Origin of the sequence: Streptomyces sp. NPDC086787 (genome assembly GCF_044745865.1) — a bacterium.
Taxonomy (GTDB): Bacteria; Actinomycetota; Actinomycetes; order Streptomycetales; family Streptomycetaceae; genus Streptomyces.
Genome location: NZ_JBIVBC010000009.1, coordinates 1 through 57,150 on the forward strand (window position 1 = coordinate 1; position 57,150 = coordinate 57,150).

43 protein-coding genes and 13 pseudogenes (1 of these 56 only partly in view) are annotated in these 57,150 nt (G+C 68.4%); 16 read left to right on the top strand and 40 right to left on the bottom strand.

Features of this window, described 5'->3' with window-relative positions; all coding sequences use genetic code 11:
• Nucleotides 1-91: 91 nt before the first annotated feature.
• Nucleotides 92-976: a hypothetical protein gene (locus ACIPK3_RS21445; protein ID WP_402571889.1), complete on the bottom strand. Its 885-nt coding sequence runs from the start codon at nt 974-976 to the stop codon at nt 92-94.
• Nucleotides 973-1,827, bottom strand: a complete 855-nt coding sequence (locus tag ACIPK3_RS21450; RefSeq protein WP_402572302.1) for a tyrosine-type recombinase/integrase — start codon at nt 1,825-1,827, stop codon at nt 973-975. Before ACIPK3_RS21450 ends, ACIPK3_RS21445 begins: the two co-directional genes overlap by 4 nt.
• Before the next feature lie 506 nt (nt 1,828-2,333).
• Here ACIPK3_RS21450 and ACIPK3_RS21455 point away from each other — a divergent pair.
• The gene (locus tag ACIPK3_RS21455; RefSeq protein WP_402572304.1) at nt 2,334-3,302 is read left to right on the top strand and encodes a hypothetical protein; all 969 of its coding nucleotides are present in this window, start codon (nt 2,334-2,336) and stop codon (nt 3,300-3,302) included.
• A gap of 54 nt (nt 3,303-3,356) precedes the next feature.
• On the opposite strand, the gene ACIPK3_RS21460 is transcribed toward ACIPK3_RS21455, so the two are convergent.
• From ACIPK3_RS21460 to ACIPK3_RS21475, 4 genes and pseudogenes are all read right to left on the bottom strand, one after another.
• Nucleotides 3,357-3,836 carry a hypothetical protein gene (locus ACIPK3_RS21460; RefSeq protein ID WP_402571891.1) on the bottom strand — a complete coding sequence of 160 codons (480 nt, stop codon included), beginning with the start codon at nt 3,834-3,836 and terminating at the stop codon, nt 3,357-3,359.
• A 4-nt stretch (nt 3,837-3,840) separates the two neighbouring features.
• Nucleotides 3,841-6,111, bottom strand: coding sequence for a tyrosine-type recombinase/integrase (locus ACIPK3_RS21465; protein WP_402571893.1), 2,271 nt, complete (start codon nt 6,109-6,111; stop codon nt 3,841-3,843).
• A gap of 427 nt (nt 6,112-6,538) precedes the next feature.
• Nucleotides 6,539-7,261, bottom strand: a pseudogene (locus ACIPK3_RS21470) (Tn3 family transposase); the annotation flags it as partial.
• Between the two features lie 255 nt (nt 7,262-7,516).
• Nucleotides 7,517-8,029 carry a restriction endonuclease gene (locus ACIPK3_RS21475; RefSeq protein WP_402572305.1) on the bottom strand — a complete coding sequence of 171 codons (513 nt, stop codon included), beginning with the start codon at nt 8,027-8,029 and terminating at the stop codon, nt 7,517-7,519.
• Between ACIPK3_RS21475 and ACIPK3_RS21480 the strand changes: the two genes are divergently transcribed.
• Nucleotides 7,938-8,153, top strand: a complete 216-nt coding sequence (locus ACIPK3_RS21480) for a hypothetical protein (protein WP_402572336.1) — start codon at nt 7,938-7,940, stop codon at nt 8,151-8,153. The genes ACIPK3_RS21475 and ACIPK3_RS21480 overlap by 92 nt on opposite strands.
• Nucleotides 8,154-8,894: 741 nt before the next feature.
• Here the strand turns inward: ACIPK3_RS21480 and ACIPK3_RS21485 are convergent.
• Nucleotides 8,895-9,026 (bottom strand): annotated as a pseudogene (locus ACIPK3_RS21485) (IS5/IS1182 family transposase); the annotation flags it as partial.
• 141 nt (nt 9,027-9,167) lie between these two features.
• Nucleotides 9,168-9,508: pseudogene (locus tag ACIPK3_RS21490) on the bottom strand (transposase); the annotation flags it as partial.
• 62 nt (nt 9,509-9,570) lie between these two features.
• On the opposite strand from ACIPK3_RS21490, the pseudogene ACIPK3_RS21495 reads away from it, so the two are divergent.
• A pseudogene (locus tag ACIPK3_RS21495) lies at nt 9,571-9,675 on the top strand (IS5/IS1182 family transposase); the annotation flags it as partial.
• A gap of 107 nt (nt 9,676-9,782) precedes the next feature.
• Complete coding sequence (locus ACIPK3_RS21500; protein ID WP_402571895.1) at nt 9,783-10,664, top strand: barstar family protein; 882 nt, start codon at nt 9,783-9,785, stop codon at nt 10,662-10,664.
• 42 nt (nt 10,665-10,706) lie between these two features.
• Here ACIPK3_RS21500 and ACIPK3_RS21505 read toward each other — a convergent pair whose 3' ends face one another.
• Entirely contained in the window at nt 10,707-11,195 is a 489-nt protein-coding gene (locus ACIPK3_RS21505) for a DUF4265 domain-containing protein (RefSeq protein ID WP_402571897.1), read from the bottom strand.
• A gap of 111 nt (nt 11,196-11,306) precedes the next feature.
• On the opposite strand from ACIPK3_RS21505, the gene ACIPK3_RS21510 reads away from it, so the two are divergent.
• Nucleotides 11,307-11,801, top strand: coding sequence for a hypothetical protein (locus ACIPK3_RS21510; RefSeq protein ID WP_402571898.1), 495 nt, complete (start codon nt 11,307-11,309; stop codon nt 11,799-11,801).
• 199 nt (nt 11,802-12,000) lie between these two features.
• Here the strand turns inward: ACIPK3_RS21510 and ACIPK3_RS21515 are convergent, their stop codons facing one another.
• The 4 genes and pseudogenes from ACIPK3_RS21515 to ACIPK3_RS21530 all read right to left on the bottom strand — a co-directional run bounded on the left by ACIPK3_RS21515 (nt 12,001) and on the right by ACIPK3_RS21530 (nt 15,564).
• Nucleotides 12,001-12,504 carry a hypothetical protein gene (locus ACIPK3_RS21515; RefSeq protein ID WP_402571900.1) on the bottom strand — a complete coding sequence of 168 codons (504 nt, stop codon included), beginning with the start codon at nt 12,502-12,504 and terminating at the stop codon, nt 12,001-12,003.
• 337 nt (nt 12,505-12,841) lie between these two features.
• Nucleotides 12,842-13,006 (bottom strand): carbamoyltransferase C-terminal domain-containing protein, encoded by a 165-nt coding sequence (locus ACIPK3_RS21520; RefSeq protein WP_402572307.1) that lies wholly within the window; start codon nt 13,004-13,006, stop codon nt 12,842-12,844.
• Nucleotides 13,007-13,269: 263 nt separating this feature from the next.
• A pseudogene (locus ACIPK3_RS21525) lies at nt 13,270-13,979 on the bottom strand (prepilin peptidase).
• Nucleotides 13,980-14,202: 223 nt separating this feature from the next.
• Nucleotides 14,203-15,564, bottom strand: coding sequence for a beta strand repeat-containing protein (locus ACIPK3_RS21530; RefSeq protein WP_402571902.1), 1,362 nt, complete (start codon nt 15,562-15,564; stop codon nt 14,203-14,205).
• Between the two features lie 429 nt (nt 15,565-15,993).
• Between ACIPK3_RS21530 and ACIPK3_RS21535 the strand changes: the two genes are divergently transcribed.
• A protein-coding gene (locus ACIPK3_RS21535) for an IS5 family transposase (RefSeq protein WP_402571904.1) occupies nt 15,994-16,814 on the top strand; the annotation gives its coding sequence in 2 pieces (ribosomal slippage) (nt 15,994-16,336 and nt 16,336-16,814; 822 coding nt in all).
• On the opposite strand, the gene ACIPK3_RS21540 is transcribed toward ACIPK3_RS21535, so the two are convergent.
• The 3 genes from ACIPK3_RS21540 to ACIPK3_RS21550 all read right to left on the bottom strand — a co-directional run bounded on the left by ACIPK3_RS21540 (nt 16,811) and on the right by ACIPK3_RS21550 (nt 19,292).
• A complete protein-coding gene (locus tag ACIPK3_RS21540) occupies nt 16,811-18,322 on the bottom strand; it encodes an oxidoreductase (RefSeq protein ID WP_402571906.1) in 1,512 nt (503 codons plus the stop codon). The genes ACIPK3_RS21535 and ACIPK3_RS21540 overlap by 4 nt on opposite strands.
• A gap of 154 nt (nt 18,323-18,476) precedes the next feature.
• Complete coding sequence (locus ACIPK3_RS21545) at nt 18,477-18,632, bottom strand: hypothetical protein (RefSeq protein WP_402571908.1); 156 nt, start codon at nt 18,630-18,632, stop codon at nt 18,477-18,479.
• 321 nt (nt 18,633-18,953) lie between these two features.
• On the bottom strand, nt 18,954-19,292 hold the full coding sequence (locus ACIPK3_RS21550) for a MerR family transcriptional regulator (RefSeq protein WP_402571910.1): 339 nt from the start codon (nt 19,290-19,292) through the stop codon (nt 18,954-18,956).
• 773 nt (nt 19,293-20,065) lie between these two features.
• Here ACIPK3_RS21550 and ACIPK3_RS21555 point away from each other — a divergent pair.
• Nucleotides 20,066-21,614: pseudogene (locus ACIPK3_RS21555) on the top strand (ISL3 family transposase); the annotation flags it as partial.
• Nucleotides 21,615-22,018: 404 nt separating this feature from the next.
• On the opposite strand, the gene ACIPK3_RS21560 reads toward ACIPK3_RS21555, so the two are convergent.
• Both ACIPK3_RS21560 and ACIPK3_RS21565 read right to left on the bottom strand, forming a co-directional pair.
• Nucleotides 22,019-22,444 carry a hypothetical protein gene (locus tag ACIPK3_RS21560; RefSeq protein ID WP_402571911.1) on the bottom strand — a complete coding sequence of 142 codons (426 nt, stop codon included), beginning with the start codon at nt 22,442-22,444 and terminating at the stop codon, nt 22,019-22,021.
• A 269-nt stretch (nt 22,445-22,713) separates the two neighbouring features.
• Nucleotides 22,714-22,977 (bottom strand): hypothetical protein, encoded by a 264-nt coding sequence (locus ACIPK3_RS21565; protein WP_402571913.1) that lies wholly within the window; start codon nt 22,975-22,977, stop codon nt 22,714-22,716.
• A 268-nt stretch (nt 22,978-23,245) separates the two neighbouring features.
• On the opposite strand from ACIPK3_RS21565, the gene ACIPK3_RS21570 reads away from it, so the two are divergent.
• Complete coding sequence (locus ACIPK3_RS21570; RefSeq protein ID WP_402571915.1) at nt 23,246-23,950, top strand: VC0807 family protein; 705 nt, start codon at nt 23,246-23,248, stop codon at nt 23,948-23,950.
• 527 nt (nt 23,951-24,477) lie between these two features.
• On the opposite strand, the pseudogene ACIPK3_RS21575 reads toward ACIPK3_RS21570, so the two are convergent.
• Together ACIPK3_RS21575 and ACIPK3_RS21580 are read right to left on the bottom strand one after the other, a co-directional pair.
• Nucleotides 24,478-25,155 (bottom strand): annotated as a pseudogene (locus ACIPK3_RS21575) (transposase family protein).
• A gap of 192 nt (nt 25,156-25,347) precedes the next feature.
• On the bottom strand, nt 25,348-25,977 hold the full coding sequence (locus tag ACIPK3_RS21580; protein ID WP_402571917.1) for a winged helix-turn-helix transcriptional regulator: 630 nt from the start codon (nt 25,975-25,977) through the stop codon (nt 25,348-25,350).
• 81 nt (nt 25,978-26,058) lie between these two features.
• Between ACIPK3_RS21580 and ACIPK3_RS21585 the strand changes: the two genes are divergently transcribed.
• Genes ACIPK3_RS21585 through ACIPK3_RS21595 form a run of 3 tightly spaced genes read left to right on the top strand, consistent with a single transcriptional unit; the run spans nt 26,059 to nt 28,766 of the window.
• Complete coding sequence (locus ACIPK3_RS21585; RefSeq protein ID WP_402571919.1) at nt 26,059-26,811, top strand: MBL fold metallo-hydrolase; 753 nt, start codon at nt 26,059-26,061, stop codon at nt 26,809-26,811.
• 23 nt (nt 26,812-26,834) lie between these two features.
• Nucleotides 26,835-27,479 carry an NAD(P)-dependent oxidoreductase gene (locus ACIPK3_RS21590; protein WP_201883201.1) on the top strand — a complete coding sequence of 215 codons (645 nt, stop codon included), beginning with the start codon at nt 26,835-26,837 and terminating at the stop codon, nt 27,477-27,479.
• Between the two features lie 3 nt (nt 27,480-27,482).
• The gene (locus ACIPK3_RS21595) at nt 27,483-28,766 is read left to right on the top strand and encodes a multidrug effflux MFS transporter (protein WP_402571921.1); all 1,284 of its coding nucleotides are present in this window, start codon (nt 27,483-27,485) and stop codon (nt 28,764-28,766) included.
• Here ACIPK3_RS21595 and ACIPK3_RS21600 read toward each other — a convergent pair.
• Nucleotides 28,754-29,533: pseudogene (locus ACIPK3_RS21600) on the bottom strand (transposase family protein). The gene ACIPK3_RS21595 and the pseudogene ACIPK3_RS21600 sit on opposite strands and share 13 nt — an antisense overlap.
• 604 nt (nt 29,534-30,137) lie before the next feature.
• Here ACIPK3_RS21600 and ACIPK3_RS21605 point away from each other — a divergent pair.
• Complete coding sequence (locus tag ACIPK3_RS21605) at nt 30,138-30,512, top strand: transposase (RefSeq protein ID WP_402571923.1); 375 nt, start codon at nt 30,138-30,140, stop codon at nt 30,510-30,512.
• On the opposite strand, the gene ACIPK3_RS21610 is transcribed toward ACIPK3_RS21605, so the two are convergent.
• The 4 genes and pseudogenes from ACIPK3_RS21610 to ACIPK3_RS21625 all read right to left on the bottom strand — a co-directional run bounded on the left by ACIPK3_RS21610 (nt 30,496) and on the right by ACIPK3_RS21625 (nt 35,299).
• Nucleotides 30,496-31,062, bottom strand: coding sequence for a DUF4262 domain-containing protein (locus ACIPK3_RS21610; protein ID WP_402571925.1), 567 nt, complete (start codon nt 31,060-31,062; stop codon nt 30,496-30,498). The two genes, ACIPK3_RS21605 and ACIPK3_RS21610, sit on opposite strands and share 17 nt — an antisense overlap.
• Nucleotides 31,063-31,271: 209 nt before the next feature.
• On the bottom strand, nt 31,272-32,474 hold the full coding sequence (locus tag ACIPK3_RS21615) for a DUF4241 domain-containing protein (RefSeq protein ID WP_402571927.1): 1,203 nt from the start codon (nt 32,472-32,474) through the stop codon (nt 31,272-31,274).
• A gap of 284 nt (nt 32,475-32,758) precedes the next feature.
• Nucleotides 32,759-33,796, bottom strand: a pseudogene (locus ACIPK3_RS21620) (IS256 family transposase); the annotation flags it as partial.
• A gap of 339 nt (nt 33,797-34,135) precedes the next feature.
• Nucleotides 34,136-35,299, bottom strand: a complete 1,164-nt coding sequence (locus tag ACIPK3_RS21625) for a hypothetical protein (protein ID WP_402571929.1) — start codon at nt 35,297-35,299, stop codon at nt 34,136-34,138.
• Nucleotides 35,300-35,523: 224 nt separating this feature from the next.
• Here ACIPK3_RS21625 and ACIPK3_RS21630 point away from each other — a divergent pair.
• Nucleotides 35,524-36,132, top strand: a pseudogene (locus tag ACIPK3_RS21630) (transposase family protein); the annotation flags it as partial.
• Here the strand turns inward: ACIPK3_RS21630 and ACIPK3_RS21635 are convergent.
• From ACIPK3_RS21635 to ACIPK3_RS21670, 8 genes and pseudogenes are all read right to left on the bottom strand, one after another.
• Nucleotides 36,125-37,396 (bottom strand): hypothetical protein, encoded by a 1,272-nt coding sequence (locus ACIPK3_RS21635; protein ID WP_402571931.1) that lies wholly within the window; start codon nt 37,394-37,396, stop codon nt 36,125-36,127. The pseudogene ACIPK3_RS21630 and the gene ACIPK3_RS21635 sit on opposite strands and share 8 nt — an antisense overlap.
• A 483-nt stretch (nt 37,397-37,879) precedes the next feature.
• The gene (locus tag ACIPK3_RS21640) at nt 37,880-38,686 is read right to left on the bottom strand and encodes a hypothetical protein (protein ID WP_402571933.1); all 807 of its coding nucleotides are present in this window, start codon (nt 38,684-38,686) and stop codon (nt 37,880-37,882) included.
• A gap of 99 nt (nt 38,687-38,785) precedes the next feature.
• On the bottom strand, nt 38,786-39,193 hold the full coding sequence (locus ACIPK3_RS21645) for a hypothetical protein (protein ID WP_402571935.1): 408 nt from the start codon (nt 39,191-39,193) through the stop codon (nt 38,786-38,788).
• A 1,050-nt stretch (nt 39,194-40,243) separates the two neighbouring features.
• Nucleotides 40,244-42,001: a GAF domain-containing protein gene (locus ACIPK3_RS21650; protein WP_402571936.1), complete on the bottom strand. Its 1,758-nt coding sequence runs from the start codon at nt 41,999-42,001 to the stop codon at nt 40,244-40,246.
• A 284-nt stretch (nt 42,002-42,285) separates the two neighbouring features.
• A pseudogene (locus tag ACIPK3_RS21655) lies at nt 42,286-42,438 on the bottom strand (IS5/IS1182 family transposase); the annotation flags it as partial.
• A 75-nt stretch (nt 42,439-42,513) separates the two neighbouring features.
• Nucleotides 42,514-43,266: a pyruvate formate-lyase-activating protein gene (pflA, locus tag ACIPK3_RS21660; protein ID WP_402571938.1), complete on the bottom strand. Its 753-nt coding sequence runs from the start codon at nt 43,264-43,266 to the stop codon at nt 42,514-42,516.
• Between the two features lie 5 nt (nt 43,267-43,271).
• Nucleotides 43,272-45,530 carry a formate C-acetyltransferase gene (pflB, locus tag ACIPK3_RS21665; protein ID WP_402571940.1) on the bottom strand — a complete coding sequence of 753 codons (2,259 nt, stop codon included), beginning with the start codon at nt 45,528-45,530 and terminating at the stop codon, nt 43,272-43,274.
• A 142-nt stretch (nt 45,531-45,672) separates the two neighbouring features.
• Nucleotides 45,673-45,903 carry a universal stress protein gene (locus tag ACIPK3_RS21670; RefSeq protein WP_402571941.1) on the bottom strand — a complete coding sequence of 77 codons (231 nt, stop codon included), beginning with the start codon at nt 45,901-45,903 and terminating at the stop codon, nt 45,673-45,675.
• Between the two features lie 373 nt (nt 45,904-46,276).
• Between ACIPK3_RS21670 and ppdK the strand changes: the two genes are divergently transcribed.
• From ppdK to ACIPK3_RS21685, 3 genes are all read left to right on the top strand, one after another.
• A complete protein-coding gene (gene ppdK / locus ACIPK3_RS21675; protein WP_402571942.1) occupies nt 46,277-48,973 on the top strand; it encodes a pyruvate, phosphate dikinase in 2,697 nt (898 codons plus the stop codon).
• Nucleotides 48,974-49,128: 155 nt separating this feature from the next.
• Nucleotides 49,129-49,488, top strand: a complete 360-nt coding sequence (locus tag ACIPK3_RS21680) for a hypothetical protein (protein ID WP_402571943.1) — start codon at nt 49,129-49,131, stop codon at nt 49,486-49,488.
• A gap of 74 nt (nt 49,489-49,562) precedes the next feature.
• Entirely contained in the window at nt 49,563-50,186 is a 624-nt protein-coding gene (locus tag ACIPK3_RS21685) for a CBS domain-containing protein (RefSeq protein WP_402572309.1), read from the top strand.
• Nucleotides 50,187-50,336: 150 nt separating this feature from the next.
• Here the strand turns inward: ACIPK3_RS21685 and ACIPK3_RS21690 are convergent.
• The 7 genes and pseudogenes from ACIPK3_RS21690 to ACIPK3_RS21720 all read right to left on the bottom strand — a co-directional run.
• Nucleotides 50,337-50,959: pseudogene (locus ACIPK3_RS21690) on the bottom strand (globin domain-containing protein); the annotation flags it as partial.
• Nucleotides 50,960-51,262: 303 nt separating this feature from the next.
• Nucleotides 51,263-52,852, bottom strand: a complete 1,590-nt coding sequence (locus ACIPK3_RS21695) for an oleate hydratase (RefSeq protein WP_402571944.1) — start codon at nt 52,850-52,852, stop codon at nt 51,263-51,265.
• 507 nt (nt 52,853-53,359) lie between these two features.
• Nucleotides 53,360-53,556 (bottom strand): annotated as a pseudogene (locus ACIPK3_RS21700) (PEP/pyruvate-binding domain-containing protein); the annotation flags it as partial.
• Nucleotides 53,557-53,572: 16 nt separating this feature from the next.
• Nucleotides 53,573-54,475 carry a universal stress protein gene (locus ACIPK3_RS21705; RefSeq protein ID WP_402571946.1) on the bottom strand — a complete coding sequence of 301 codons (903 nt, stop codon included), beginning with the start codon at nt 54,473-54,475 and terminating at the stop codon, nt 53,573-53,575.
• A 908-nt stretch (nt 54,476-55,383) separates the two neighbouring features.
• Nucleotides 55,384-55,881 (bottom strand): flavodoxin domain-containing protein, encoded by a 498-nt coding sequence (locus tag ACIPK3_RS21710; RefSeq protein WP_402571948.1) that lies wholly within the window; start codon nt 55,879-55,881, stop codon nt 55,384-55,386.
• A gap of 16 nt (nt 55,882-55,897) precedes the next feature.
• A complete protein-coding gene (locus tag ACIPK3_RS21715) occupies nt 55,898-56,629 on the bottom strand; it encodes a CBS domain-containing protein (protein WP_402571950.1) in 732 nt (243 codons plus the stop codon).
• 13 nt (nt 56,630-56,642) lie between these two features.
• On the bottom strand, nt 56,643-57,150 hold the end of the coding sequence (locus ACIPK3_RS21720; RefSeq protein ID WP_402571952.1) for a GNAT family N-acetyltransferase. 2,186 nt of this gene lie beyond the right edge of the window; the window shows 508 of its 2,694 coding nt (coding positions 2,187-2,694); the start codon falls outside the window, past its right edge; the stop codon is at nt 56,643-56,645.

A 57,150-nucleotide genomic window follows, 5' to 3' on the forward strand; every position in this document is an offset into this window, starting at 1 on the left:
CAATGGTTCCAGCTTCGGGCCTCGACGAGGAACTGACGCATCAGCAGCAGAAGTCACACAACTACTAACGATCAACTACTGGCGCAGGACACTAGCGCTCGACGGCTTTGACCAGGGCCGGGAGTGCGGGCAGCAGGGTGCGGGTGCGCTGATCCATGGCCGCCTTGCGGCGGGCGCGGTTCTTGCTGTGGTCGGTGTCGCTGTCGCGGACCGGGCAGGGTGCCACCCACGGGCCCCAGCGCGTCGGTTCGTCGGCGGCCCAGCGGGCGAGATCCTGGTAGAACGTGCGGACCCAGCTGAACACGGTGTGTGCGTTGACCCGCGGCCGGATGGGGGTGCCGCGCCGGTCACGGACCATGCGGACGCGCTCCCGCCAGGCGGTGACGGTGTCGGTGTCCAGCCGCAGCGAGTCGATGCCGGGGTGGTGTTTCTCCAGGTCTCGCCAGAACAGTCCGGCCAGGGTGCGGGCCATGTCCTCCAGCGTGGTGTAGTCGACGTCCACCGCGCGCTCGGTGAGGTAGTCGACCAGGAGGTCGCGTATCGCGGTGCAGGTGATGCCCTGCCGGTCGACCAGGGCTTCCGGTGTCAACTGCCCTGACAGCATCACGGTCTTCAGCCGTGTTGGGGCATTGGGGCCGAAGACGCCGAGGCTCGCGAGGAGCGCGTAGAAGAGGTGCTTGCCGTGGTAGCCGTTGGTCTGGTGCTCGCCGATGGCGTGCTGCAGCTCGACGCAGTCGCCGATAGTAACTTCGTGGATGGTGCCGCCCTTGTGGGTCACGATCCAGGTGACGCGGTTGAGTGCGTTGTTGCAGTCGTTGGATCCCGCGTGGCCGGTGGCCGTGTACTGGTCCTTGAGCGCCGCGAAACCGTCGGGATCGGTGACGCTGCGGATGTGCGCCAGCAGCTGTGAAGGGCGCTGGCGCAGTAGCCACCGGTAGGCGGGGCGTACGACTTGTCCGCCCAGCAGCGGGATCATGCCACCCATTGAACGTCGGTGAGCGAGAGCTGGGGGTCGCGCACCATGCGTTTGGCCGCGCTGTGCCGCAGGCCATGCAGGGTCCAGTTCGCTCCCAAGGTCTCGTTGGCCCGGGTGAACACCATGCGGGCCGCGTCGTACCTCAGCGGCCTGATCGGGCGCCGGAGGGTCCACCACAGAGGCTCCTCCGGCCCGTCGAGGGCCTGCGGGCGGATCTGCTGCTGGTAGAGCCCCAGCCATACGAACGCGTCGCTGGAGGCGGGGATCCATTGCAGGGCCCGGGAGCCCTTTCGGATGACACCGATCGTCTGGTCACCGGGGCTGACCCGGTCCCGGCTGACGGCGAGGAGCTCCGAGGCACGCGGGCCGGCCGAGATGTAGAAGGCGACCAGTGCGCGGTCGCGGTGCGAGGGCAGGGCCGCGAACAGTTCGTTGAATGCCTGGTCGGGGATGCCGCGCGGGGTTCGCCGTGGTTCCTTCGGTTGGTAGCGGGCCCGGCGGACAGGGTGCTTGAAGGCGTGCATCGGGTTGTGATGGGCGTTGAGGTGCTCGTCCTCGGCGCGCTTGGTCTTCGGGAACGGGTTGAGCAGCGGACGCCCGTGCATGTCGCGGTGGTACTCGTAGAAGCTGCGGACGACTGCCCGCGCGTGCCTCCGGGTGCGTGCGGCGTAGTTCTCGCCCGCGTACCGCTTGCCGGTCACCGGGTTGACCGACCCGGGCGCCGGGGCGTCCGGCCGCCGGAGTCGCGGCGGCTTCTTGACCATCTTCAGCCACAGTGCGAAGTCTCGGGCCTCCGTCCGTCCGGCCCGGTCCCACTGGACGTCGACGGCCCACAGGAACCTTCTCTGCACCAAGTCAAGCGAGGCGATCGCGGAGGGTCTTCCTCGGACGGCTGCGCTGCGTGAACTCCGTGAGGGAGAATGTTCGGCATGACGACTTGAAGAGCACCGGCCGGGCGAGAGCGTTGGCGGCAGGTAACAGACTGGAGCACGGTTCCAGACGGTGATCGACGGGTCTGCGCCTCTTGCAGAATACCCGTCTGCTCGTATCAGTATCGCTTCCATCCGCCCGAGTCCTCCATGTTCGAGCGCTGCATCGGGCTCCCTTGGTGTTCCAGCTGCAGGGTCTACTCCGGCAACATGGTCTACGTTCCGCGGCAGCAATTCCTTGTCGACCTCCTTGCCTCTCTGCCTCCTGACCAGCGCGAGCGGCTCCTACGTTCGGAAACGCGAGTGATCGAGCTCCTGGACCGCCGGGCCCGAGGCGGCAAGGGTTGGGGACGGCGGCAATCCGCTCGCCCGTCGTTTGCCCGACCGCGTACGGTCTGCGCATGACGAGGACCACGCCGGCCAGACCGGTGTCTGTAGAGGCCGTGTCCCCGGAGCTGGCCCACTACCGGGCTCGGACAACCCGGTTGCACCCCAGACCGGGGCGGCCCGGCATGCACGACAGTCACGTCGGCGGGCCGATGCTGTGGCCGGACAGCGAACCCTGGCCGCTCTGCCACGAGCCGCACCGGCGCGAGAGCGAGGGCTACGCACCGGAGGAGATCCGCAGCGCCCGGGCCGCAGGGGTCTGGCCGCCGAGCCGGCCATGGCCCCCCGCAGCAACTCCCGGACTGGACGGCCCGGTGCCCTTCGTGGGGCTGGCCCAGTTCTTCCACCGTGACATCCCGGGCCTTGCCTGCGGACCCGACAACGCGGACCTGGTGCAGCTCTTCCGCTGCCCCTTCACCCACGGCCCCCACCTGGAGCGCCGCTACCACCTGCGGTGGCGACAGGCCGGGCAAACCGAGCAAGCGGAACGCTTCCTTGTTGATCCGCCCCACGTCCCCCTGCTCCGAGGGGAACACGAACTCCCCGAGCCCTGCGTCCTGCACCCGGAAGAGGTGGACACCTACCCCTGGGCGGAGGACGACACGCTGCCCGCCTCGCTGATCGCGCGCATCGACGCGTGGGACGACGCCCAGGTAGCGGAACACGGCCCCAACGCCCCCAGCTACCAGTACGACCTGTCGATCCCGCCCGGCTGGCGCGTCGGTGGCTTCCCCAGCTGGGCGTCGACGGGCCCGAGGACCATCGACTGCGCGTCCTGCGCAACCCGCATGCGGCTGCTGCTGACAGCGGAGGGCTACGAGATGGACGCCGGCTCGCACAGCTGGATGCCACTGGAAGACCGTGACCCGACACTGAGCGGGAAGACGTCGATCCGGGGTGGCCAATCCGTTGCCCAGCCCACTCGGCTCCGCTTCGGCCGGGACCGGGACCTGCACGTTTTCACCTGCCTGGCCGACCCCGGACACCCGCCCCAGTGGGTGCTCGCCTAGCCAGGGCGTTTGACGGCTTCTCTGCACCAAGTCAAGTGGTCGGCCCGACGGGCTTCACCGGGTTCTGGGTGAGAGCCAGTCGCCTGTGTCGCGACGAGGGCCGAGGCCGACTGCGGCGAACTCGTCGGCGTGATCGCCCTTGGCGGCGCCGAGCCACCGCAGCGCCTGAGAGATAGGAGTGCCGGTCGTCGGCGACGTCCCCCCTTCGACCAGGCGCAATGGGCCAAGGACTACCTGGCCTGCATCCCAGACCTGGGCGGCCTGGGTTCCTGCCCCGCCGAAGTAATCGGCCTCGATGTAGGCCACCGGCCCTGTCTCCGAGCACGTGGCCAGCAGGCGATCAAGGCCCGCCGGTGCCTTCCAGAACCCGTCGAGTTCGGCTGCTCCGGCGACCGTGACCGCATCGAACAGCGCGTCGGTCATCGGCAGGAGCCAGAGTTGCTGGCCGAGAGGAACGATGCACGCCCCAGCCGTGGAACCGGCCAACTCTCGGAGCACGGATTCGGTGGCGATGACCGCCTGCAGGCAATACATCCCCTCATTCTCGCCTGGCCGCTGATCGCGGCGCGATGCCGGGTATGCCGAGGTCGACTGGCGCGACCCTGGCGAGCCGACGGGTCTGGTCTCGCTTCTGCCGCAGGAAGGACAAGGGGAGGTCGATCCCTTCGATCTCACCGAGCCATCCCTCTGCTTCGGCCCGGGCCCGGCGGGCCAGAAGGTCGACCTCGATCTCGTCGAGGCGGGGCAGCATCTTCGGATTAATGTTGATCATGGGACATCTCAGGCAGGCGTGCTCGTGCTGGCAAGGTGTCGAGTAGGGGCGTGCGCATCCTCCCAGCTCGACTTTGCGCTGGTCGAAGTGCTCCTCGAAGCCGAGCCATTCGGGTGCGGTGACCGGCCGGTACTCGTCGGTTGGCCTGGCCTGGCGGCGCCGGTCGAGAAATCCCTGGTAGCGCCGGACAACGTCCTCGTTGAACACAGCGACGTAGCCACGAGTTGTTTGAGGATTCAAATGTCCGAGTAGGGCTGCTCCGACGTGGATCGGGAGCCCGCTGTTGACCAGTTCCGTGGCCAGGAGTCGGCCAAAGTCGTGCGGGGTAAAGCTGGTCGCAAGGAAGCCGGGGTGCTGTTCGGCGAGCTCGACGCAGTGGCGCTTCAGCATGTTCACCACGGTGGTGTCCGACATGACCTCGTGCTTGGTGCCGATCTTGCGTTGGAACAAGAACGGCATGGGCGCGCTGCTCTGACGTTCCTTCGGGTCGTAGCGAGGCAGCAGCGGGATGGCCCGGCTGCCGGTGGTGTGGCGGCGGACGATGGCCGCGATGACGGCGAACAGCTCAGCGGACATCGGGATGACGCGTTCCCGGTCGCTCTTCGAAGGAGCGACCACCAGCAAGGCGATGACCTCGCCGTAGGGCCGTTGATGCTGCCGGATGCTGAGATGGGTGAGTTCCAGGGCCTCCTCGATGCGCACGCCTGAGTGCCGCAGGACCTCAACGATCGCCCACTCCCAGAAGGCAGCGTCCTCGGCATGCGTGACGTTGATGTTCTTGCCGCTCTCCAGATCGAGGACGCGGACGTTCGCCAGCCCTCCGAGCCGGACGCGGCGTTCATCCACCCGGCTCCACAGGCGCCGGTAGGTGCGACCCTCCAGCGTGACGGTCTGCCCGCCGGGCATGTCCGCGGCCTGCGATAGTAGGTCACGGAGGTGGCCGTACCGGTTCTCCAGGTGTTCCAGGAGAGTGTTCAACAGCGGTTGCCGTTGCCTGGTGCGATCATCCATGCGTTCCTTGACGCGTCGTTTACGGACCCCGTAACCGCGGACCTCGGCGTCCGAGACCGGACAGGGTGCCACCCACATCGCCCACTGCTCGGGCTCCGCCGCTGCCCACACCTGCAGATCGGCGTAGAAGGCGCGGACTGCCCGCAGGATGGGATCGAAGTCGCGCCGCCCTTTGCCGTCCACGCGAATCGCGACCCGGTCCCGCCACCGCTGGTAGAGCTCGCCGTCGATGCGCAGGTCGGTCTGGTTGGGGGCGAGTTGTTCGACGGTCGCCCAGAAGTTGCTGGCCAGGTGGCGGGACAAGTTGTCCAGCGTCGAATAGTCCAGTTCGGGCTTGCGTCGTTCCAGGTAGGCGACGAGCAGGTGCCGGACCCCCGTATTGCGGATCTTGTAGCGGTCGACCAGTTCTTCGACCGTCGACCGCCCGTTGAGCAGGGCCGCCTTCAGCGTCGCCGACCCATGGGAGGGGAAGTGGCCCATCGTGTGGAGCACTTGCCAGGCCAGGTGTCCGGGGAACCTGCTGCCGGCTCCGCGTGCCCCCAGGACCAGCCCCTGGCGGCGGCACTCCCACGCGTAGTGCAGGAATGCCTCAGGAGTCAGGTCGGCCAGGGCGATGCCCTGCGTGGTGAGGGTGACCGCGATGTCGAAGAGTGCGGTCCCGTGCTGGATCGGGTTCACCGGCGTGGCCTGGGTCTCGGCCCAGAACTGCTCCAGCAGCGGGTCGTTCTGGGCGGCGAGGAAGCGCTGCCCGTAGTAGAGGAAGGTGTTCGACCGGAATGCGTCCAGTGAGGGCTGGATGATCCGTAGACACATCAGGCAGGCAGCGCCGGTGCCGATCTGACTTCTCTCTCTGGGAGCCGATCGCAGGACGGACACGGGGTTGCCGCCCTGGTTGAACCCGCTGGCCTCCCACCTCTCCTGCCAGGTATCGCCCGGGAACTGGCTCAGGTGCTGCAGGAGGCCCCGGGCGCCGCGGCTTCGGTTCCACCGATTGTCGGCCGACTTCGTCGGCCAGGTCGTGCGCACCGCCTGCGCGATCTCCTCGACGGAGGCACGGGTCAGATCGCCCTGGGGACGCGGCGGAACAGCGGGGGCAGGGGCATGGGCGGCGTTCACGCTGACGAAGCGGCTGACGCCCTTCCTGCTGGTCGGCTGGTTCAGGGTGCCGGGTTCAGCCACCGAACACCGCCTTGATGTCGTCCGGGTCGTACCCAGCGGTGAAGGAACGCGGGGGGCGGGGCTTGGTGTAGTGCTCCTGGAGCTTGTCGTGCAGGTCCTCCACGCGGGCCGTCAGGTAGCGCCCGGTGGTGTCGAGGTGGGCGTGCCGCAAGATCGTCTGCACCTCGGCGAGGGTGAGCCGCTCGTCTCCCGCCATCCTGACCGCCGCCGTGTGGCGAGCGTCGTGCAAGGTCCAGTTCGTGCCGAGCTTGTCGTTGGCCCGCTGGAGGATGCGCGCCTGCCCCAGCGGCGTGGGGTGGCCCTCGCGGCCGAACATCCGCAGCAGGTCGTACGCCCGGACCTGGTTGATGACCAGGGAGCCCGCGACCCGGAGCATGTTCGGCCACCACGTCTCGATCTTCTTCAGGTTGACGCGGTTACGGGCGAGCGGCTCCAGCACCCCGTACGTGCCCGTCTCCACCCCGGGCATCGTCGCCCGCCAGAACCGCTGGTCGTCCAGGTCCTTGAACCGGGGGCTGAAGTTGTAGCCCAGGATCTTGAAGATCCCGAACACGATGTCGGAGTACGAGGCGTTGTCGGTGGCCACCATCTCCGGTTTCACGCCACCGTCCAGGTTCAGCAGCGCGTCCAGGATGTGCAAGGAGTCGCGCGGAGTGCCGGGGACGACCATCTGCCCGATGCCCGCGACCTGGTCGTTGACGGCGTTGAGCCAGGTGATGCCGCGCTTGAACCCGAAGTACTTCGGGGAGGGCGCCGCGCTGATCGTGCGGACGGGGACGACGAACCGCAGTCCGTCGACCGAGGCCAGCAGCCCGTCGCCCCAGAACTGCACGATCGGCACGTCGGACTGGGCCTCGATCAGGGCCGCGTTCGCCGCGGCGATGGTGTCGGCGCGCAGGTAGAACTGGTCGACGTGGACCAGGCGGGAGCGGGTCAGGGCCTCGAGGCCAGGGTTGGTGACCGGGGTCATGCCGATGCTGCACGCCTCCGAGACCATGAACTCGTTCCCACGTGCGCGTGGGCGCTCGTGTCCGCGGACGCGAGCGCGCGCGTACAAGAGAGGCGCAGGTCCACGGTCCGGACACGCACCGCAGAACGCAGGAGGCCCCGTTACAGCGGGGCACCTCCGCAAGGTGGCACGGCCAACAGGTCAGCCACTGGACTTCCTCCCGACGATGACGACTCTCGCGGCCCGGAGGGCGTACGACAAGAGGCAGGGCCCGGCGGATCTCCCGCCGGGCCCTGCCGTCCGTCATCTGGGGCGCCGCCCGGTGCCGCTGCCGTTGAGCAGGATCAGGCTCTCCAGGTGAGCGCCTTTGACCCAGGAGCCCAGCAGGTCGCGGTGCAGGGCCACGATGTCCTGGCGCAGCGCCAGGCCGAGTGCGTCTCTGGTGAACGCGCTGCAGGTGGTGACGAACAGGGCGACGTCGGCGCCGTGCTCGAGGCGGGCGGTGCCGACGAACTTCTGCATGTCCTGCGAGGGCACGCTCCGGTGCGCGGCGTACTTCTTGCACTGGATGACCAGCTTGCGGCCGTCGGCCAGGTAGCCGACGACGTCCGCGCCCAGGTCGCCGCTCTTGCCGCTGACGACGACCTCTCTGCAGCCGTCCCGCCGGCACAGCTCCGCGATGTACGTCTCGAACTCCTGCCACGTCAGGGCATCGACCTGGGCCATGGACATCACCAAGGCGCCGCTACACAAGAAGGCTGGCGGCGACATCCAGGCTTTGTGCCATTCGTCGGCAACCCACCTCCAACAAAGCATCGTCACCAGGACGGGCCACACCGTCGACCAGTTCCCGGCCACCCACACCACGGCGAGGCCGGCCGCCACCGCGCCCCAGACCTGCAACTGCCTGCGGGTCTGCTTCTTCAACCGCCGCCGCTGACGTGCCGCCATCACTCCCCCGCTCCCCAGATCCGGGGTCCGCAGAAGGGAGCATCCCCGCGGGCGCGGGGCCGACAACGCCGCGCGGTTGGTGCGGACGCGTTGGATCGGAGCATCCCTGCGAGCGCGGGGCCGACCGCGGTCCGTACCGCCGCGGGCCCGAGCCCGCTGGAGCATCCCTGCGGGCGCGGGGCCGACACTTGCTGAGCTGCGACTTTACCGGACGGTATGGCCGTTTTCATTCAGTTGGTTTTGGGGCGGCCCGGGAGGATCAGGCCGTCGAAGTCGACGAGCTACGGGCAGGCGGTCGCGACCCGTAGCGCGGACGGCTCTCTGCCCGCCCCGCCATTTCCCTCAAAGCGCCTTCGGCACAGACGCCCCGTGACACTCAGCCTGATCACGAAGACCCATCATGCCTCACACTCGCGCAGACCGATTGCCGGAGCATAAACACCACCAGCGCACGTGCTGGCCCTGGCCGTGAAGGGTGACCGGCTCACCTTTCTGTTCGGCGCGGTGTACGGCGTCGGCCTCATCCTCGCGCGCCGCGCCGGGCCCAAGACGACGATCCCGTTCGGCCCGTTCCTTCTGGCCGAGCCCGTGCCGCGGTCGCCTCGTCCACCGGCGGCACTTCGTTGCGCAGCCACGCGTCCGCGGACCGCTCGATCCCCGTTGCCTCGGCCCACAGCGCCAGCCTGCCGACCACGTGCAGCAGCCGCTCCACGTTGGAGTTCGTGGACGTTCACGCGGCCAGCTCCACGTCGTCCCACCAGGAGGGAGCAGGGGTGGTGAGCCGACGGAGCATGCCGGCGGTCGAAGCCCAGTAGACGCGGGAGGCCGCGTTGTCGGGGCGGTGGTCGTAGCGCTCGAAACGCGCGGAGCCACCTGGTAGATGGCGCTCACGCACCGGCACCGCCGAGTCGATTGGTAGTCCCTCGGCGGTGCCACCTCCCCTGCCGCAACCTTGCGGCCCTGGTTCACTCCCGGGCATTCCCCTGTCGTTGCTCACCGGCAGCCGCTGCAGCGATTGCGAACCAGGCAGTCCGCTCCTCCACCACGCGGCCTTCCTGGTAGGCGTGATCAGACTCCAGTGCCCGGCTGGCGGGCCCTCGCCCGCGGTGTCGTGTCCCCGCTTCAACCAGGTCCACCGCGTCCCGGACCCTGGTCGACCAGGACTTTCTCCAGGCCCATCCCGCATCGTTCGGCCGCCTGGTCCAGCAGGGCGATGCCGGCCTCGTTGTCGTGCGCGCTCGCTGCGAGGATCACCACGCCGATGATCAGGCCCAGCACGTCGACGGCGAGTCCCCGTTTCCTGCCGGGCGTCCTCTTATTCACGTCCAGTCCCGTCGTCTCCCGTGTTGTCTCTCGGTGGCGAGGAGTACGCGGTCCGGGGCGACGCCATGCAACAGCCGCCAGAGGGCCACACGGTCTACTTCTACTACACCGCCTGGCGCGACGAGGGAATCCTCGCCCAACTCAACTACGACCTGACCGGCCTGGCCCGCGTAAAGGAAGGCCGCAGAGATCGCAGAAGGTGACCGCAGGTGCCGCCAACTGACTGCATGCGATCACAAGGCACCCACACCCCTCCGAGCGACGACAACACCCTTCCGCCCCGTAGGGTCGGGCCATGCCGACCGAAGACAGCCCACACGTCACTGCCAAGCACTGGCAGGACTGCACGGACGTGTACGACTTCCTGAATCAGATCCGGCTCCGGCCCGGAATGTGGGTCCCCGGCGGATCGCTCCTGCAGCTGCAGTCCTTGCTCACCGGCTACCGGGCAGCGCTCGGTGTGCACGGCATCGAGAAACCCTTCGCTTTCTGGCCCGAGGACGACTTCAACCGCTGGCTCCAAGAGCAACGCGGCATCGCCGGCTCCCTCACCTGGGCAGCCGAGATCGAACGCAACACCCCCGTGGGCTCGACTCCGGTCGAGGAGTTCTTCCGCCTCCTGGACGCATACCGGAGTGAATCCGCCCAGAACTCAACACCTGGCGCTGCCTCGACCCGCTTTCCCGGCATCGAGTACACGAACAACACTTTCGTCACACTCTTCTGGCGCCGACAGCTCCTCACAGAAGCCGAACTGCGGCTCGAAGAGCGCGGCTTCCGCGTCGTCCACCTCGCCGCGGGTAAGTGGGCCTCAGAGCAGGACATGCACAGGGACGTTGCCACCGCGCTGCAGTTCCCCGACTACTACGGCCACAACCTCGACGCACTCAACGACTGTCTCGGCGATGTGACCTGCTACGGCCCCTACGACGACTCACCAGAAGGTACTGGGCTCGTCCTGTCCATCACCGACTACGACCACTTCACCGCCGCTTGCCCGCGAGCGGCCCAGATCGTTCTGGACATCGTCGCTGACCAAGCCCGGCACGCGGCCGTACTTCAGCGCCGCTTCTTCGCCCTGGTCCACAGCAACGACCCCGACATCCGGTTCGAACCCGTCGGAGCCATGCCCGTCATGTGGAACAACGACGAATGGGCGGACAGCAACCGCGGCTGAGCGCACGGCATCCAAGGCAGCCGATCGCCGCCGACACGAGAGTCAGGCAGTGGCTGTTGCCTGCCAAGCGGCAGTGACGCATCCTTCTTCCCAGTGCCACCATCCTTCGGCATCCCCGTGCTCCAATAGCTTCCGAATCCGTGGCAAGTCCGCGTCTGGCGGAACGTCGAACGCCACCATCCGGAACCGCTCGATCCCCTCGCCGGTCGTGCCAAGTCGGTGAAATGTCTCCAGCACGGTCTGCCGGGCGGCGCCCGAGCCACCGTCCTTCATGACGATCAACCGGATTGTGCAGTTCTCCGAAGCCCGCACCGTCTCACCAGCCCAGCGGACGCCTTCATCGTCGGTCTCCACCCGGATGACGTCGCCGCTGGAGACTCCCCGTACGAACCAGGGCGTGTTGTCCAACCGCACCATGTCGTCGCCGAGATCCACCGCCCACAGGCTCTCGACGCTCGCCGGAGGCCAGCCGTCCTCATCCATCTCCAACCGGAAATGGACCTTCATGCGGTCATCCGTGAGGCTCGTCATCGCACCATCATCCACAACCCTTCTGTAAGGCCGACCCCGGGACAGCAATCGAAGGGCATCACCGCATCCCGACCGCGGCCGGACCCGCGACGTCGGGGTATAACGGCCGACATGACGGTCTTCTACTGTGCGCGGTGCGGTGCCCAGCTCACGCCTGACCTTGAACAACTCCCGGAAGTCCCCGATGCTTCCGTCCACGACAGGGACCGCGACCTCAGAACCATGCTCGCGCCTTCGACCGTGCCGCAGGGCTACTACGCCGTCGACCCCGAACCGTGGGGTGCACCCTTCGTCGAATCAGGTTCCCAGCAAGGCAGAGTATCCGTCAGCCGTACTCTTCTCATGCCGCCTGAACTGACCGGCACGGTGCCCGCAGGCCCCCGGAACTCCGTGATCGTCCACCCGGACGATGCGCCGCACCTCCAGCTGAACGCCCCCCTGGGCATCCACCAGGGCTGCTGTGGGCCCCTCGGAACTGGGGGCCGCAACATGGCATGCGCCTGCGGAGCACTCGCAGCAACCCTTGCCGCGGACTGCATGGGTCCCCACGAACTGCACCTCGATCCGGTCCGGGTGTATGCCTACACCGCCGAATCAGAGACGTGATCACGGCCCGCTCGGGAACCGCACATGGTCGGCACGGAAGACGTGGCCCGGAAAGACCGGCGACCTGCTTTCCGGGGAACGATCACCAGCCGCTCGGGAAACGATCTCCGACCGGCACCGTATGCAGCTGGTCAGCCCCACTCGTGAACACCCCCATTCTCACCCAGTCGTGACCTGCGTCAACCGCCCAATCACTGCCCTATTGCCAGAGGTCAGCTCCGTCGCGCCCGCTGGGATCCATTGTCAGGAGGTCTTCATGCAGGCCCGACAAGGTCCGCCCAGTCGGAGAACCATCTTCGCCCGACTCCATGACCATCCGGCCGGCCTCCACACCCGACGTGTTCACATCGCCGCCGGAGTCCAGCTCGTCGAGCGTTGCGAACACCGCCTCATAGGCAACGGCTCGGACCAGACGAACAAGATCTTCCCGGTCCGAGCCAGCGGCAAGAAGGCGTTGCGCGGCTGGCAGTTGATCGAGCGATCCAGGGTCGGTCCAGCCGTCGATCGCACCGTGCCACAGGCTCCGTAGCAGCACGAATCGCGCGAGCTGAGGAACGTCTTCCATGACCTCCGACTTGATCAAGTCGACGGGATCGGTCACGCCGAGGGTGCTGAACTGGGCACGCAGCGATTCCGCGGCAGCCTGTCGTGGCGCGTCCAGGCTGTTCAGCCATTCCTGCCATGTTGGTTGAGGATCACTCACCGCAACAGCATGCCCTACGGTCGAGAGACGGGGATCGGCGCATCTGTCTCTGTTGACGCACCAGCCGCTGTGGTTCACGGAACTGCGGCCAGAGCCGATTTCACAGATCCTCATCACGCTCCGGTCCTACGTGTTGGAGGCGCGGACCTGTCCGCCTGCCGTCTCTGCCTCGACGGGTTCCGCCCGCAGCACCAGCTCGGTGGCACGATGATGGCTGGCTTGCGCCCGAGTCCGAGGCTGTCGCTCAGCCACGCACGAAAGCCCTGAAGCGCCACATCCCCTCAGCGGCGGAGTGGAGGGTGTCACGCCCACCAGTGTGGCAGCCGCCGGAGGCGGGTCAGGACCGCTCGACCAGATATTCGCCGATACATGCCGCGTCCAGATCGCACGCCTGGAAGGTGGCGAGCGCATGGACGGGAGTTTCGACGATGGGCTCGCGGTCGTTGAAGGGGGTGTTCAGGACGACGGGCACGCCGGTGAGCTGGTGGAAGTGCTCGATCAGCGCACCGTTCCTGCAGTTGAGCGCATAGGGAGACCGTCGCGGGGGCGCCCGTCACATCGATCGAGGGACTGACCGGGCCCTCGCCGCTGCGGCATACTGGCGGCGTCGACGAGGAGACGTCGGCGCATATCGCCTTGTTAGAGACTCATGAGGCCCGGGCCCGCCCAGGACCCCTCCGACGTCACGTGGACGCTGGAGATGTTCCGGGCCTTCCCCGCTGCCCCAACCCCGTCCGATCGACTGACCCGCGAGTCGTTCCGTAGTCACTGGGTGTGGGAGCCCAAGAGGATCCCGACGAACGCCCCGGCCAGGAGGAACGGGCCGAACGGGATCGTCGTCTTGCGCCCGGCGCGGCGCGCGAGGATGAGGCCGACGCCGTACACCGCGCCGAACAGGTAGCCGGCGAAGGTGCCGATCAGCAGGATTCCCCAGCCGTACCAGCCCAGGACGGCCCCGAGCGCAGGTGCGAGTTTCACATCACCGAAGCCGAAGCCCCCAGGGTTGATCAGGAACAACACGAGGTAACAGGCGCCGAGCGTGAGAGAGCCGAGCAGTGCGGTGCGCCAACTGCCGTCGGCATCGGGTAGCAGTGCAGCCCCTCCGAGCCCGGCGAGCGCGGACGCCGAGAGCGGCAGGGTGACGACGTCGGGCAGCCGGTGCACCGCGAAGTCGACGGGGCAAGCAGCACGGCAATCGGCGCGAGCAACAGCCACACGAACAGCTCCGGACGGCTGCCGGTGGCCACCGCCAGCACAGCACAGACCACGGCCATCACCAGGGCGATGGTGGGCGTGCTCGGCCCAAATGTATCCCGGTCGGTGCAGCGGGCCCGCCCCAGCCGCCCGTCCCCGATCCCGTCGAGAGGGTGCCCCGCCGGGCAGTCCGTTCGCCACGGCTGCTCCGGCGGCACGGAGAGCCGGTACGCGGCGCGCGGTATGAGCAGGCCCGTACCGGCACCCCACAGTACGGCCATCGCGGTAATCCAGAACGTCTCCACCGAACGGAGCCTAAGCTCAGCTCCGTTCGGATGTTGCGGACGGTCCGTACCATGAGGAGCACATCGCGTACCGGCCCTGATGGCCGCCAACCGGCCGGGATGCCGCACCGCCACACGCTGAGATGACGCCAATTCTCCCATGCACTCTCATGCCACCCTTTGACAGTCCCTACTTTCGTGACACTCCCAAGTGCCTGTGTCAGCCGATGCAGTTGGTGACGGGCTGGGGGCTGAAGACGCAGTTGGTGGGGGTGTTGCCGGTGAAGGTGGCGCCGTCGACGCTGTTGATGGCGACGGTGGTGTACACGCCGCCGGGTGCGGGGGCGGCCGGGGCGAGGTTGTTGTTCACGCTGGAGGCGGTGGTGAAGGAGTAGGTGCTGCCGTTGTTGTAGATGCCTGCGGCGGCGGAGCCGGTGCCGGTCACTTTGTTGGCGTCAATATGGGAGGCGTCCACCATCACGGTCACGGGACTGGAGGTGTTGTCGGTGTAGAGGCCGCCGCCCTGGGAGTACTGGCCGGAGGCGAGGTTGCGGGTGAGGGTGGTGCCGTTCTGCAGCGTCAGCGTGGACGCTGTACCGGATCCGTCCGTTGCGATGCCCGCGCCCTGGCCGAAGGCGCCGACCAGTTGGTTCCCGGTGACCTGGGTGTTGTTCAGGGTGAGTGCGCCGGCCTCACTGTGGATGCCGCCGCCCCGGTTGCTGGTGGTGTCGTTCGTGAAGCCGGTGACGGTGTTGCCGCTGATCGTGGAGCCTGTGATCATGCCGGTCCCCCCGGACGGAACGAAGAGAATTCCGCCTCCGCCGGAGGTGCTGGCTGTCACCCGGTTGTCCGCGATCGTGGTGCCGGTGACGGACAGCAAGTTGTTGCCTGCGTAGAAGATGCCGCCGCCGGCCGCTTGCGCGGTGTTGTGGCTGATGGTGCTGTTGATGAAGGTCGTCGGAGTGCTGGTGTTGAGGTACGCGCCGCCCCCGTCGCCGCTGGCGCGGTTGTCGGTCATGTTCACTGAGGTCAGTGTGACCGTGGTCGCCCCCAGGGCCCAGATGCCGCCCCCGTCGACGGTGGCGCGGTTGTCGTTGACTGTGCCCCCGGTGAGAGAGACCGACGTGCTGTTCGCGGTGAAGATTGCACCCCCCTGGACCGCCGAGTTGCCCTGAAAATTCACGTCGGTGGCGGTCAGGGATCCTCCACTTGTGGTCACGAGCACCCCGCCGCCTGAATCGCCGGTGACCCTGCCGTTCATGACTGTGAGGGTGCTCATCTGCAGCGAGGTGGCGCCGACGTCGAAGATCCGGAAGTTGGACGCCGCGGTGTCACGTTTGATGGTGGCATTGTTCCCCTGGATCACCAGCGGCTGCGTGATAGTCGGCAGCGCTCCGCCACCCACGTCGGTGAGGGTGTAGACACAGTACGGGATCAATGACAGCGTGTCGCCGCTGCCCGCGTTGGAGTTGTCGATAGCCGTGCGCAGCGCCGCTTCCGTGCACGCCACCGGCGTCACCGCGTGCGCCGGAGTGGCCATGCCCCCGGCGAGCAGTACTCCCGCCGCCATTCCAAGACTCACACATCGTCGGCCCATCGGCTTTCCTCCGGTGACTCATCCGTGACCATCCAGCCCGCAGGCGCGGGATAACAACATCCACCCTAGCCGGGATATATCAGGCTTAAAGTGAAGCGCCGTCACATTTTGGACCGTCATACGGGCCCTTCTCGAGCAGGTCGTGCACCTGGTGCCAGCGTTCCAGGGTGGTCTGGGCGCGAGGGCCGTCGTAGATCGGCGTGTCCAGCACGGCGGCCCAGCAGATTCCTGAGGTTCTCCCTTCAGAGTGGGCACCCTGCGAATGGATTGTTGGTCCAGGAAGGGATGTCCAGGTGGGATGTCAGTCTCCGTGTCCGAAGGAGTTCCGTAGGGACGCGGTTGCCTTAGAACTCCTAACGAAATGATCTTCAAGATGGTTGGATCACTCCGGGACGGATTATCTGGGGGTGCGGGGTGGCGCGGCCGAAGCCATGGGAAGTCGACGACGAGCTGTGGGCGGTGGTCGAGCCACTGCTGCCGAAGGTCGAGCGTCGGGCTCGGCACCCCGGACGTATACGGCATCCCGACCGGCTGGTGTTCCAGGGCATCGTGTTCGTGCTGCACACCGGGATCGCCTGGGAGCAGCTGCCGCAGGAACTCGGCTTCGGCTCGGGCATGACCTGCTGGCGCCGTCTGGCCGAGTGGACCACAGCCGGGGTGTGGCCTCGGCTGCACGAGCTCCTCCTTGCCGAGCTCCGCAGCGCGAACGTCCTGGACTTCTCCCGTGCGGCGGTCGACGGCTCCCACATCCGGGCGTTAAAGGGGGCTCCAAGACAGGACGAAGCCCTGTCGACCGGGGCAGGACGGGCAGCAAGCACCACCTGATCACCGACGCCACCGGCATCCCGCTCGCCGTCACCTTGACCGGCGGCAACCGCAACGATGTCACCCAGCTGCTCCCGCTCCTCCAGGCCGTGCCGCCCGTGCGGGGCAAGCGCGGCCGGCCCCGGCGCCGCCCGAACGTGGTGCTGGCCGACCGCCGCTATGACCACGACAAGTACCGCCGCCTGGTCTGGGATCTCGGCGTGAAGCCACTGATCGCCCGCCGGGGCACCGAGCACGGCTCCGGACTCGGCACCCAACGCTGGGTCGTGGAGCGCGCGTTCGCCCATCTGCACTGGTTCCGCCGCCTACGGATCCGCTGGGAGATCCGCGACGACATCCACGAAACCTTCCTCACCCTCGGATGCGTACTGATCTGCTGGCGACGGCTGAACTCAACTATTGCTCACTAGTTTTTCTGCAGGGTGCGGGTGATACCGGCGATGATGGCGGTCGTCAGCATCCAGCCGAAGGCGATCAGCAGGTAGGCCAGCCACTGGAGGCTGCTGTTCGGCCAATACCACCCCGTGCGCTGACCCAGACCACCGACGGGGATCAAAAGGTCAAGCGTGTAGACGAGGGGCTGGAACGGGCTGCCTTCGTCTCGTTTGACCGGGCTGGGAGAGTGAGTGCTGAAGGCCAGCGTGCCCAGTAGGGTCAGCGCGAGGAGCCAGACGCCAGCCAGCCAGGGCCGATAGCCATAGCCCACGGTCACGTCCAGCAGGTGCCCCCATACCCGGGCCGGCGGGGACAGGGTGAGACGCCGGTGGCGCTGCTTGGCCAGGAGCACGCGGCGGGCGTCATCGTCATGGCCGATTTGCCGATACCAGCCCGCGAGTTGCTCGTACGGCTGCGGGACATAGCCAGGATTCCGGCGGACCCAGGCCAGGCGACGGGCCACCTCGTCCCTCGCAGGCGGTCCGTCGTCGCCTGCCGCGGACGGGGCGTCCCCGAATCGGATGGACCCGTAGGTGAACCCTTCCAGGAGCACCTTCCTCGGCCAGCTCTGCTCGCTGTCCTGACACCAGGTGGCCTGGGCGGACCGGAGATCCACCAGTCCTGAGAGCGGTGCTGCGGTTCTGTAGTCGAAGTCGCCCACGTGCATGGATACGCAGTCCAGGGCTACGCCATCCCCGTTCAGATGGGCTCCTTCGAAGGTCAGCAGCCCTTCTATTCGGGCCCGTCGCAGCAGTACGCCTCCTTGCGCGGTGAACCCCTGGGAGCAGTCCACCGTCGAAGCGGCCATACTTCCTGCGGCAAGTGCAACGCCCGCGGTGTTCCCCAGCCGTGCGCCTTGCAGGAACAGGCCGCTGAGCAGCTGTGCGCCGGGCAGCCGCAGTCCGCCTTGCGTGGTGAGCCGCTGGCCGAAGACGCCGCCATCCAGGACGAGGCCGCCCGCGCGCACCGCCCACTCTTCCGGGCCCGAGATCCTGGCATCCGAGATCACCAGATTCCCGGCCATACGAGCGTTGACGAGAATGAGGGAGCTGCCTTCGAGAGTCGACCGCCTCAGGTCCAGGTCACCCTCGATTCGAGCGAGCTCGGCGTTGATCCCCGGCACCCAGCTGTCCGTTATCTGGATCGTCCGGGTCGTCGCACCGTGCAGTTGCACCGCCTCGTCCAGCCGACAGCCCTGCAGCAAGAACGTGTGACAGATCTCCGCCCCGGACAGGTCGAGACGACCGGTGATACGCGCGCCCATGAGTCGCAAGGCGGCTACCGTGCCAGACCGGTCTTCGTTCGCGCCGAGCAACAGCGTCGCCACGACGGCCGCGCGGACAGTACGGTCGGGGCCCCACCGGTCACCCACAGCGGGAGCGTCCGCGTCGGGTACTCCTGTGCGCAGGTCGACGCGACGCCCCTCAGGGAAGGCGTCCCACAGCTCGCGCTCCGGCGGGGTCATCTCGTCATAGGGCAGCACCCATGCAGAGTAATGATCTACTCACTCAGGCGCACCAAGCGGGTCACCGGTTCATTCCGTTAGGAGTTCTTAGTCCGGGTGGCGGCGGGCAGTCGGACGTAGGGGGGACGGGCGAGATTCATCCACCAACCCGGCGAACTTTCCCGTCAGGGCACTAGCCTTTCGGCAGCTCCGCCCATACGCGTGCAGCCATCTGGTCGGCCTCGTCCTGCGGGGTCCCCGCCTGCACCAGAATGATCCCGCGGGACTGGTCCGGGAACGTGACCTCCCGCATCTCGGTACCCAGCGGGCCCATCGGCTCATCCGACATGGTGACCTCCCTTCGACAGATGCCGCCCACCCTAGAGGCACAACACGCAGAAAGACGAGGACCCTCCACCAGAGGGACTACAACTCTGGTGTCACGGACAGCCGGTCATACCCCCGACGACCGTGGGCGAAGGAGGGCAATAACCGTGCGCATGGACGGCTGGGACGACCAACCAGCGCACATAACGTTCAGCCGCCCGCCCCCAAGGGGCCAACATCACGCCCTACCCCACGGCGTCCGCCGACGCGATGCTCACACCGCTCCTCCAAAGGCCGACTCGCCGAGGAGCCGCTCACGTTCGAGAAGGCCGACGTTCTCCGCTCAGGCCCCGTTTGGTGGAATGCCCGGCGCGGCGGCGCGGCGGTATTCGGTGTTGATGCGCTGGGCTTCCTCGAGCTGGTCTTCGAGGATGACGATGCGGCAGGCGGCCTCGATGGGAGTGCCCCGGTCGACGATTTCCCGGGCGCGGGCGGCGATGCGTAGCTGGTAGCGGGAGTAGCGGCGGTGGCCGCCCTCGGAGCGCAGGGGGGTGATCAGACGGTGCTCGCCCAAGGCACGGAGGAAGCCGGGGGTGGTCCCGAGCAACTCGGCGGCACGGCCCATCGTGTAAGCGGGGTAGTCGTCGTCATCGAGACGGCCGAACGAATCGTCTGCTGTCATTACACCTCTCTGTTGAGCACGCCGAGGGGCCCTGGTGCCGTACGGCACCAGGGCCCTGAAGGAACGGTTACACCATCTGCCGGCCCTGACACTGCGCCGGCTCTCTGTTTCCGCCGACCCGACCTGGAAGATGCCGGGAGTACGGGGATCGCGGTTGCTCGACCGGAGACCACCTCACTATCGATGTCCTGCGGTACCCGGACGCAAGGCCCCGTCCGGGCGATCCTGATGGCGCTCGACTCCTCCGTTCTTCCCTCTGGATGAAACACTGCCGAACTTCCCGGTGCGCGCGTCCGCAGCCGACACCTTCACCGAGACACTGCTCGACTTCGCTGCTGCGTACTGCCATTCCGGTACTGCACACGGCGGCCCCTGATCACTGCGGGCTACCCGGTCCGGTCGTCAGCCCCGTCACCGTCCCAACCGCTCTGGCTTCGAAACTCCACCACCGCACCGCCCTGCGGACTGCAACTGCATGCACTACTGCTGTCCGGCATGTCATCTCTGCCGGGCTCACTGATCTCGGCTACAAGAGAAACCGTAACCACACCGACACCCAATGTCTACTCCTTCCGACATAGATTTACGCGTGTCCGACGGCTAGGTATCCAGACCTGCAGGACTGCAAAGCGGGGCGCGGCATGGGAGTGCGGGCACGCGTGTCGCCATCTTCGCGGCTGGGGTGAGTTTGGCGCGGCGGTTGGGGCTGTAGGACGTTCGGCTCTGTCCCGTAGTCGGTGGTGACGCTGCGTCCTCCTCTGCGACGATGAGGCGTGGATGATGGCAACTCGCTTGTCGACGTGGCGTTTTGGGGGTTGTCGGCGCTGGTCGTCGAGGATGTGGCGGCGGCGAAGTGGTCCGGGTGACGGCACGGACTCGGGATGTCCCGGTTCCGTGCCCGGTGTGCGGGGTGCCGACGGGGAAGGTGCACGGGTACCACTGGCAGGCATGCCGGTGGACGGCCGCCGGGTGGTGGTCCGGGTTCGTGTGCGCCGGCTGGTCTGCCCGGTCCGGGGCTGTCCTCGGCAGACGTCCCGGGAGCAGATCCCCGGGCTGCTTCAGCGCCTGCAGCGCCGCACGACGCGTCTGACCAGGCAGCTCTCGCAGGTGGTCAAGGAGTTATGCGGCCGGGCGGCCGCCCGCCTCGCCCGGTCCCTGGCCGTGCCGGTCGCCTACGCCGGCGCCCTGCGTCTGCTCAGGCCGCATCCCCACGCCGCGTCTGCTCAGGCCGCATCCCCACGCCGGCCATGCGGATCCCACGGGTGATCGGGGTCGACGACTTCGCCCTCTAGCGTCGGCACCGCTACGCGACCGTGGTCATCAACGCCGAGACCGGCGAACGCATCGACGTCCTGCCCGACCGCACCTCCCCCACGCTGACCGCCTGGCTGCGCGAACACCCCGGGGCCGAGTACATATGCCGCGACGGCTCCGCTACCTACGGCGAGGCGATCCGCCAGGCCCTGCCCGAAGCGGTGCAGGTCAGCGACAGGTGGCACCTCTGCTCCAACCTGTGCGGGAAGGTACTGGCCGAGGTCCGTTGCCACGCTGCCTGCTGGGCCACCGAGGTGAACCCCGCCCGGCCCGGGGGCGTACGCGAGCAGACCACCCGCGAGCGCTGGCACAAGGTCCACAATCTGCTCGGCCAGCGTGTCGGCCTGCTCGAATGCGCCCGCCGCCTCATATGTCGCCCTGAACACCGTCAAGCCGTACGCCCGCATGAAGGAGCCCACCGGCGACCGCCTCGCGCCCCGCTACAAACCCACGCTCGTCGACCCCTACCGCGACCACCTTCACCGGCGTCGGACCGAGGAACCCGCCGTGCCCGTGACTCACCTCCTGCGCGAGATCAAGGAGCTGGGCTACACCGGCAGTGCGAACCTCCTGGTCCGCTACATCACCCAGGGCCACGCCGAGGGCGAACGGCGGGCCACCACACCGCAGCGCTTCGCCCGCCTCCTCCTCACCCGCCCCGAGAACCTGCGCGATTAGGACACCGCTCCCCTGCGCGAACTCACCAGAGCCTGCCCCTCAATGACCGAACTCGCCCGCCTCACCGGCGAATTCGCAAAGCTCCTGAGCCCAGCAGAAGGCAACGACACCAAGCTCACCGACTGGATCACGTCGGTTCGCGCCGCCGCCCTGCCTCACCTGCACTCCTTCGCAGGCGGTCTCGAGCTCCACCGCGCCGCCGTGGATGCCGGCCTCACTCTGCCCTTCCACAACGGCCGCACCGAGGGCGTCAATACGCGAACCAAACGGATCATGAGGCAGATGCACGGACGCGCCGGATTCGACCTCCTCCGCCACCGCATCCTCCTCCCACAATGGGGACGCAGCGTCACCACCGACTACGGAACAGAGCCGAACGATTTACAGTCCCTTCCTGGATCATCAAGATCCATTGTCAGGGTGTCCACTCCGAGGGCTCAACAACCTGCCGCTCAACGCCCCATCGGCACCGTGGTGCTGGGCTCCGGCTCCCGCAACATCAGCGCCGCCCTCATCAACGGCGAGCCCCGAAGTGGAACGGTCAGGTGCTCGACATCGACCTGCCCACCCTGCGCAGCGAGGTCCGCGCTCACGCGACGCATTCAACACCCCCGCACCTGAGCACCTCTTCATGCCGACGGGCGGCACACCAGGTGGTGTGCCGCCCGTCGGCACGGGTCAGCAGCCCCGTGCCCGGGATGCCGGAACGCCGCCCCGCCGGTACGGCTGCCGGCTCACAGCACGGTGACGGCCGTCAGGTCGGCGGTGACGGACCCGTCGTCGGCACTGAGGTAGAGAGCGACCCTCACCTTGTCGCCCTTGGCGAAGTGAGTGCCGTAGGCCGGGCGCAGGGTCACCTTCGCGTTGTGGTCCTTGTAGTCGCAGACGAGCTTGCTTTCCCTGATGACGCCCATGGCAGTGCCACCGTCGGTGCGATCGGCGTCGAGCGTCGTCGCCTGGGCCACGAGCTCCTGGCCCAGGCCGGGGTCGCAGGAGTAGGTCAGCTTCACCTGCACGTTCGGCTCCGTGAACGACACCTTGTCGATGGCGAGCCCGTTGGCCTTGGCTGCTGCCGAAGGCGCGGCCGCAAGAGTGCCGGCCGCGATCGCCACAGCGGCGAGCGCGGTTCCGGCGATGCGACGCAGTCCGGTCGACTTCATTCGGTCTTCTTCCTTCCCCCTGCGCAGTCATCCATGGTCCGTGATGTGGAGAAGTCTCCAACTAAGTGGCTGACTGCGACAGTTGATCGAATTGCGAGCCTGGATCATACGTGACCATCAGGACAGGACCACGTAGGGCCCGTGGCTCTTCCTCCGGTCCTGGAAGCAAGATCGATTGTCAGCGGTGCGCGAGAGCATCGGAGCGTCGAGTCAGAGAAGCAGGGGGAGCCGTCATGTGAAGCCTCCCCGTGATCTTGGAAACTCGATCCTCATGCGGCGAGGTCGTGTTGGTGCCGCTGTCGGGTCTCGGCTGGGGTGAGGTAGCCGACGACCTTGCGCTTGCGCAGTCGGCGGCGGTTGCAGAAGGTCTCGATGCAGTCGAAGACCTCGGCGCGGGCGGTCGAAGGGGACGCCGTGATGGAGGTCGGAGTCGCCTGGAAGGAGGTGACGCGGCCCCTACTCCAGCGGCCGCGCTCCGTGCCCGAAGCCCCGTCCCGGGCGGGGCTTCGGCGTAGGCCGTGGGGGCAAGCCAAGGAGGGTCGACGACCGCGTATCCAGCGTCGCCTTCAGCTGACCTCGCCTCAGCCACGGCCAGGCGTACGTGTGGCGTTGTTCGAGTAGGGTCTTGTCGATCATGTAACCGACAAGTGAACGGGTGTTGTGGTGATCCCAAGTCTTCAGTCAGTGTTCGACGGCTGAAGCTCCGGATGCCCACCCGGTCTGATCACCGGGTCGGCGTTCCAGCGAACGTGCCATGAAACATCCACGCAATACCGTGTCATCCCCGGGGGAGGAACACCCATGTCTGACCAGACCTCACATCCGCCTGCGCGCAAGGGTTCCGCTGCTGTGCTCGGCTGGCTGCTCAGCATCGGCCTGAACGTGATCGCGCCGATCCTGATCTACAACCAGCTCCAGGCTCATGGCTACAGCGATTTCACCTCCGTCCTGCTCTCCGGCCTTGGCCCGGTACTCGACATCGCCGTCTACCTGGCCTGGCACCGTCGAGCCGACGAGTTCGCAGTCGTTTCGCTGGTCTTCGTCGCGCTCACCGCTGTCATCTCGTTCGTGGGCCCGCACGACGCCAGACTGCTTCTGGCAAAGGACTCCTTCGTCACTGGCCTGTTCGGTCTGCTCTGCCTGGTGACCTTGACAGCGCCTCGCCCGCTGATGTTCTACTTCGGCCGCAAATTCGCCACCGACGGCACAGCGGCACAGGTGGCCTGGTGGAACGGGCTGTGGCAGTTCGAGGGATTCCGCATCGTGCAGCGCAACCTGACCGTGGTCTGGGGCGTGGCGTTCATCGTCGAGGCAGTGCTCCGGATTGCCTTGGTCTACACGCTCCCACACAGCCAGATGGTGACGGTCAACAGCGTCCTGCCGTACGTGGTCACCGGCGCACTGATCTTCTGGACCATCAGCTACAGCAAGCGCGCCCGTTCCAAGGCGAGGACCGCACCGACCACGCAAGCCGCCACCGCACAGTCTGTGGCACCTCCGGCATGATCCATCCGGTTCGAGCAACTCCTCGACAGGCGTTCGCTGTTCCGCGAGCCTCCTGCGCTCTTTAGCGGAGTATGGCGGCATGGGCCCTGTAGGGCGCGCGCGGAGGGGGTACCGGGGCAGCCCCTGCCAGGGACTGCCCAGATCCGCCGCGGACTGCCCTGGTGATGCAGCGGTCCCTGGACACGTGCTCCACTCGAGTACCACCTCCCCATGCTGGACGGGATTCGCCCGCACAAGTTCAAAGTGCCTCTTTCGGTAGCAGGCCCCGCCCGCGCGACCGTTGCGCTGCGCTGCGGCAGCAAGTGCCCAAGCTGGTACTCGATCGATGAAGCACCGATGGCGGGTGCAGCGCACCCACGGTCGCGGTAGGGGCGTCGAAGCGGTTCCGCGCCCGACGCCGGCCAGCGCGTCGGCTGCGGCGTCGAGCGGGAACACGTTCTGGACCAACGTTCGCAGCCGGCCGCCGCGCACCAGGTCGGCGAGGGGCTGCCCAGTATTTCTCCCGGGAGATGAGGGCAGGGCCCTGCTCACGCTCTACCAGTCCCTACGAGCCGTGATGGTCGAGGCCGCCGAGTCCGTCCCCGACACCGACCCCGATCGCGTGGTCGGGCGGGCCAGCGGCCCGGCGAGCACCTCGAACAGTGACCGCACCGGCGCGACCCCCAGCCGCTGGCGAAGGTCCCGCAGGGCCTTCGCGCAGACGTTCTGATGCGGTGACACAGGCTGTTACGGGTCCGGGCGGCGGTCAGGTCGTGTGTCGAGCCCGGCAGCGCGGCCGAGGCCCAGACGAGACGTCCCGCAGCGTCCGCGATGACCTGGACGTTCATACCGTGGCGGCGATGTTTTCCGGAGTAATAGGGCTTCTGATGGTGGACACGGTCGATCGGTAAGGGTGCCGCCGAGGATCGCGTAGGCCAGGAGGCAAATCCAGGTCATGGCTGTCTGCAGGTGCTCGGCGGTCGCCGCGAGCAGGGTGATCGCTTCGCGGACGTAGCGCCAGGCGGTGGCCACCCCGATCTGGAAGCCGGCTGCCAGCCGGGTGAACGTGTCGCCGTTGCGAAGGTGGGCCACGCCAGGAGCGCTTGACGGCCGGGTTTGAGGCGGCGCCAGTGTGATCGGCGTTGCTGGCGATGGGTGCGGATCAGGTCGGCGAGGTGATTCAGCGCTCGGGTGGACAGCGGGATCGCGGCAGGGTAGGACAGCAACGAGGCGCCCGGGAGGGGCATCTTTCTTGGTCGATTGCTTGTCCTACCGGGAGCCTCACCCGACCCCGCGCTCTACCCCGATACGCGCCCTCAGCTGCCCAAAGCCAGTTGAAAAACGCTCAATGGACCGTTTTTGAGGCCGGCGCAGACTCGGTAGAGCTTGAGGTCGCAGTCTCGCGAGCGGCCGGTCGTTCAGCGGGGCAGGATGCGCAGTACTGCCTCGTGTTCGCCGCTGAGCCGCAGGCCTTGCTGTACTGCGGCGCTCAGATCGAGGTCGCCGAGCAGGGTCGCGGCCAGCAGGTGCGGCGGTCCGGTCAGGGACGCGGTGGGGTGGTCGACCCGGCCGGCGTGGGTGTGCACCGAGCCGTCCTTGACTTCGATGACCAGGTCTTCGTTGCCGTCGGCGTGCAATTGCAGGGCGATTGCCGGCTGGTCGGGGCGGTGGTCGGTCAGTGCCCGGGCGGGCATGTCCAGCCAGTGGGTACGGAAGGTGTCGCTGCCGGCCGGCTCACGCAACAGCGGAATTCCCCATCGGCTCAGTTCCTTCAGCACCGGCTCCAGCGCGCGGCCACGCTCGGTGAGGGAGAACAGGGTGGTGGCCACCGGCGGCGGGGCGGCCTCGCGGTGGATCAGGCCGGCTTCCTCGAGTTCGCGGAGCCGGTCGACCAGCAGGTTGCTGGCGATCCCGGGCAGCCCGTTGCGCAGGTCGGTGTGCCGGCAAGGACCAAGGGCGAGTAGTTCGCGGACGATCAGCAGGGTCCATCGGTCGCCGATGGTGTCCAGTGCTTTCGCGATGCCGCAGTACTGCCCGTAGGTGCGCATGCCACCACCCTACATTGTGACGTTGAGATTCGAAACTCCCTTGTTGACTTTCTCAACAACGTCGGTCTAGCGTCGCTGCCCATGACCACCACCCTTTCCGTGCGTCGGCTGGCCTGGGCCGGCGTCGAGATCCGTCTCGGCGACACCCGCCTGCTGATCGACCCGCTCGAGAACGTCGCTCCGCTGGCACCGGTGATGGGACCGCCGCACCGGCCGGTCGACCCGGTCGACACCCCGCCCGGCACCCACGCCCTCATCACCCACCTGCACCCCGACCACTACGACCACGACCTGATCGCCCGGATCGCGGCCACCGGCACGATCGGCTGCCACACCCCGAGCGCGGCCGCGCTGCGCGAGGCGGGCATCACCCCCGTTGCCCAGGACCTGGGCCAGTCACGGCGCATCGGAAAGCTGACCGTCACCCCGGTGACCTCGCTGGACTGGCGCGGCAACGACTGTGACCAGGTCGCCTGGGTCGTCGAAGGCAACGGCCGGCGGGTCATCCACTGCGGCGACACCCAGTGGCACGGCAGCTGGTGGCAGATCGCCCGCGACCACGGCCCGTTCGACGTCGCGTTCGTCCCGGTCAACGGCGTCATCGCCCACTTCGAGGGCTACGCGTCCAACGTCCCGGCGACCATGACCCCCGAGCAGGGCGTCGAGGCCGCCGTCGCACTCGGCGCCGGCACCGTCTGCGCCATGCACTACGGCCTGTTCCACAACCCGCCGTTCTACACCGAACAACCCGACATCGAGCAGCGCTTTCAGCACGCCGCCGACGAGCGGGGCATCACCGCGGCCATCATCGCCGACGGCCAGCCCGTCCTCTGACCATCAGAAACAAGGAGCAACACATGAAGATCGTCCTGTTCGGTGCCAGCGGCAACATCGGTCGGCCCACCACCGAGGAATTGCTGCGGCGCGGCCACACCGTCACCGCGGTCACCCGAGCCGGCCACGTCGACGGCCTCGAGCACAAGGCCCTGACCGTGACCACCGGTGACGTCACCGACCCCGCGGCGGTCGCCGGCCTCGCCGCCTCCCACGACGCCGTGCTCTCGGCCGTCGGCCCCCGGATCGGCCAGGAAAGCGACCGCGCCACGATCGTCGGTGCCGCCCGTGCGCTGATCGACGGACTCCGCCGAGCCGGCGTCACCCGCCTGGTCACCATCGGCGGTGCCGGTAGCCTGCGCACGCCGACCGGCGCCCGGGTCATGGACGACCCGGACTTCCCCGCGCTGTGGAAGGCCAACGCCCAGGCCCAGTCCGAAGCGCTCGACCTCTACCGCGGCGTGCACGACCTCGACTGGACGTACGTGTCGCCCGCCGCGGTCATCGGAGCGGGCGAGCGGACCGGGGCCTACCGCAGCGCCGGGGACACCCTGCTCACCGACGACGACGGCAACAGCCGCATCTCGTACGCCGACTACGCGATCGCCTTGGCCGACACGATCGAGAGCGGCACCGCCATCCGCCGGCGCATCACCGTGGCGTACTGAGCCATGAGCAACGACGCCGCCGGCCGGCACACCCGATTCATCGTCCTGCTCGCAGCGCTCGTGGCCCTGGGACCACTGTCCATCGACGGCTACCTGCCCGGACTGCCGGATCTCGCCGGCGACCTGCGCGCCAGCGCCGCGGCCACCCAGCTCACCATCACCGCCTGCCTGGCCGGGCTGGCCATCGGGCAGCTGATCGCCGGGCCGCTGAGCGACACCTACGGCCGGCGGCGTCCGTTGCTGGCGGGCCTCGCCCTCTACACGATCGCCAGCGCGCTCTGCGCGGTGGCGCCCGACGTCCGGACCCTAGTCGGCCTACGCCTGGTCCAGGGCATCGGCGGGGCGTTCGGCATCGTCATCGCCAACGCCATGGTCCGCGACCGCACCTCCGGAACCCGCACCGCACGTCTCTTCTCCGCACTGACCTTGATCACCGGCCTGGCGCCGGTGTTCGCGCCGGTCCTCGGCGGCCAGCTACTGCGCGTCACAGCCTGGCCTGGAATCTTCGTGGCCCTGGCCGTACTCGGCGCCGTGATGCTAGCGGCCTCCGCCGCAGGACTGCCGGAGACCCGGCCCTCCGCGTCACGCCAGCCGCTGCCGGCCGTCGTCGGGCAGCTGCTCAGCGACCGGGTCTTCACCGGTTACGTCCTGGCCAACGGCCTGGTCTTCGCGGCGATGTTCGCCTACATCTCCGGCTCGCCGTTCGTCCTGCAGGAAATCCACGGCCTGTCACCGCAGCAGTACAGCGCCGTGTTCGCCGTCAACGCCGCCGGACTCATTGTGGCCGCCCAGATCAGCGGCCGGCTGGTGGCCCGGGCCGGCGCCCGCGTGCTGCTGCTCGCCGGTCTGCTGGGCGCGACAGCCGGTGGCACCACGGTCCTGGGCGCGGTGCTGACACGGGCACCCCTGCCCGTGCTCCTGATCGGCCTGTTCGTCCTGGTCTCCAGCGTGGGCCTGGTCATGCCGAACGCCACGGCCCAGGCCCTGGCCGACCACGGCGGACACGCCGGGTCGGCCGCCGCTCTGCTCGGCTTCAGCCAGTTCATGTTCGGCGGGGCACTTGCTCCGCTGGCCGGCGCGGGTGGCGCCACCGACGCCTTGCCGATGGGAATCATCGTCGCCGTGCTGCCGGCGCTCGCTCTGCTCACACTCGGCGTCCTCACCCGGCCGATGCCCGGTGAGCGCACTCGCAGGCCGGCTCGCCGAGGACCTGCCGGGCACCGGCGACCGCGCCGGCACATCGATCGCAGACGAGCCGCATCCAGTGAGCCGTTTCATCCTTCGTAGCGCGGTGACTCGACATGGTGCAGGACGAGGATGGCCTGCACGATTGCGGTGGCTCGGCGCGGGCAGCAGCGCAGCTTGACCAGGATTCTCCAGGTTTTGAGGGTAGCGATGGCCCGTTCGCCGCGAGCGCGGATCTTCGCGTGGGCGCGGTTGACGGCCTTCTGCCGCCGGGACAGCTTGAGCCTGAATCGACGTCGTTTGAACGGCGTGCGGACGCTTCCGCGGGCGCCTTGGTACTCCTTGTCGGCGAAGGTCATCACCTTCTCGCTGGTCAGCGCGTCGATGATGCCGTGGGCCCGGGCGGCGGTAGATCATGCGCCGAGCCGGGTAGTGCCGGTGATGCCCAGACAAGCCGCCGGCGGCGTCCGCGATACCTGCACGTTCACGCCGTGCCGTTTGTGTTTGCCGGAGTAGTACGGCTTCTGGTCGGCGACCCGGTCGATCGAGTTCAGCGTGCCGTCCAGGATCGCGTACGCCAGCTGCCGGATGCGCCGCGTGGCGGTGTCCAGGCCGTCGGCGGCTGTGCTGAGTAGGGAGATGGCTTCCTGAACGTAGCGCCAGGCGGTGGCGACGCCGATCTGGAAGCCGGCCGCGAGGCGGGTGTAGGTGTCACCGATGCGCAGGTGGGCCAGGGCGAGCAGGGCTCGGCGACCGGGCTCGAGGCGCCGCCAGCGGGACCGGCGCTGCTGGCGGTGGCCGCGGATGCGGTCGGCGAGGTGGTTCAGGGTCCGGCTGGACAGCGGAATCGTGGCGGGGCAGGACAGCATGGCGAGGCTCCCGATCGGGGTTTCGAGTCTGGGTCGACAGCTGTCCTATCCGGAGCCTCGCACCCCTCAATCATCGGGTCCGCCACACCACCCTGAGCTGCAACATCAGGGACTCGGCCGGGCCGTGGAGACTTGCGTCGCCGCGCATCGCGACTGCTTGCGCAACCAGAGGCCCAGCAGCCTCCTGTCACAGGACACTCGACCGGCTTCGGATCGGCCGCAGACCGACGCGGAGCCCGTCGGTCGGCGGGCCGAGCGCAAGAAGGCCGCACACGCCCTGGTCCACGGGATGCTCGCTCAGGGGCACTCACGTCGGGCGATCGCCAGGCACCTGAGCTGGGGTCTCAACACCGTGCTCCGATACACGAACGCCGCACGCTGACAGGACACCATCCGCGAGAACCGGCCCCGGTCCAGCAGGTTGGACCCTTGCAAGCCCTACCTGGAACGGCGATTCGCCGAGGGATGCACCAGCGTCACGCGACTGCACAGCGAGCTGGTCGCCGAGCAAGCTCCCGTCACCTATGGCATGGTCCGAGCGCACATCGCCACCTTGCGAGGGGCTCCGTCCGCCGCACCGCCGCGGTCGCCGACGGTACGGCAGGTGACCGGCCGGCTCACCCGCCACCCCACCGCCCTGAGCGAGGAGGACCGCGTCGGCCTGAAGGACGTCCTGGCCCGCTGTCCCGAATTGGAAACGGCCGCCGGACACGATCGCGAGTTTGGTGAGATACTCACCGGCCGCCTCGGCGCCACGCTCCCTGCATGGATCGACGCTGTCGACGCCAGCCAGATGCCCGGGCTCACCGGCTTCGCACGCCACCTGCTCCGCGACCTCGACGCCGTGACCGCCGGCCTCACCCTGGAATGGAGCTCGGGCAGCATCGAAGGCGCCGTGAACCGCATCAAAAAGATCAAGAGACAGCTCTATGGCCGAGCCGGATTCGAACCCCTATGCAAGATCATCTTGCTTCAGTAGTGCATCGCCCGGTGTCGGCTCGCTGCTTCCCAGCCAAGAGATCAGAGTTCGATCGTCCAGATCCCGACAGGATGGCCACTCGGGGCAGCCACAACTGAGGCTGTGACTCACGATGCCTCTCGCCAGCCTGCTTATCCCAGTGGAAACGGCCCTCGGCACCAGGCCACGCGACTTGCAGCATGGGGAGAGGCGGCCGCCGGTAGAACCCGATGGCCTGCCCGAAGAAGGTCCGGTACCAGCCGCGATCAACCTGCCTGAGCGCGACACGATGCCCGACGACAACATCAGAATGGCTCTGGCCGTCCGCCAATGCTTCGCCCGCGGCGGACTTCTCTCCGAGAGTGTTGAGCATGCGGTGCATGGCGTGGACATCGAGCCCGAACATGGCGAGTTCAGGCCCGCCATGAGTGTGCGCGAGACCGATCGTGGGTGTCCGTCGTCGGCCGAGCGATTGGGCTGACGCCGATCCCACCGAAGGCGGCTCCCGTGTGCGGGAACTTCTGCGTATCTGTGCGGGATACACGCCCTGCTGGACTTGCTGGCCCACCATGCCGGTGTATTACGTCGGTGGCCCCATCGCCCATGTGCATCGACGCGTAGTACCGCTGGCGAGCTTCCTTGACGTCTTCCGGGAAGGCGTCCACCAGGCCGAAGTCGGTGCTCGAGTTGTCGAGCTTCTCAATCGCCTTGTGCACTCTGGAGGTTCGTCGTGGTCTCGGTTTCGGGCAGTGCGGCCTCGCGCCGGTGGTCGGCAGCGCCCTACTCTCGCCCGTCGGCGGAATGGAGCTGGAAGTCGACGACGACGCAACCAACCTGTCCGTCATCGGTGCGGCCGATCCAGACGGGATAGGCCCCGTCGCCCTGGCCGGCGCGGAAGGCAATGAGGTTCGGCTCGGAACTCGTGCCGGGCAGTTCGACGCTGAATTGGCTGTCGAGGGGTACGAACAGGTCCTCGTCCAGCTGGTCTTCGATCACCGTCCGAGTCGCATCCATGAAAGCCGCTGTGCCGGTATCCACGCCGACCCCGTAGAACTGGCCCTCACCGAGCAGCCCTAGGTCCTCGTCGGGCCGGAGGGCCATTTCCCACTCGCGGGGCGGGGTGTCCAGGAACGCCACCCTGGCCGCGGCGACTCCGGCCCCGCGTGCCGTGCGCAATAGCGATAGCGTGACCGGGAACTCGCCCAGTGGCACAGCGACGGTCCGCGGGTCTCCGACCCAGCCGGGGTCCGAGACCGCCAGCTGCCCTGAAGTGATCCGCAGCAGACCGGCCTCAACGGGCTCGACGACGGCCGGCCCGTCCGGAGTGTCGCACGCGCCCGGATTGAACAGTTGCTCGATTCCGGTCGCGCGCAGAGGTCCTGATCCTTCGTCCACCGACACGTCGTTCAGGACTACGGTCGTGGCGGGCTCGTGTCCCTGCTGGGCGAGGAACGGCGCAAACACCTGCCAGTCGCCGAATTCCGGTACGGGACATTGGAAGTCCTCGACGGGCGCCGCGAACCGCCGCACGGGGGCGCTCGACGGGCCGGATGTTCGAGCGTGCAGTGGCTCCGTCGACGCTCCCCTCGGCCCGGCGAACTCGGACCTGACCTCGACCTGCCCGTCGGCCGAGACGGTCGTGGTCTCCTGGACATCCCACTTACCGGACGAGTGCTCCTGCTCGCTGGAGAACTGCCATCGGGTGTTCCGCTCAGCCAGCAACATCCCCGTGCTGTGCGGCTTGAGGTCGATCATTTGCATGCACCAGGACCTGTCGTCGAACAGATACACACGCCACATCCGGCGCGGCCAGTATTCGACCAGTGCCAGCGGTCGCTCCCGCGCGGACAGCAGAACCGCGTAGTCCATCCCGGCAGCATGCTTGCGTGCCGCGAGCGCGCTCGACATCGGGTCCGGATGAGTCATTCCCCGATAGGAACCCCACATCTCGCCGTACGACACATCAAGACTGTCGAAGATCACAGCCGCACATCTCCCCCCGTGGCACCAGCCACCCCGAGCAGTGGCGCTCGACGGGTGACCCCTGCCGCAACGCCCTGCCCTTCCGAAGCTTCGTTGTGCCGCAGTCTGCCACTGGGGTGTGACACAGAGGATTGTGGGAGGCCCGCAACCTGGGGTTACCGACGAAATGAGCCGCCCCAGGTGACGCAACACAGTCGGTTCGGCGGCCCACATCGGTGATACGTGCGTTCGCGTCAGCGCCGACGGGGGTGTCCAATCAACGGCTGATCTTGGTTGGTTGAGGGTCAGTGGCCGGCGGTGGGGGTGAGTCGTCCTTCGAAGGCGATCTGGAAGGCGTTCAGCGGTGCCTTCCAGCGCATGGTCCAGCGGCGCCGTCCCTTGCCGGTCGGGTCGAGGCTCATCAGCGCCATATAGACACACTTCAACCCGGCGGCCTCCGTGGGGAAGTGGCCGCGGGCCCTCACGGCCTTGCGGATCTCGACGTCGAAGGAGAGGAAAGGCACCATCTCGGCCCAGGCGTCGGACCACAGCTTGACCACGGCCCGATACTTGGCGCCCCACTTCTCGGAGAACTCCAGGAACCGCTCGGTCGCAGCGGCCTCGCTACGGGCGGTGTAGACGGGGCGAAGGTCCTTGGCGAGCTTGTCCCGGTCCTGGTGGGCGCAGTAACAAATGCTGTTGCGAATCAAGTGAACGATGCACGTCTGGACGACCGTGCGGGGCCAGACCGTCTCGACCGCGTCGGGCAGGCCCTTCAGACCGTCGCATACGAGCATCAGGACGTCTTCAACTCCGCGATTCTTGAGCTCCGTGAAGACCTGGAGCCAGTGCTTGGCGCCCTCGCCGCCGTCACCGGCCCAGATCCCCAGAATGTCGCGGATGCCCTCGACCGTGACCACCATAGCCACATAGATGGGACGGTAGGCGACCTTGCCATCGCGAATCTTTACGTTGACGGCGTCCACGAAGACGACCGGATAGACGCGGTCCAGCGGACGGGCCTGCCATTCCGCCATGCCCTCCATCACCTTGTCCGTGATCGTGGTGATGGTCTGCTTGGACACCTCCGCTCCGTACACCTCGGCCGGATGAGCCGATATCTCCCCGTGGACGAGGCCCTTCGCGGACAGCGAGAGCACCATCTCGTCGACACCGGTCAGCCGCCGCTGCCGCTTGCGGACGATCTGCGGGTCGAAGGTGCCAGCCACGTCCCTGGGCACCTTCACCTCGACCGGGCCGACGTCGGTCAGCACCGTCTTCGACCGAGTGCCGTTCCGGCTGTTGCCGCCGCCCCGGCCCGCCGCATCGCGCTTGTCATAGCCTGTGAGAGGTCTTCCGCGGCCCGGGATGGGTCGCTGTCAGGCTCGGCGCTCGTGATCCGGCATGACTCGAAACATAACTGGCGTCCCGTCAGGGACTGCGGGGAGCGGGAAGCAAGGTCAGGGAGCGATGGGTTGACAAAGGGCTGCCCATTTCGTCGTGGCCATCTGGGTCCAGCCATGATCGGTCCTGCCGCCCTCGCGGGCGGCGGCCTCGACTACGTAGCCTTGTTCCCACAGAACTTGTACGGCCTGGTCGCGGGGGCAGGATGGGCACCTCGCTGATGACAGCGATCAGATACCGGCCCGGGGCGCCGGACACAGGATCAGGGCTGTCTTGTGTCAGCCGGCGCAGCCGGTGACGATGACGGGGCTGCCGTCGCAGTTGGTGGGGGTGTTGCGCCGGATCTCCGACCGGGTCACCGTGAACTGCGTGTCGGTCCATACGCCTCCCGGTGCGACGGTCGAGGCGTTGCTGTTCACCTCACTGTGATCGAGCGACACCACACCGCCGGAGTTGTAGATGCCGCCGCCCTGTGAAGCGCCGGAACCGTTCGCGCTGTTGCGGGTGACCGAACTGTCACGCAGCACCAGGGTGCCGCCGGTGAAGTTGAAGATGCCCCCGCCACGGCTGTTCGCGGCACCGGCGACGTTTCCGGAAACCTCCGTCCTGATGAGCGTCAGCACCGCTGCGTTACCGTTCCAGATTCCGCCGCCATCTCTACCCGTGGTGGTGTTGTTGATGATCTTGCTGTTGATGAACTGCGCGGTGCCGGCGTCTAGGTCGATGGCGCCGCCATCACCGCTGCTGATGTTGTTCTTGAGGGTCGTATTGCGGTAGACCGAGTCACCGCTCTCGTGGTCGATGGCCCCGCCGTAATTGGCGGCGAAGTTGCGGTCGAACACGACCCCGTCGGTGGTGACGTCGCCGTCCGATTGCAAGCCTCCGCCCGTGTCTCCCGCGTTGTTGAAGGTGAACTCGCTTCGGGAGATGTCGGCCGTGGCTCCTGCCTCGACATCGACGCCGCCTCCTTCTTCGGCGGCAGTGTTGTTGTCGAGGGTGACTTTCTTGAGCTTCAGTTTGCCGGAGCCCTCGACGAGGATCCCACCCCCGCCGTCAGGCGCGTTGCCGCCACGGATCGTGAGGTCGCTGAGCCGCAGGTCACCGGTGGAGGTGACATGAAAAATGCGGAAGTCGCCGGCCGTCAGCCCGTCACGGACGATGGTGGCATCCCGACCCTCGATGGTGAGCTGCCTGTCGACGGGGGGCAGCCCGTCGTCTCCGGAGTTGGCCGCCGTCAGGTGGTAGGTGCAGCCGCGGGCGAGGACGAGCGTAGAGCCCAAGGGCGCTGCGTCGATCGCGGTGGTGAGGGATGCGGTGTCGCACGACACCGGCGTGCCCGAGCCCGATCCCGCTCCTCCAGCGACGGCCGCCGGTACCGCGGTCACGCCATTGACGAGGATCGTGGTCAGGGCGGCAATACCGGACAAGGCGTTATGTTTCATGGCTCTCCTTGAAGTGCGGCCATCCTCGATGCACAGACGAACCCTCGCCCGTATCTTGGACACTTGAAGCAAAGCCGCCTCTCCGTCCTTTCCCGAAAAGCCACAAGGCGTAGTCACCCAGACACAGCAGTAAATCCGACCAAAAGGCCGCATCATCATCAATCGGCCCGTAGGGCCATGCCACTCTTGTCGCCCCCCGTTAGAAGTACCCGTCCGGCGTCGACGTGTCTGGTCTGCCCTACGCTTCCCGTCCGCCAAGCTGCGCCGGCACCGCAGGTAGACGAGTACGTGGTGGCGGCGCTTGGCGCAGGCCAGCAGGCCCTGCTCACGCTCGCCCACCTGCGCAACGGCCATCCGTACGCTCAGCTCGCCGCCGGTATCGGCATCGGCATCGGCATCGGCATCGGCATCGGGACCACCACCGCATACCGCTACACGGCTGAAGCGGTCGAGGTCCTGGCCTCACTCGCCCCCGCCCTCGCGGACGCGCTCCGCGCGGCTTCGGCCAAGGCGTTCGTACTGCTGGACTGCACCTTGCTGCCCGATCGACCGGATCTCCGTCGACCGGCCCTTCTGCTCCGGAAAGCACAGGAAACACGGCGTGAACGTGCAGTCATCGCCGATCCATGCGGCTGCCTGCTGTGGGTCTCACCCGCGCTGCGCGGGGTCGTCCACGACGCTCGCGCAGCCCTCGAACACCCATCATCAACGTCCTCGAGAAGGCCCACATCCCCTGGGCCGACAAGGGCTACCAGGGCGCCCGCGGCACCGTCCGGGTTCCCTTCCGCTGCCGAGGGCAGGCGCTTTCCACTGGCCAACAGTGGGTCAGCCAATGCAGCCGGTCACCGGGGCGGGGCTGAAGATGCAGTTCGTCGGGGTGTTACCGGTGATGGTGGTCGTGCCGGTCGGAGCGATCGCTGTCGTGGTGTAGATGCCGCCGGGTGCTGGGGCAGAAGGTGCGGAGTTGCCAGTGACGGAGACGCTGTCGAGGCTGACGTCGGCACCCAGGTTGTAGATCCCGCCGGCTGCGGCACCGGTGCCGGTGACCTTGTTGTTGGAGATGGTGGAGTTGCTCACGATCACGCTGGTGGGGCCGTCCTCTGCGGTGGCGAAGATTCCGCCGCCCAGGGAGTACCGGCCGGAAGCGACGTTCCCGCTGATCACGGACTGGCCCTGCACGGTGAGCGTGCCGTCGAATGCCGAGATGCCGGCGCCGCGCCCCTGTTCGGTGACGCTCCTGTTGTTGATGACCTTGGTGTTGGTCAGCGTCGTCGTGGCGGACGTCTCCAGCCCAGCGCCTCCGTAGAAATTATCGCTCGACCTGAACCGTCGGGCGGTGTTGCCTGCGATGGTGGAGTTCGAGATCGTGACGGTACCGGCGGCGGCGTTCATGCCTCCGCTGAATCCGCCGATGTTGTTGGTGATGGAGGTTCCGTCGATCGTGGCGGTCCCGGTGGTTGTCACACCCCCTGGGCCCCTGGTGGCGGTGTTGCCGGTGATGGTGGTTCCCGCGGTCATGGTCAGTGATCCGCCCAGGGACAGCACACCTCCGCCGTTTCCACCCGCGTTCGGATGATTGCCGCTCACCCGGGTTCCGCTGAGGGTGAGATTGCCGTCATTCTGCATCCCCCCGCCCTGGTCCGCACTGTTGTCGTTGACCATGCCTCCGTTGAGCATCGCCGTGGCGCCGCCCTCGATGAACAGGCCACCCCCGACAAAGCCGTGGTTGCCCTGGACGGTCAGGTTGTCGCCTGTGAGCTTGCCTCCGCCGGTGACGGAGATACCCGCGCCGAGACCTGCCGATCCGTTCATGGCAGTGAGGTCCATCAGCGTCAGGTCTCCGCCGCTAATGACATCGAAGATGCGGAAGCTGCCGGTGCCGGTGGCGGTGGAGCGCTGGACGGTGGCGTGGTTGCCGTCGATGACCAGGGTCTTGTCGATCGATGGCAGAGCGGTCGTGAGGACGTAGACGCAGTAGTCGTCCAACGTCAGAGTTTCGCCGCTGGCGGCGCCGGTGATCGCCGCGCCCAGATCGGACCCGCACGGCACGGGGGTGTCCGCATACGCAGGCACGCTCAAGTGCATCACGGTGGCCATCGCACCGAGTCCTGCGGCAACCAGCTTGCGGCTCGTAAACGTCATACCTGCTCCTGCCTTCTCCCTTGCCGCCTTCCGGCGCCTTAGAGATAACCGGGGGCATGAGAATGAATCAGAAGCAGGCTTAGGATCACCCAATTAAGCAGAAACATCATATTGTGCGGAAGATAAGTGAGTTTTTCTACAGGTCGGGCCTGTTGACCTGCGGCGATGGGTGGGTTTCGGTGCCAGGCGATGGTGGCGGTGGGGGTCTGCGGCTTGGTCCAGGTGGCGCCTGCGCGGGTGATACGACGGGTCATCAAGAAAGAACTGTCTCGGGTGCACTGCCCGCCCCCGCGTTCCCACATCCAGCCCCGGCTGAGCCAGAACGCAATTCAGACCCCTCTCAGCCTGGTGTCCGGAGATCTTGACCGTATATGGATCCCGACGGGAGGCGACGCTGACCGGGGCCGTGGAGGACAGTGCTGGGGCTGTGCAGTGCTGTCAGACCGAGGAGCGGCGCCGCGCCGGGGATGTCCTGCCCGGTCGCCGGCGGACGGCTTGTTCGGCTTGGTCCATCTCGGGGGGAGCGTGCTTCAGATCCACTGCGATGCGTTCGATGTCGTTCAGGAGCGCGCCGCGCAGCACCAGGCAGTCCCGACAGCGCGCCTCGGCTTCGCCGGGCAGGCCGATGATTTCGCGGAGCGACGCCCGGGCCCTTGCCAGGGCCTCCTCCAGATCTTCCTGAGTGGTGCGTTTGACATGTCCGGTCTGTTCCAGCCCGTCAGCCAGATGCTGGAGCGAGTCGGCGCAGCTGAAGCGGAAGCGTTGGGAGAGGCACTGTTTCTTTCCGTCGGCTCGCGCGTGGTCGATTTCCCTGGCGAGAGACTGCAGGTGAGTGGCGCAGAGGCGAGCCGTCTGGATGGCTGCCTGCGAGCGCGCGAGAAGACGGGGTGAGTCGGCGGGATCTGGACGGGGGTTGAGCCGGGCGTTCTCCTGCTCGGCAGCCACGGAGGCTGCGGCCGCCACCGCTTCGTCCGTTATCTGGGCGGCCCGCTCCCTCCACGTCGACGCGTCGGCGAGTGCCGCGCAGGCGTCGTCGGTGCGCAGGCTGTGCGCAGCGGTCCGCAGCAGCTCGGCGAGGTTCGTGTACAGGTCGCCAACCCGCTGTCGGCGGCGCACGGGGCGGCGCGCCGGCGCGACGAGCGTCTGCACGAGCGCGCCGCAGGCCGCACCGAGGGCGACGGACGTCAGGAGTTGCAGGCAGTACCCGAGGTGTCCGCGGCCCGCGTCGAACGCGAAGATGGCCACCACGACGACCTGAAAGCCATGCTCCCCCAGCGGCCTGGGCCGCGCCAGCACCAGCCCGGCAAGCGCGAGCAGGACGAAGGTCCATACATGTACACCGGCTCACGAAGCGAGCCCGGCCGCCAGCCCCGCCCCGATCACGAGCGCGACCACATACTGCGCTCCGTGGCGCAACGAGCGGTACAGCGTCGCCTGCGACACCAGCAGCGCCGTCAGCGGCGCGAACGACAGAACAGCATCGGGCAGCAGCCAGCGCGCCAGGCACCACGACGCGGTCGCCGCCAGAGCCGCCTTGGCAAGAAGGACGAGATCGTCCCGCTCCGGCCCCGGCTCCCGCAAACCAGCTGTCAGATAGGCGCCCGCACGACGCACTGAGGCGGACAGCATCCCGCTTATTCCTCCCACCAGTCCCACCTGCTCGACTTCCTCACGCTCACGAGATGCCCAGGTGCCCGAGAAGGCCGAAGCAAAACGGGGAGTCTGCTCAATGCTGCCCGCCCCCGCATCCAAGAGGGCAACCGTCTCTGGTCGATCTCCCAAATTCGGCTCTCGGGCAGTGCGGTGTCGCGGTGAAGGTCAGGCGCTGGCGTGGCGGTACGGTCCAGCTTTCGCTCTGAGAACACCACGCTCTCCGGCTTGCGCCGGTGCGAGCCAGGGACGGGAGGGCCAGGAGGCTGCGCCGGTCCCACCGCGCATGGCCATCCCGCCGCCGACAATGCCCGTCTGCCGCGTGTCACCCCGCGCCGACGTGCCGGTGCGGTGTCTTTGCGCTCTCCGGTGCACACCGTACGCGCACTTGTACCTCGGGAGCATCGGCCAGTGTGTTGCTCACCGTGCAGTGGGAGACCACCGCACGCATCGCGGCCAGTGGCTCGACCGGCAGGGACGGGAACTGACACGGTCATCGACAGGGCGGCGACCCGTGCGGGGCGGTCGTCGGCCGTGCGAAAGTCCGCCCGGACGGTCAGGCCGTTCCGGTCCGAATATCGGCCCGCCCAGTGCGCGGTGCAGGCGGCCACGGACGCGACGAAGAGTTCCACGCGTGTGGGTGTCGGGTCCTTGACCCACCACCACCTCGGCCCGGGGCTGATCGACGGTCAGGGTGTGTCCCGGTACTCGCATCTCGAAGGCGTCCCCGGCGACGGGCGTCACGTCGACGCCTCCGCCGCGGCAGTCCGGGAATGGGTTCGACCGCGGCGGCTTGGAACAGCAGCAGACCGGCCAGGCGCCGGGCCTCCCCGGCGATCGAGGACAGCGACGGGGCCCGGCTGTCGTGGGGGACGCGGGGGTGTCCAGGAAAGACGCGTCCCATGGCTGGCGGAAGACTGTGGGGTGCGAGGCCCCTGACGTTGATGGCGCGTCCGCAGCGGCTGGTCATTTCGTGGCATCTCCCTGCCGGGCGCGTTGCCCGTGAGCGCTCAACAGAGTGCTCGTCAGGGATGCCCCACCCACCCGAGTCCGGGCCAGCGGGCCGGGACGGTGCCGGTTGTCCGCCCTGGCACCTTCCATCCGACCACGGTCGCGGCTGTCATGACGCGGCTCGCCTGCCGCCGCCGTGCGTCACCCGGCGGACCTGCCGCTCTCTGTCGAGTCCGGCGATTGAGCCAGCGGCGCGTGCCACACCAGCCGCGCCCCCTTTCCACCAGGGCTTTCCAACTCCATGCCGCCGCCGAGCTTCTGCGCGCGCTCGGCCATGTTGGTCAGACCACTGCGGCGACCTCCGTCCGGGATGCCGACGCCGTTGTCCGTGACCGTCAGGCGGACCTGCTTGCCGTCCGTCTCCAGCACGACGTCGGCGCGGTCGGCGCGGGCATGCCGGGCGACATTGGTCAGGGATTCGGTGAGCACGGCCATGACGTGGTCAGCGGTCGGACCGGGCACGTGCGTGTCGAGCAGGCCCTCCATACGAACACTGGGAGCGAAGCCCAGAAGTGGAGCGGCCTCGCCGATCGCCCGCACCGCACGGGAACGCAGGCCGGGTGCCGCGTCGTCGGAGCGGGACCGCAGGCCGAAGATTGTCGACCTGATGATCTTGATGGTTTCGTCGAGATCGTCCACCGCTCGCAGGATCCGCTCGGAGGCCATCGAGTCCTGGACGCGGCGACCGGCGCTCTGCAGGGTCATGCCGGTGGCGAAAAGCCTTTGGATGGCCAGGTCGTGCAGATCACGCGCGATGCGGTCGCGGTCCTCCAGCAGGGCGATCTGCTCGACGTCCTGGCGGCGTTCCGCCAGCTCCATCGCGACGGCGGCCTGCGCGGCGAAGACCTGCAGCGGCTCGGTCTCCTTCTCGGAGAACTCCCGACCGTCTGACTTCCGGACCAGCAGCACCACGCCGCGGGCCTCGTCGCCCGTGCCGATCGGCACGGCGACGGCCGGGCCGAGCCCTTCGAAGCGCGGCGGACCGGCCGAGTCCCGGGAGTCACGCAAGATGTCCGGGCTACTGACCGGCGCCCGCTGGACGAACGCCTGCCCGATGAGGGTGCCGTCCACGGGCAGTATGATCCCTCGCCACGCTTCGGCGTCCTGGCCTACGGCGAGCTCGACGGCAAGGGTGTCGGTTCCGCTCACCGGCATGGCCACCACGCTCAGGGCCGAGGCGGTGATCTCCCTGGCCCGTTCGGCGATCAGCGGCAGCACCCGGCCCTGGTCCGCGCCGGACATCAGGGTGTGGGTGATCTCGGCGTTCGCCTGGAGCCAGCGCTCGCGGAGCCGGGACTCCTCGTAGAGACGGGCGTTGTCGATCGCCACACCGGCCGCCACGGCCAGCGTCGCCAGCACCGACTCGTCGTCCTCGTCGAACTGCTGCCCGCCGCGCTTCTCCGTCAGGTACAGGTTGCCGAAGATGTGATCGCGCACCCGGATCGGAACGCCGAGAAAGGTGTTCATCGGCGGGTGGTGGGCCGGGAACCCGTAGGAAGCGGGGTGGTGGGAGAGCTTGGTCAGGCGCAGCGGCTCGGGGTGGCGAATCAGCTCGCCCAGGATGCCGTGGCCCTCCGGGTAGGGGCCGATGCGCGCGATCTGCTCCGCGTCGACGCCCACGGTGTGGAAGGCGGACAGTCGCTTGCCGTCCGGTCCGATCACCCCGAGCGCCGCGTACTCAGCGTCGACCAGGGCCGCCGCGGCCTCGACGATGCTGCGCAGCGCCTGCTCCAGGTCGAGTTCGCGACCGACCGACAGCACGGCTTCCAGGAGGCTGTGGACCCGGTCCCGGGTGCCGCGCGCTGCGTCCAGACGGGCCTGCAACTCCTCCAGCAGCTCGTCCAGCCGCAACTGAGGCAGCCGTACCTGTGCCTCGCGGGCCTCCTCGGCGTTCACCACCGCTGTTCCTCCAACGCCTCACCGCATGCCGCAGCCTTACCCGTGCACCTGCCACGGTAGCGGCTCGAACATGGAGACGATAAGGGATCAGCGAGACCCCGCGGTCGGCCGGAGCCGTCAACCCCGGGGCAGCCGGGTTGCTACGTACGAGGTGAGGTCGAGCAGGCGGTTCGTGTAGCCCCACTCGTTGTGATACGAGCCGAAGAGTCTACCAGGTCGCCGTGCGTTTGGGTGAGCGGGGCGTCCAGGACGCACAAGGCGGGGGGTCGCCGACCACGTCTATTTCACTTGGTGAGCCGGCGATGACATATGACGGGCGCGGCGATGGCGGTGAAGGCGAGGAAGTGTTCCGGCTTGCGCTCACAACGGGGGTGGAGACTTCGGCAGCCGGACAGTCAGGACACGGTCCGCTCCACGACGCAGCGGTGTCGGCCCGGCCTCGGTCTGTGTCGGAATCCCTTCTTTCCAGGATGACCGAGGTGCAGGGCCGGTCGGCCCCCATTTCGCCTGCATCAGTGGGCCACGAGGCCGCGCTCACGGAACTGGCCACGTACCCGGTCCACCAGCGCCCTGTCGGGAACCGGCGTGTCACCCAGGGGGAAGGAGATGCCCAGGGCGTCGTACTTGGCAGTGCCGAGCTTGTGGAACGGAAGGATGTCGACCCGTTCCACGCAGTCGAGGCCGGAGAGAAATCCGGCGAGTCCGTCGACGGCGTCCTCGTCGTCGGTCCAGCCGGGCACCAGGACGTACCTGATCCACACGCGCTTGCCCAGCCGTTCGAGGCGGGTGGCGAAGTTCAGGGTGGGGGCGAGGGCGCCGCCGGTCAGCTTCCGGTAGGTCGTGACGTCGAAGGATTTGATGTCCAGCAGCACCAGGTCGGTGGCGGCGAGCAGGCCGTCGGTGGCGCGGGCGCCGAGGAGACCGGAGGTGTCGAGAGCGGTGTGCAGGCCGACCTCCCTGCAACGGCGCAGGACCGCTCCGGTGAAGGCCGGCTGGAGCAGGGGTTCGCCGCCCGTGAGGGTCACTCCCCCGCCGGCCGTGACGAGGAAGTCCCGGTACTTGTCGATCTCCGCCATCACCTCGTCGACGGCGGCCTCCCGGCCGTCGCGCAGGTGCCAGGTGTCGGGGTTGGCGCAGTAAAGGCAGCGCAGGGGGCAGCCGCTGACGAAGAGGACGAACCGGGTCCCGGGACCGTCCACGCCGGTGGACAGGTCCCAGGAGTGGATCCGGCCGGTGACCGATCCCGGTGCCATGGTCGGGGACATGACGCTCACAGCGATCCGTGGAATGTGCGGCTGACCACGTCGAGCTGCTGCTCGCGGGTCAGGCGGACGAAGTTCACGGCGTAGCCGGAGACCCTGATCGTCAGCTCCGGGTACTTCTCCGGGTGCTCCATGGCGTCCTCCAGCACGGCGCGGTCCAGCACGTTGACGTTCATGTGGAAACCGCCCGAAGCCATGTAGGCGTCGAGGATGCCGACCAGGTGACCAGCCCGCTCCCCGGGAACGTGACCGAGCCCTTCCGGGGTGATGGTGGTGGTCAGGGAAATGCCGTCGCGGGCGGCCTCGTAGGGGAGTTTCGCCACCGAGAGGGCGGAGGCGGCCACACCGTGCCTGTCACGGCCGTTCATCGGGTTGGCGCCGGGGGCGAAGGGCTGTCCGGCGCGGCGGCCGTCGGGGGTGTTGCCGGTGTGCTTGCCGTACACCACGTTCGAGGTGATGGTCAGCACCGACTGCGTGTGCTCAGCGTCGCGGTAGGTGGGGTGCCTGCGCACCTTCGCCATGAACGACTCCACGAGTTCGACGGCGAGGGCGTCGGCGCGGTCGTCGTTGTTGCCGTATGCCGGGAAGTCGCCCTCGGTGTGGAAGTCCACGGCCAGTCCGGTCGCGTCACGGATGATCTCCACGCGGGCGTGCTTGACGGCGGAGAGGCTGTCCACGGCGACGGACAGGCCAGCGATGCCGCAGGCCATGAACCGGTGCACGGGGTGGTCGTGGAGAGCCATCTCGATGCGCTCGTAGGCGTACTTGTCGTGCATGTAGTGGATGACGTTGAGTGCGTCGACGTAGGTCTGGGCCAGCCAGTCCAGGACGCGGTCGTAGGCGGCCGACAGTTCGTCGTAGTCCAGGTACTCCCCGGTCAGCGGGGGCATCTCCGGGGTGATCTGGTCGCCGGTCATCTCGTCCCGGCCGCCGTTGACGGCGTAGAGCAGCGCCTTGGCGAGGTTGACCCGCGCGCCGAAGAACTGCATCTGCTTGCCGACTGCCATGGCGGAGACGCAGCAGGCGATGGCGGTGTCGTCGCCGGTGCGCGGGCGCATCAGGTCGTCGGACTCGTACTGGATGGAGCTGGTGTCGATGGACACCTGAGCGCAGAACTCCTTGAAGCCGGCGGGCAGTCGGGGCGACCACAGGACGGTGAGGTTCGGTTCCGGGGCCGGGCCGAGGTTGTAGAGGGTCTGCAGGAAGCGGAAGGAGGTGCGGGTGACCAGTGGGCGGCCGTCGGCGCCGATGCCGCCTATGGACTCCGTGACCCAGGTGGGGTCGCCGGAGAACAGGGCGTCGTACTCGGGGGTACGTAGGAAACGCACGATGCGGAGTTTGATGACGAAGTCGTCGATCAGCTCCTGGGCGCGGGACTCGTCGAGGAGCCCTTCGTCGAGGTCCCGCTGGAGATAGACGTCCAGGAAGGTGGAGGTGCGGCCCAGCGACATGGCGGCGCCGTTCTGCTCCTTCACCGCGGCCAGGAAGCCGAGGTAGAGCCATTGGACCGCCTCGAGGGCGGTGGCCGCAGGCCGAGTGACGTCGCATCCGTAGGACGCGGCCATCTCGGCCAACTCGCCCAGCGCACGGATCTGCTCGGCGAGTTCCTCGCGGTCGCGGACGACGTCGGCGGTGGACGCCCGGGTGTCCAGCAGGGCGCGCTCGGCGCGTTTGGCCTCGGTGAGCCGGTCGGTGCCGTAAAGGGCGACCCGGCGGTAGTCTCCTATGATCCGGCCTCGGCCGTAGGCGTCGGGCAGGCCGGTGATGATGCCGACCTTGCGGGCGGCGCGCATGGCGGGGGTATAGGCGTCGAAGACACCCGAGTTGTGAGTCTTGCGGTAGGTGTCGAACACCTTCGTCACGAACGGGTCGGGCTCGAAGCCGTACGCCTTCAGCCCGTTCTCCACCATGCGCAGGCCGCCGTTGGGCATGATCGAGCGCTTGAGGGGGGCGTCGGTCTGCAGACCGACAATCAGCTCGCGATCGCGGTCGATATAGCCGGGGGCGTGCGAGGTGATGGTGGAGGGGGTGGCGGCGTCGACATCGAGAATGCCCTTGCGCCGCTCCTCCGGAAACAGCGCGCTGACCTTCTCCCAGACCGCACGGGTGCGGTCGGTGGGGCCGGTCAGGAAGGAGGCGTCACCCTCGTAGGGGGTGTAGTTGGCCTGGATGAAGTCGCGTACGTCGATGCGCTGACGCCACCCGCGCCCGGCGAACTGCCGCCAGGTGTCAGCGGTCAGGGGGCCGGTCGTCATCGTCGCGGTCATCACAGGTCCTCTCGTCGGACAGTCTCGTCACTGCCGATACTCGTCGTGGGGGTCCGCGGCGGGGAGTGCCGGACAGGGCATCGGGCGATCCCGTTGGGTCCCGGCCGGCCGGGACCTTCGGCCCCTGCGTGGCGCGGCGGTGTCAGTCGTGCGGAACCACAGCAACAGCGCATCCGACGTGGTGCAGGGCGGCGTGCGTGACGGGCCCCGCGTGCACGCCGATCTGGTGTTCGATACCGCGGCGGCCCACCACCAGGAGGCCCGCGTCCCGGGCGGCCCGTATCAGAACAACCGCGCCACGTCCCTCGGCTACCGTCGCGGCCATGGGGACGTTGGGGTACTCCCGGCGCCAAGGGCGCAGCACCCCGGTCACGCTGCGCTCTTCGTCCGCCGGCGCCTGGGGCTGTGGCCTCGGGGCGGGGGCGGCCCCTCCGAAGCCGCGGACACCAGGGGCACGGATGGAACCGGGGCGGGCCGGAAGGCATGGACCACTCCACGATGTGGTGCGACATCACGTGTCCCCCCTCCCCGATCGCTGTATGCGGATGACGTTCAGCCTCGTCCCGCCCGCGCTGGTGGTTCACGGGCCGTAAAGCCCCGGCGGGGTACCGATGGTCCCTCCGCAACGTGAAACGCGCATCCGGGCCCAACGGTCCCTCACGCGGGACGGCCGGCACCTCGCGTCGGATCCGCCCCCGTCCGACGCTGGAAACGTCACGCCCCCAACGCTTGAGGAGCGCCGCGTCATGGTCCGTTACGTGTACGACTTCACCGAGGGGGGCCGTGGCATGGCCGGTCTCCTCGGTGGAAAGGGATCGAACCTGGCGGAGATGACCCGCCTCGCGCTCCCCGTACCGCCGGGATTCACCGTCACCACCGAGGCGTGCCGCGCCTTCCTGGAAACGGGCAGCGAACCCGCGGGCCTGTGGGATGAGGTCTCCGCACATCTGTCGGCGCTCGAAGCGTCCGCCGGCCGGGTTCTGGGGCAGCCGGACGACCCGCTGCTGCTGTCCGTCCGCTCCGGAGCGAAGTTCTCCATGCCCGGCATGATGGAGACGATTCTCGACATCGGCCTCAACGACGAGTCCGTCCTCGGTCTGGCCAGGGTCTCCGGCAGCGAACGCTTCGCCTGGGACTCCTACCGCCGCCTCGTCCAGATGTTCGGCAGCACGGTCATGAGAGTCGACTCCTCCCTTTTCGAACGGTCCCTCGCCCTCCTCAAGGACCTGCGCGGCGTCAAGGACGACCTGCACCTGACGGCATCCGACCTGGCCGAACTGGTCGAGACCCACAAGAACCTCATCCGGCAGGAGACGGGGGACCACTTCCCGCAGTCCCCCGCCGAGCAGCTGCGCCGCGCGGTCCTGGCCGTGTTCGAGTCCTGGAACGGCGAGCGCGCCCGTCTCTACCGGCGCCGCGAGCACATCCCCCACGACCTGGGCACCGCCGTCAATGTGCAGACGATGGTCTTCGGCAACCTGAGCTCCGACTCCGGCAGCGGCGTCGCCTTCACCCGCGACCCGGCCACCGGCCGGCCCGGCCTGTACGGCGACTACCTGCCGAACGCCCAGGGCGAGGACGTCGTCGCCGGCATCCGCAACACCGTCCCGCTGGCCGACCTGGGACGCCTGGACCCGACGTCGTACGCACAACTGCTTGACCACATGCGCACTCTGGAGGAGCACTACCGGGATCTGTGCGACATTGAGTTCACCATCGAGCGCGGCCGGCTGTGGATGCTGCAGACCCGGGTCGGCAAACGCACCGCCGAGGCCGCCTTCGTCCTCGCCGCCCAGCTGGCCGATGAGGGGCTCATCACCCCGGACGAGGCGCTGGCGCGGGTGAGCGGCGAGGGCCTGGCCCGGCTGATGTTCCCGCAGTTCGACACTTCCGCCACCCGTACCGCACTTGCCCACGGTGTCCCGGCCTCACCTGGTGCGGCGGTCGGGGCCGTGGTCTTCGACTCCGCCCAGGCGGTACGGCGCGCCGCCGCCGGCGAGAAGGTCGTCCTCGTCCGCCAGGAGACCACCCCCGACGACCTGCCCGGCATGATCGCCTCCCAGGCGGTCCTCACCAGTCGGGGTGGCAAGACCAGCCACGCCGCCGTCGTCGCCCGCGGCATGGGCAAGGTCTGTGTGTGCGGTGCCGAGGAACTCGCCGTCGACACCGACGCCCGGCACCTCACCGCGGCGGACGGCACCGTGCTCGAGGAAGGCACCGTCGTCTCCGTGGACGGCTCCGCCGGAGCGGTGTACGCGGGAGCGGTACCGCTGATGGACTCGGCGGTCATCCGGCATCTGGCGGACGGCTCTGGCGAGGCGGACGCCGAGGGCGTGGTCGACGCGGTGGCCCGGGCACTGGCTCGCGCCGACAGCGTGCGGCGTCTGGAGGTGCGCGCCAACGCCGACACCCCGGAAGACGCCGCACGGGCCCGCCGGTTCGGAGCGCAGGGTGTCGGACTGTGCCGCACCGAGCACATGTTCCTCGGCGAGCGCCGCAAGCTGGTCGAGCAGATGATCCTGGCCGGCACGGACGCCGAACGCGACCGTGCCCTGTCAGAGCTCCTGCCCCTTCAGCGGCAGGACTTCACCGGCATCCTGGAGGCCATGGACGGTCTGCCCGTCACCATCCGGCTCCTCGACCCGCCGCTGCACGAGTTCCTGCCCGACCATACCGAACTGGCGGTGCGCATCGCCTCCGCCCAGGCCCGCGGAGAGCAGCCGGACCCGCACGACGTCGAACTGCTCAGTGCCGTGAACCGCATGCACGAGGAGAACCCGATGCTCGGGCTGCGCGGTGTGCGCCTGGGACTGGTGGTTCCCGGCCTGGTGGCCATGCAGGTCCGGGCGATCGGTGAGGCCGTGGCCGAGCGCCTGCTGGCCGGTGGCACGCCCAAGGCGGAGATCATGGTCCCGCTCGTCGTGGACGTCCGTGAACTCCGGCTCGTGCGTGATGAGGTGCAGCGGGTACTGGCCGAGGTCTCCCGGGCAGCCGGCGTCGGCGTCGACTGCCCGGTCGGCACCATGATCGAGTTGCCGAGGGCAGCGCTGACAGCGGGCCGGATCGCGGAGGAGGCCGAGTTCTTCTCCTTCGGCACCAACGACCTCACCCAGACCACCTGGGGCTTCTCGCGGGACGACGTCGAGGCGGAGTTCTTCTCCACATACCTCGACAAGGGCGTCTTCCCCACCTCGCCCTTCGAGACCCTCGACCGCGAGGGGGTCGGCCGCCTGGTGGGCGTAGCGGTCGCCGAGGGCCGTGCCACCCGCCCGGACCTCAAGATCGGGGTGTGCGGCGAGCACGGCGGCGACCCCGACTCGGTGCACTTCTTCCACACCGCCGGCCTGGACTACGTCTCCTGCTCGCCGTTCCGCGTGCCGGTGGCGCGACTGGAGGCAGGCCGGGCGGCGCTGGAGAAGACCGAGGGCAGCGACAGCAGGTGACGAGGGCGGGCCGCTCGGCCCTCGGGCCGGGGCCGACCGCTCCACCCTCCCGGGCTGGTCGCCCCTGGGGTGAAAGCGGCGAACGCAGCAGCCTTGAGATGTCAGAGAACGATCGCAGGGAGTGGAGCACATGACTGCCGAGCACAACGGTGCCCGTGAGACCAACCGCCGCAGTGCGGGTCCGCGCCGACGGGGAGGTGGACGAGGAGTCCCTGGCCCACCTGCGCGAGAAGGTCGCTGCCGCCCTCGACCGGCCCGGCCTGCCGCCCGTGAGCGGTGAGGTGCGCGTACAGCGGGCCTCGGCCCACCACGCCGAACCGCCATGGTCCGGCCGCATCCACATCCGGGTCGGCACCGAACCCGTCGTCGTCCAAGTCCACGAGGCGAGCGCCCGCGAACTCGCCGACGGGCTCCACTACCGGCTGCGCTCCGCCACCGAACGCGTCGCCCACCGAGGCGACACCACCCGCCGGACGGCCGCGCCGCCCCCGTGGCGCGGCGGCCCGCAGAAGTAGGCGCCACAGGCCGCCCGCCCGGCCCGCACCAGTGAAGGAGATGCGCCGTGACCGCTCATGTCGTCGCCGAGATGATGACCACAGACGTCGTGCACGCCCGCCGGACGACCCCGTTCAAGGAGGTCGTGCGCCTGCTCGACCATCACCGGATCAGCGGACTGCCGGTGGTCGACACCGACGACAAGGTCCTCGGCGTCCTGTCCCGCAGCGACCTGATGCGCTGCCAGGCACAACACCGGGACGGCCTTGCTCCGCCGCCCGCCGTAACAGCGGGCGACGTGATGTCGAGCCCCGCCGTCACCGTGCACCCCGAGCAGACCGTGCCGGACGCCGCCCGGCTCATGGAGCGCCGCGGCATCGAGCGGCTGCCGGTTGTCGACGAGGCCGACCGCCTCATCGGCATCGCCACCCGTCGCGACCTGCTGCGGGTCTTCCTGCGCGCGGACGACGACATCCGCCGCCAGGTGACCGAGGAGATCGTCGTCACCACGCTGAACCTGCCGTCCGACGCCGTCCAGGTCCGTGTCCGCGACGGTGTCGTCACCCTTGAGGGCCGGGTGGAAGCGCGGAGCCAGGTACCGGAGCTCGTTCACGCCGTCTGGCGCCTCGACGGCGTGGTCGGCGTGGTGAACGGGCTGCGCTTCCGCATCGATGACATCGAAGCTCCCACGCCGTCCCACCGGACCGGGAACCCCTGAGCCGCTGCTGGAGACGCGTCCGGCAGCTCGGTCGGGCTGGGGCCGACAGGTGGCTCTCGGGGCGGGGCAGGTTCTCGAGGCCTCGCTGCTCCTGGCTCCACTTCCCCGTGGATCAGCACGGGCCGGGCCAGGGAGCGTTGGACAGGCCTACTGGCGGGTCTGGTGGATGCCGTCGGGCATGAGCACCCGGACGCTGACGTACTGCCCGGCACGCGCCTGGGGCAGAGGGCCGTCGTCGGCCGGGCGCAGCAGGAAGGACGCTACCTCCGGGGTTTCCTCTCGCCGCTCCACCACGGCCCACTGTCGCCACGGCTTGCGCGGATCGACCTCGGCCTCCTGGTACAGGCGCGCCTCCTGGGTCATCAGCGCACCGGCCATCAGCCAGTACACCTCGTCCCAGGCCGCGGCCACCCCCGGCGTGACCGCATCACCCAGTACGTCGCCGATGGCACGGAACAGGTACTTGTGGACGATCGTGCACTGGTCCTCCGTGACGCCGAGCGCCGCGTGCTTGTGGGCGATCCGGGCAAGGAGGGCGTCCGGCCGCGCGTCGGGGTCGGCCAGCAGGGCCTGGGCGAAGTCCGCGATCGATCCGGCCAGCGCCCGGCGCTGCTCGCCGCCGGCCTGGTTGCCGCGGTGGAAAGCAGGCCGTCCAGCAGATCGGGCTGCTCGGCGAACATGGTGCCGTAGAAGCGGGTGGTGATCTCGTCCAGGGCTCCGCCGACGGCGGGCAGGGTGGCACGAACGACAGCGGCCGGCTCGGGCGAAAGCATGGGACTCGCCTGAGATGTGGATAGGTAGAGGGACGGCGTTCACCGTCACAGCCGGGATCCGTCGTGCGGGTCCGACCGGCACATCGATCATCCGGTGTATCCGTCACCCGGAATAGGGCCGAACCGCCCTGGAGGACCGGGCCCCTCGGCCCGGCCCCCCGACAGGGCGTGCCCGTCACAAGCGGGCAGCCCGGTGTGCCCCTTCGGTGGACCGGGCCTGGCTTTTCGTACGGGCACCTGCGGCAGCACAGGAGCAACCTGGACCGCCGAGGTGTGCTCGGCTGTGGCCGGACCGACCACAGGTCAGGCCAGGGCGGCCTTGAGCACGCCGATGGCCGTCTTCGGGTCGGAGAGGGCGTGGTAGATCCCAGGGATCTCGCGGTCGAGGCCGAGCAGGCCGTAGACGGCGTGCATGGCGCCGCGGACGGAGTACTCGACGGTGAAGACGACGTCCTCCGGGATCTCCGTGAACTGGCCGAGGAAAGCGAAGTTCACGGCGCCGCGCGGGATGACCAGCGGTCGGTCGTGGACCGTGCGCGGGGCGAACTGGCTGGTGATGTACGGCAGCATCACCGGGATCACCGTCGTCGTCGCCGCGATCTGCTCCTCGATGTCCCACAGGCCGAGGTGGTTGAGCAGTTCGGTGAGGATCTCCCGGCCGGTGGCCTCGGCCATCGTCTTGCCGACGAAGTCGCCCTCGTTGTCGACGAAGAGGCCGTACCCCCACAGGGTGTAGACGTCCTCGGGCTGTCCCTCGAAGTGTGGTGCGTGCGGTACGACGATGGACATCAGCCAGTTGGAGTCCTTGAACGTCATCAGCGCGCCGGTACCGGGAAGGTTGCCGGACAACTCCTCGATGCGGTGCAGGAGCAGGGGGCTGCGCATGGTCAAGGTGAACGACTCCCACTTCGCCTCGTCCACGTTGCCGTGGAAGGCGGCCGGGCGGCCGTAGTCGTCCGCCTTGCCAGCGATCGTCTCCCACAGCCGCCATCCGCCGTCACGCTTGTCCCGGATCAGCTCGGGAGCGGTGTCGTCACTGCCGTAGGCTGCGTCGGCCGTCATTGAGCCGAGGGTGAGGAACGCGTAGTCGGTGTCCGCGAGGTCGTACGCGTCCTGCTGTTCGGCGCGTTCGAGGTGGAGGCGGCGCACCCGTCGGGTGCCGTCCTCCTCGGTGACGAAGTCGACGTCGGTGACCCGCACGCCGTGCTCGAAGCGCACGCCGTGCTCCACCAGCCAGGTCTGCAGCGGGCGGATGATCGAGTCGTACTGGTTGAGCCGCGTGCGGCGCACACCCGCCAGGGTGTGCATGCGTGGGAACTCCTGCATGAAACGCTGGAAGTAGCGCCTGAGCTCGATGGCGCTGTGCCAGTTCTGGAAGGCGAAGGTGGTGCGCCACATCGCCCAGAAGTTGGTCCCGAGGAAGTGCGGGGAAAAGAAGTCCTCGATCCGGCGCGACCCGATCACCGCCTCCGGGAGGACCAGCAGCCGGGTCAGCTCCATGCGGTCCCGGGTGTCGAGGCCGTAGTCGGAGGCGTCGAGGATCTCGGCGTCCTTGCCAATGAGGCGGGCCTTGGCGTCGGTGGGCCACTTGGCGCTGAACTCGCGGATCTCCTCGCGCACCGACATGGTCCCGTCGGTGAGGGTGGGGATGGTCTCCAGGAGATTCCACAGGCACGTGTACGCCTCGTCCTCCAGCATGCGGCCGCCGCGGGTGACGTATCCGTCGGACTCACCACGACCGTCCATCGAGCCGCCTGCAAGCGGGAGTTCCTCGAGGATGCGGATGTTCTCGCCGGGGAAGCCGCCGTCGCGGATCAGGAAGGCGGCGGCCGCCAGCGAGGCGATTCCGCCGCCGACGAGGTAGGCCCGAGACTGCTGCGGAGCGTCGGTCATGACGTCCTCCGTTCTGCCACCCGCTGTCGCGGGCGGCTGGCTGTGGTCAAGAGCCGTGCAGCGGTCCCACCCCTGAGGGGGCAGCGGTGTACGCACGGCGCAGCGCCGACGGGATGCGGCCGGCGCCTGTAACCGTCAGTGAACTTGTTAAGGAAACGGGGCGGGCAGGGGCCGGATGTCCCTGTTCACACGCCGACCGACCCCGGGGCTCGGGCATCGCACTCATGGCGAAACCCTGCCGGGTACGGCCGACGAGCATCGGGGCAGAGTGCTCCTGAACGCGCTGACCAGCGCCCGACCATCATCCCGCGAGGCTCGCGATCAACATCCGGCGCTTGCCGTACTGGTCGCCGAGTCGGCCCACGACCGGCGTGGCACGACGGCAGCCGCCAGCCCCCGCGGCCACAGCTCACAGATCCGAGGGAGCCCGGCGGGTTCGGCTCGCTTCTGGTGCGGGAGCTCGCGATTGACGTCCAGGTCAGCGTCGGTCCCACCGGCAAGGGCCTCCTCGATGCCGAGTTCGGGTGGCTCCTCGCCCGTGGTGAGTAGACCTTGCAGGCTTCGGTGGTGACGGGGAAGCCCGGCGGCACGGGCAGTCCGAGCCGGGTCATCTCGGCCAGGTCGGCGCCCTTGCCGCCGGGCAGGTCGGCCAACTCCCGGCTGCCTTGAGCGAATGCGTACACGTACGTCGTCGGTGTGCTCATCGCGCTCTCCGGTCTCTCACTCGTGGGGCACGACGGCCAGCGGGCAGCCGACGTGGTGGACGGCGGCGTGGGTTACGGGGCCGATGCGCGGAACCGTCGGCCGCTCGGCCAGGCGGCGGCCGACGACGAGGAGGCTCGCCGCGGAGGCGGCCCGGACCAGCGCGGTGGAGGCCTTGCCCTCCACAACGGTCTCCAGGACCTCGGTCTCGGGGTACTTGTCCCGCCACACCTTCAGGACAGCGGACAGGAATCCCTGCCACTCCTCGGCCCGCTCGGGATCGTTGACCAGAGCGATGTCTCCCGAGCCGAGGCTGATGGCAGAAGGCGGCTGCCAGGCGTACACGACCCGCAGCCGGGCCTGCCGCAACTTGGCTTCCCCGAACGCGAACTCGATCACCTCGTCGCAGGCATCAGCGAGGTCGATGCCGAGCACCACATCGAGGTAGCCGGTCCGGATGGACGGGCTACCGCCGTCTGCCGGGACGTGCTCGTCCTCCGCCTCCTCCCCTGCCCGTACGAGAACCACGGGACGGATGGCCTTCGCGAGCACCCCTTGGGCGACGGAACCGACGAGGAGCCCGGTGAAACCACTCAGACCGTGTGAGCCCAGCACCAGCAGGTCGGCCTGTTCGGCGGCCTTCAACAGGGCTGCGGTCGCCGGGCCCTCGACCTGCTCATCGGTGAGGCGCACGCCGGGTACGGCGCTGCGGATACGCCCCTCCGCCTGCCGCAGGACGCGGCGCGCCAGATGCCGCTGCGCGACGTTCGCCGGCTCCCCTTCCGTCTGGCGGGGATGCCAGTTCCAGGCGTGCACCAGTCGCAGCGGTCGGTCACGACGCACGGCCTCGCGGGCGGCCCACTCGGCGGCGGCGAGACTCTCCGGCGATCCGTCTACTCCGGCGATGATGGGCGACAGCATGGTGCGCACCTCCTGCGCTTGTTCTGCTCGGTACTGCCAGCGTCTTCCTGAGGGGACCCGGTCGGGTATGGGCCGCAAGGGCTCTCGCAGGTCCGTTCGGCCCCTGCGCCGGTCCTTGGGCGCTCGGCACGGTGAGAGGCGTGAGAGCGGCTCACTCGTGTGCCAGGGAGGCGATCGTCGCGAGCCGGGTCATCACGCCTGCGCCAACGGGACAGGCCGTAGTCATACGGTCGTGGAATGGCCGGCGCACGAGGCGTCGCTGCGCGACCTGCCGCTCGAGGTGCGTTGCGGCTCACCGCCGAACGATCTGAGGACCCCGGTGATGCTCGTGCTCGACCTGTCCGCGGCGGGGGACGACACCACCGGCCTGGCAATGGGCCAGGCCTCATTCGCCGTTACGGCCGCCTCCGCGTGCGCCGTGGGTCCTCATACCGGACGTCGTCGTCCCCGTCGCAGCGCCGGCGCGCCGGGTCACACAGGTCGCCCTCGGGATCGACGCCCGTCACCCGGCGGAGGGGGCCATCGACTTCGCCTTCGGCGCCGCCCAAGGCCGGGGTGTACGGCTGCACGCCCTACATGCCTGGGAACTTCCCTCCTGCGCCGCCGGGTTGCCCTTCGGTGTTCCCGAGGAGGACCGTGCCACTTGGGAGGACGATGAAGTGCACTGCTGACCGACGCGCTGCGGCCTTGGCCGGTGAAGTAACCGCGGGTTCCGGTGCTTGAGGACGTCGTACTGCTCGACACCGCCCATGCGTTGCTCCACCTTGCCGAGGGGCGCCGCACTCCTGGTCGTGGTACGCGGCTTTGGCGGGGACCTGGGCTTCGTGCACGCCTTGTTGCGCGAAGCCCGGTGTCCGGTGGCCGTCGTGCCGTGAGGCGCAGGCCCGGCAAGGCAGGGAGGTGATGCCCTAAGCAACCGTCATTTCTTCTGCGAGCCGCTCCGCCCATGCCTCGATCGCGGGGAGGTCGCGGAAGTCGCCGCCCTTGCCGTTGCAGAGGATCATCTGTGCGACTCTGCCCCGCGCGCCCTCCTCCAGGGAGCCGCCGAAGGTGATGTGCTCCCTGACGCCGAGCCGGTCCATGGCGCGCCTGACGCCGGGCACGGGCGGGATGTTCCGCTCCGAGGCTGAAGCGTCCAGCGGTCCGCTGCTGAAGAACCACAGCGGGCGTGCGGCCAGGACGCGGCGGTGGCGGCGGACGAAGCGGCGCGCGTCCTTGTGCCAGCGGCCGGCGTACAGCGCGCCCCCGACCACCACAGCGTCGTATGTCTCGATGCTTGCCACCGATGGCGCAGGCCGTGCCTCGGCCGTCAGCCCCTCCTTGCACAGGACATGGGCGACGGCTTCGGCGATCTGCGCGGTCGATCCGTTCGTCGTGCCGTAGGCGACCAGGACTCTGCCGGTCATGGCAGTCCGCCTCCCTTCACAGGCGGCGCAGCCAGTCGTCGGCCACGCCATGCAGGGCCTGTTCGGCGGGCTGGACGTGGCTGTCGTCCAGGCGGTAGGTGAGGTTGTCGACCACCGCGACCACGCCGTCGATCTGCTTGGTCATGGAGACGGCGATCTCCGTCTCACTCTTGCGCTCCATGTGGCCGGCGAGCGTGACCACACCCTCCACCACGGAGACGTCGATGCTCTGCGGCGGCAGCCACAGCGCGCGGCCAAGGACTTCCTCGACGACCTCGTCGCGGATCTCCGTGTCCGGCCGGAGGAAGACCTGGAGCAGGTCCCGGCGGGTGACGATGCCGACGAGCCGGTCCTCGTCGTCCACGACCGGCAGCCGCTCCACGCGCCGCTGGGCCATGGTCCGCGCGGCCTCGACGATGGTGTCCTCGGCGCGCACGGTGACGGGCGGTTCGGTCATCAGCCGGCCGGCGGTGCGGGCCGTGGCCTTGGCGGCCCTCCGCCTGCCGTCGCGCGTCAACGCCACGATGAGCGAGCGGTGCTTCGGCTCGTACGGGTCGGGGGTCTCGGCCTGGCGGGCCATCAGGTCGGTCTCGGAGATGACGCCGATGACCTTCTCGTCCTCGTCCACGACCGGCAGTCCGCTGATCCCGTGGTCAGCGAGCAACCGGGCGACTTCCTTGAAGGGGGTGCCGTAGGAGGCGCGGACGACGTCCGTGGTCATCACGGAGCCGATCTTGTTGTGCTTCATCTCGGGTTCCTCCTCAGCGGAGTCGGCGCAGATAGGGATCCTGGGGCCCGCGGGGCACCAGCCGCACCCGCGCGTCGAGCACGGATACGTCGGCCGTGGTCGCGAGCACGGGGTTGAAGTCGACCTCGGCGAGCTGCGGCAGGTCGGCCGCCATGCGGGACAGGCGCAGGAGCAGCTGCTCCAGCCCTTCGAGATCGGCCGGCCCGTTGCCGCGGGCGCCGAACAGCAGCGGCGCGCAGCGCGGCGCGGTGATCAGGTCGTGCACGTCGTGGTCGGTGAGCGGGGCCAGTCGGGCGGCGTGGTCGCCGAGAACCTCGGTGGCGGTGCCACCGAGCCCGAACAGCACGAGCGGGCCGAAGACCTCGTCCTGGACGACGCCCGCGAACAGTTCGGTGCCGCGCCCGGCGAGCGGCTGGACGACCACACCGGTGAGCAGCCCCGCGAACCGGGTCTCGAAGTCCCGGAAGGCGGACCTTACTTGGGCATCGCCTTGCAGGTCGAGATGCACGGCACGCTGCTCG

Bases quoted from the DNA above. Each gene is read 5' to 3' on its own strand.
- ACIPK3_RS21685 (WP_402572309.1), top strand. From the start codon at position 49,563: ATGACCACAGACGTCGTGCACGCCCGCCGGACGACCCCGTTCAAGGAG.
- ACIPK3_RS21460 (WP_402571891.1), bottom strand. From the start codon at position 3,836: ATGTATTGCCTGCAGGCGGTCATCGCCACCGAATCCGTGCTCCGAGAG.
- pflB (WP_402571940.1), bottom strand. From the start codon at position 45,530: ATGACCGCGACGATGACGACCGGCCCCCTGACCGCTGACACCTGGCGG.
- ACIPK3_RS21585 (WP_402571919.1), top strand. From the start codon at position 26,059: ATGACCACCACCCTTTCCGTGCGTCGGCTGGCCTGGGCCGGCGTCGAG.
- ACIPK3_RS21710 (WP_402571948.1), bottom strand. From the start codon at position 55,881: ATGACCGGCAGAGTCCTGGTCGCCTACGGCACGACGAACGGATCGACC.
- ACIPK3_RS21590 (WP_201883201.1), top strand. From the start codon at position 26,835: ATGAAGATCGTCCTGTTCGGTGCCAGCGGCAACATCGGTCGGCCCACC.
- ppdK (WP_402571942.1), top strand. From the start codon at position 46,277: ATGGTCCGTTACGTGTACGACTTCACCGAGGGGGGCCGTGGCATGGCC.
- ACIPK3_RS21560 (WP_402571911.1), bottom strand. From the start codon at position 22,444: ATGAAGTCGACCGGACTGCGTCGCATCGCCGGAACCGCGCTCGCCGCT.
- ACIPK3_RS21695 (WP_402571944.1), bottom strand. From the start codon at position 52,852: ATGACCGACGCTCCGCAGCAGTCTCGGGCCTACCTCGTCGGCGGCGGA.
- ACIPK3_RS21715 (WP_402571950.1), bottom strand. From the start codon at position 56,629: ATGAAGCACAACAAGATCGGCTCCGTGATGACCACGGACGTCGTCCGC.
- ACIPK3_RS21635 (WP_402571931.1), bottom strand. From the start codon at position 37,396: ATGGCCACCGTGATGCACTTGAGCGTGCCTGCGTATGCGGACACCCCC.
- ACIPK3_RS21550 (WP_402571910.1), bottom strand. From the start codon at position 19,292: ATGACAGCAGACGATTCGTTCGGCCGTCTCGATGACGACGACTACCCC.
- ACIPK3_RS21570 (WP_402571915.1), top strand. From the start codon at position 23,246: ATGTCTGACCAGACCTCACATCCGCCTGCGCGCAAGGGTTCCGCTGCT.
- ACIPK3_RS21500 (WP_402571895.1), top strand. From the start codon at position 9,783: ATGCCGACCGAAGACAGCCCACACGTCACTGCCAAGCACTGGCAGGAC.
- ACIPK3_RS21505 (WP_402571897.1), bottom strand. From the start codon at position 11,195: ATGACGAGCCTCACGGATGACCGCATGAAGGTCCATTTCCGGTTGGAG.
- ACIPK3_RS21595 (WP_402571921.1), top strand. From the start codon at position 27,483: ATGAGCAACGACGCCGCCGGCCGGCACACCCGATTCATCGTCCTGCTC.
- ACIPK3_RS21580 (WP_402571917.1), bottom strand. From the start codon at position 25,977: ATGCGCACCTACGGGCAGTACTGCGGCATCGCGAAAGCACTGGACACC.
- ACIPK3_RS21545 (WP_402571908.1), bottom strand. From the start codon at position 18,632: ATGTCGGATGAGCCGATGGGCCCGCTGGGTACCGAGATGCGGGAGGTC.
- ACIPK3_RS21445 (WP_402571889.1), bottom strand. From the start codon at position 976: ATGATCCCGCTGCTGGGCGGACAAGTCGTACGCCCCGCCTACCGGTGG.
- ACIPK3_RS21510 (WP_402571898.1), top strand. From the start codon at position 11,307: ATGACGGTCTTCTACTGTGCGCGGTGCGGTGCCCAGCTCACGCCTGAC.
- ACIPK3_RS21705 (WP_402571946.1), bottom strand. From the start codon at position 54,475: ATGCTGTCGCCCATCATCGCCGGAGTAGACGGATCGCCGGAGAGTCTC.
- pflA (WP_402571938.1), bottom strand. From the start codon at position 43,266: ATGTCCCCGACCATGGCACCGGGATCGGTCACCGGCCGGATCCACTCC.
- ACIPK3_RS21475 (WP_402572305.1), bottom strand. From the start codon at position 8,029: ATGCTTTGTTGGAGGTGGGTTGCCGACGAATGGCACAAAGCCTGGATG.
- ACIPK3_RS21610 (WP_402571925.1), bottom strand. From the start codon at position 31,062: ATGGTGGGCCAGCAAGTCCAGCAGGGCGTGTATCCCGCACAGATACGC.
- ACIPK3_RS21625 (WP_402571929.1), bottom strand. From the start codon at position 35,299: ATGAAACATAACGCCTTGTCCGGTATTGCCGCCCTGACCACGATCCTC.
- ACIPK3_RS21480 (WP_402572336.1), top strand. From the start codon at position 7,938: ATGGACATCACCAAGGCGCCGCTACACAAGAAGGCTGGCGGCGACATC.